The organism is Actinophytocola sp. (assembly GCF_009379765.1).
Taxonomy (GTDB): Bacteria; Actinomycetota; Actinomycetes; order Mycobacteriales; family Pseudonocardiaceae; genus Actinophytocola.
Genome location: NZ_WHTD01000067.1, coordinates 1 through 40,730, shown reverse-complemented (window position 1 = coordinate 40,730; position 40,730 = coordinate 1). Strand labels below are relative to the sequence as shown.

At 70.1% G+C, this 40,730-nt stretch carries 36 protein-coding genes; 12 read left to right on the top strand and 24 right to left on the bottom strand.

From position 1 onward, the window contains the following. The 7 genes from GEV28_RS21015 to dnaA form a co-directional block, all read right to left on the bottom strand. A partial coding sequence (locus GEV28_RS21015; RefSeq protein ID WP_291413808.1) for a DNA gyrase subunit A occupies positions 1-746 on the bottom strand: 746 nt, incomplete at its 3' end. Positions 747-783: 37 nt separating this feature from the next. Then, complete coding sequence (gene gyrB / locus GEV28_RS21010; RefSeq protein ID WP_291413807.1) at positions 784-2,754, bottom strand: DNA topoisomerase (ATP-hydrolyzing) subunit B; 1,971 nt, start codon at positions 2,752-2,754, stop codon at positions 784-786. Positions 2,755-2,995: 241 nt separating this feature from the next. After that, a complete protein-coding gene (locus GEV28_RS21005; RefSeq protein WP_367115147.1) occupies positions 2,996-3,400 on the bottom strand; it encodes a DciA family protein in 405 nt (134 codons plus the stop codon). A gap of 292 nt (positions 3,401-3,692) precedes the next feature. Beyond that, positions 3,693-4,856 (bottom strand): DNA replication/repair protein RecF, encoded by a 1,164-nt coding sequence (gene recF, locus GEV28_RS21000; protein WP_291413806.1) that lies wholly within the window; start codon positions 4,854-4,856, stop codon positions 3,693-3,695. A gap of 1 nt (position 4,857) precedes the next feature. Beyond that, entirely contained in the window at positions 4,858-5,784 is a 927-nt protein-coding gene (gene gnd / locus GEV28_RS20995) for a phosphogluconate dehydrogenase (NAD(+)-dependent, decarboxylating) (protein WP_291413805.1), read from the bottom strand. Between the two features lie 13 nt (positions 5,785-5,797). Continuing rightward, entirely contained in the window at positions 5,798-6,931 is a 1,134-nt protein-coding gene (gene dnaN / locus GEV28_RS20990) for a DNA polymerase III subunit beta (protein ID WP_291413804.1), read from the bottom strand. Between the two features lie 514 nt (positions 6,932-7,445). Then, positions 7,446-9,008, bottom strand: coding sequence for a chromosomal replication initiator protein DnaA (gene dnaA, locus GEV28_RS20985; protein WP_291413803.1), 1,563 nt, complete (start codon positions 9,006-9,008; stop codon positions 7,446-7,448). Between the two features lie 501 nt (positions 9,009-9,509). Here dnaA and rpmH point away from each other — a divergent pair. The 8 genes from rpmH to GEV28_RS20945 all read left to right on the top strand — a co-directional run bounded on the left by rpmH (position 9,510) and on the right by GEV28_RS20945 (position 15,191). After that, the gene (gene rpmH, locus GEV28_RS20980; RefSeq protein WP_291413802.1) at positions 9,510-9,647 is read left to right on the top strand and encodes a 50S ribosomal protein L34; all 138 of its coding nucleotides are present in this window, start codon (positions 9,510-9,512) and stop codon (positions 9,645-9,647) included. Between the two features lie 4 nt (positions 9,648-9,651). Then, positions 9,652-10,038 (top strand): ribonuclease P protein component, encoded by a 387-nt coding sequence (rnpA, locus tag GEV28_RS20975; RefSeq protein WP_291413801.1) that lies wholly within the window; start codon positions 9,652-9,654, stop codon positions 10,036-10,038. A gap of 125 nt (positions 10,039-10,163) precedes the next feature. Continuing rightward, entirely contained in the window at positions 10,164-10,466 is a 303-nt protein-coding gene (gene yidD, locus GEV28_RS20970) for a membrane protein insertion efficiency factor YidD (protein WP_367115146.1), read from the top strand. Between the two features lie 4 nt (positions 10,467-10,470). After that, positions 10,471-11,652, top strand: a complete 1,182-nt coding sequence (gene yidC / locus GEV28_RS20965; RefSeq protein ID WP_291413800.1) for a membrane protein insertase YidC — start codon at positions 10,471-10,473, stop codon at positions 11,650-11,652. A gap of 32 nt (positions 11,653-11,684) precedes the next feature. Beyond that, positions 11,685-12,335 carry a R3H domain-containing nucleic acid-binding protein gene (locus tag GEV28_RS20960; protein WP_291413799.1) on the top strand — a complete coding sequence of 217 codons (651 nt, stop codon included), beginning with the start codon at positions 11,685-11,687 and terminating at the stop codon, positions 12,333-12,335. A 116-nt stretch (positions 12,336-12,451) separates the two neighbouring features. Beyond that, on the top strand, positions 12,452-13,099 hold the full coding sequence (gene rsmG / locus GEV28_RS20955; protein ID WP_291413813.1) for a 16S rRNA (guanine(527)-N(7))-methyltransferase RsmG: 648 nt from the start codon (positions 12,452-12,454) through the stop codon (positions 13,097-13,099). Between the two features lie 210 nt (positions 13,100-13,309). Continuing rightward, the gene (locus GEV28_RS20950) at positions 13,310-14,209 is read left to right on the top strand and encodes an AAA family ATPase (protein WP_291413812.1); all 900 of its coding nucleotides are present in this window, start codon (positions 13,310-13,312) and stop codon (positions 14,207-14,209) included. A 10-nt stretch (positions 14,210-14,219) separates the two neighbouring features. Beyond that, positions 14,220-15,191, top strand: coding sequence for a ParB/RepB/Spo0J family partition protein (locus tag GEV28_RS20945; RefSeq protein WP_291413798.1), 972 nt, complete (start codon positions 14,220-14,222; stop codon positions 15,189-15,191). Between the two features lie 54 nt (positions 15,192-15,245). Here the strand turns inward: GEV28_RS20945 and GEV28_RS20940 are convergent, their stop codons facing one another. Both GEV28_RS20940 and GEV28_RS20935 read right to left on the bottom strand, forming a co-directional pair. Next, the gene (locus GEV28_RS20940; RefSeq protein WP_291413797.1) at positions 15,246-16,208 is read right to left on the bottom strand and encodes a D-alanine--D-alanine ligase; all 963 of its coding nucleotides are present in this window, start codon (positions 16,206-16,208) and stop codon (positions 15,246-15,248) included. Positions 16,209-16,294: 86 nt separating this feature from the next. Further along, complete coding sequence (locus tag GEV28_RS20935; RefSeq protein ID WP_291413796.1) at positions 16,295-17,614, bottom strand: PLP-dependent aminotransferase family protein; 1,320 nt, start codon at positions 17,612-17,614, stop codon at positions 16,295-16,297. Positions 17,615-17,808: 194 nt separating this feature from the next. On the opposite strand from GEV28_RS20935, the gene GEV28_RS20930 reads away from it, so the two are divergent. Next, the gene (locus tag GEV28_RS20930; protein ID WP_291413795.1) at positions 17,809-18,438 is read left to right on the top strand and encodes a GNAT family N-acetyltransferase; all 630 of its coding nucleotides are present in this window, start codon (positions 17,809-17,811) and stop codon (positions 18,436-18,438) included. A 67-nt stretch (positions 18,439-18,505) separates the two neighbouring features. On the opposite strand, the gene GEV28_RS20925 is transcribed toward GEV28_RS20930, so the two are convergent. From GEV28_RS20925 to GEV28_RS20885, 9 genes are all read right to left on the bottom strand, one after another. Next, complete coding sequence (locus tag GEV28_RS20925) at positions 18,506-19,654, bottom strand: N-acetylmuramoyl-L-alanine amidase (RefSeq protein ID WP_291413794.1); 1,149 nt, start codon at positions 19,652-19,654, stop codon at positions 18,506-18,508. 218 nt (positions 19,655-19,872) lie between these two features. Continuing rightward, the gene (gene trxA / locus GEV28_RS20920) at positions 19,873-20,202 is read right to left on the bottom strand and encodes a thioredoxin (protein WP_291413793.1); all 330 of its coding nucleotides are present in this window, start codon (positions 20,200-20,202) and stop codon (positions 19,873-19,875) included. A 25-nt stretch (positions 20,203-20,227) separates the two neighbouring features. After that, complete coding sequence (gene trxB, locus GEV28_RS20915) at positions 20,228-21,232, bottom strand: thioredoxin-disulfide reductase (protein WP_291413792.1); 1,005 nt, start codon at positions 21,230-21,232, stop codon at positions 20,228-20,230. Positions 21,233-21,379: 147 nt separating this feature from the next. Beyond that, positions 21,380-22,189 (bottom strand): hypothetical protein, encoded by an 810-nt coding sequence (locus tag GEV28_RS20910; RefSeq protein ID WP_291413791.1) that lies wholly within the window; start codon positions 22,187-22,189, stop codon positions 21,380-21,382. Then, positions 22,186-22,812: an RNA polymerase sigma factor SigM gene (gene sigM, locus GEV28_RS20905; protein ID WP_291413790.1), complete on the bottom strand. Its 627-nt coding sequence runs from the start codon at positions 22,810-22,812 to the stop codon at positions 22,186-22,188. Before sigM ends, GEV28_RS20910 begins: the two co-directional genes overlap by 4 nt. Before the next feature lie 76 nt (positions 22,813-22,888). Next, the gene (locus tag GEV28_RS20900; RefSeq protein WP_367115145.1) at positions 22,889-24,442 is read right to left on the bottom strand and encodes a protein kinase family protein; all 1,554 of its coding nucleotides are present in this window, start codon (positions 24,440-24,442) and stop codon (positions 22,889-22,891) included. 119 nt (positions 24,443-24,561) lie between these two features. After that, positions 24,562-26,187, bottom strand: a complete 1,626-nt coding sequence (murJ, locus tag GEV28_RS20895) for a murein biosynthesis integral membrane protein MurJ (protein WP_291413789.1) — start codon at positions 26,185-26,187, stop codon at positions 24,562-24,564. Between the two features lie 22 nt (positions 26,188-26,209). Further along, on the bottom strand, positions 26,210-28,384 hold the full coding sequence (locus tag GEV28_RS20890; protein ID WP_291413788.1) for a DUF6049 family protein: 2,175 nt from the start codon (positions 28,382-28,384) through the stop codon (positions 26,210-26,212). Between the two features lie 6 nt (positions 28,385-28,390). Continuing rightward, positions 28,391-28,975, bottom strand: coding sequence for an NUDIX hydrolase (locus GEV28_RS20885; RefSeq protein ID WP_291413787.1), 585 nt, complete (start codon positions 28,973-28,975; stop codon positions 28,391-28,393). A 107-nt stretch (positions 28,976-29,082) separates the two neighbouring features. Between GEV28_RS20885 and GEV28_RS20880 the strand changes: the two genes are divergently transcribed. Continuing rightward, positions 29,083-30,552: a CCA tRNA nucleotidyltransferase gene (locus GEV28_RS20880; protein WP_367115144.1), complete on the top strand. Its 1,470-nt coding sequence runs from the start codon at positions 29,083-29,085 to the stop codon at positions 30,550-30,552. Here the strand turns inward: GEV28_RS20880 and GEV28_RS20875 are convergent. Beyond that, positions 30,509-31,789 carry an MFS transporter gene (locus tag GEV28_RS20875; protein ID WP_291413809.1) on the bottom strand — a complete coding sequence of 427 codons (1,281 nt, stop codon included), beginning with the start codon at positions 31,787-31,789 and terminating at the stop codon, positions 30,509-30,511. The genes GEV28_RS20880 and GEV28_RS20875 overlap by 44 nt on opposite strands. Before the next feature lie 327 nt (positions 31,790-32,116). On the opposite strand from GEV28_RS20875, the gene GEV28_RS20870 reads away from it, so the two are divergent. After that, positions 32,117-32,704 carry a YqgE/AlgH family protein gene (locus GEV28_RS20870; RefSeq protein ID WP_291413786.1) on the top strand — a complete coding sequence of 196 codons (588 nt, stop codon included), beginning with the start codon at positions 32,117-32,119 and terminating at the stop codon, positions 32,702-32,704. Here the strand turns inward: GEV28_RS20870 and GEV28_RS20865 are convergent. Continuing rightward, complete coding sequence (locus GEV28_RS20865; protein ID WP_291413785.1) at positions 32,666-33,094, bottom strand: SdpI family protein; 429 nt, start codon at positions 33,092-33,094, stop codon at positions 32,666-32,668. The genes GEV28_RS20870 and GEV28_RS20865 overlap by 39 nt on opposite strands. 399 nt (positions 33,095-33,493) lie before the next feature. Here GEV28_RS20865 and leuS point away from each other — a divergent pair, with 399 nt between their 5' ends. Continuing rightward, positions 33,494-36,376 (top strand): leucine--tRNA ligase, encoded by a 2,883-nt coding sequence (leuS, locus tag GEV28_RS20860; protein WP_291413784.1) that lies wholly within the window; start codon positions 33,494-33,496, stop codon positions 36,374-36,376. A gap of 464 nt (positions 36,377-36,840) precedes the next feature. Here the strand turns inward: leuS and GEV28_RS20855 are convergent, their stop codons facing one another. The 4 genes from GEV28_RS20855 to serS form a co-directional block, all read right to left on the bottom strand. Then, positions 36,841-38,028, bottom strand: a complete 1,188-nt coding sequence (locus GEV28_RS20855) for a glycine C-acetyltransferase (RefSeq protein ID WP_291413783.1) — start codon at positions 38,026-38,028, stop codon at positions 36,841-36,843. Next, positions 38,028-39,071: an L-threonine 3-dehydrogenase gene (gene tdh / locus GEV28_RS20850; RefSeq protein ID WP_291413782.1), complete on the bottom strand. Its 1,044-nt coding sequence runs from the start codon at positions 39,069-39,071 to the stop codon at positions 38,028-38,030. Before tdh ends, GEV28_RS20855 begins: the two co-directional genes overlap by 1 nt. 25 nt (positions 39,072-39,096) lie before the next feature. After that, positions 39,097-39,720 (bottom strand): DUF1707 domain-containing protein, encoded by a 624-nt coding sequence (locus GEV28_RS20845; RefSeq protein ID WP_291413781.1) that lies wholly within the window; start codon positions 39,718-39,720, stop codon positions 39,097-39,099. Between the two features lie 29 nt (positions 39,721-39,749). Further along, positions 39,750-40,730 (bottom strand): serine--tRNA ligase (serS, locus tag GEV28_RS20840; protein WP_291413780.1); only part of this gene is annotated, 981 nt, incomplete at its 5' end.

Genomic DNA, 40,730 nt, shown 5'->3' with positions numbered 1-40,730 from the left:
CGGATCGAGCCGCGGCCGGTGCGGTAGGCGTCCTCGATGCCCTGGGTGCCGAGAATCTGGCCGTGCGTCGGGAAGTCCGGGCCCTTGATCCGCATCATCATCGCGGCGAGCGTCTCGTCGTCGGACGCGTCCCAGTTCTCCGGCGCCCAGATGACGCCGGCGGCGACCTCGCGCAGGTTGTGCGGCGGGATGTTGGTGGCCATGCCGACGGCGATGCCGCCGCTGCCGTTGACCAGCAGGTTCGGGATGCGCGACGGCAGGACGTCGGGCTCCTGGGTCTTGCCGTCGTAGTTGTCCGAGAAGTCGACGGTCTCCTCGTTGATGTCCTGCAGCATCGCCATGGCGAGCGGCGTCATGCGCGCCTCGGTGTACCGCATCGCGGCCTGCGGGTCGTTGCCCGGCGAGCCGAAGTTGCCCTGGCCGTCGATGAGCGGGTACCGCAGCGACCACGGCTGGGCGAGGCGGACGAGCGCGTCGTAGATCGCCGAGTCGCCGTGCGGGTGGTAGTTGCCCATGACGTCGCCGACGATGCGTGAGCACTTGACGTGGCTGCGCTCGGGGCGCAGGCCGGTGTCGTACATCGAGTAGAGCACGCGTCGGTGTACCGGCTTGAGGCCGTCCCGAACGTCCGGCAGCGCGCGGCTGACGATGACGCTCATCGCGTAGTCGATGTAGGAGCGCTGCATCTCCTGCTGGATGTCGATCGGTTCGACCCGGTCGCCCTCCGGAGGCAAGGTTTCGGTCACGAACTCTGGTTCCTTTTCCTTCGACCCGTTCCTCGAATCACACGTCGAGGAATCGGACGTCCTTGGCGTTGCGGGTGATGAACGAGCGCCGGGCCTCGACGTCCTCGCCCATCAGCACACTGAACAGCTCGTCGGCGGTGGCGGCGTCGTCCAGGGTCACCTGGAGCAGCAGCCGGTGCGCCGGGTCCATCGTGGTCTCCCACAGCTCGTCGGCGTTCATCTCACCGAGACCCTTGTACCGCTGGATGCCGTCGTCGCGGTTGATCTTCTTGCCCGCTTCGAGCCCCGCCGCCATCAAGCCGTCGCGCTCGCGGTCGGAGTAGGCGAACTCCGGTTCGGTGCGCTGCCACTTGATCTTGTACAGCGGCGGCTGCGCGAGGTACACGTGCCCGGCCTCGACGAGTGGGCGCATGAAGCGGAACAGCAGCGTGAGCAACAAGGTCCGGATGTGCTGGCCGTCCACGTCGGCGTCGGCCATCAGCACGATCTTGTGGTACCGCAGCTTCGAGAGGTCGAAGTCCTCCTGGATGCCCGTGCCCAGCGCGGTGATCAGGCTCTGCACCTCGGTGTTCTTGAGCACCCGGTCGATGCGCGCCTTCTCCACGTTGATGATCTTGCCGCGGATCGGGAGGATGGCCTGGAACATCGACTCCCGGCCCTCCTTGGCCGAGCCGCCCGCGGAGTCGCCCTCGACGATGTAGAGCTCGCACTCCTCAGGGTTGGTCGACCGGCAGTCCTTGAGCTTGCCGGGCAACCCGCCGATGTCGAGCGCCCCCTTGCGGCGCACGAGCTCCTTGGCCTTGCGGGCGGCCATGCGCGCCTGGGCGGAGGAGACCGACTTCGTGACGATCGTGCGCGCGTCGGAAGGGTTGCGCTCGAACCAGTCGGCCAGCCACTCGTTGCACGTGGTCTGCACGAAGGTCTTCGCCTCGGTGTTGCCGAGCTTCTGCTTGGTCTGGCCCTCGAACTGGGGCTCCGCCAGCTTGATCGAGATGATGGCCGCGAGGCCCTCGCGCACGTCGTCGCCGGTGAGGTTGGTGTCCTTCTCCTTCAGCAGCTTCTTCTCCCGCGCGTACACGTTGACCACTCGGGTCAGCGCGGCGCGGAAGCCCTCCTCGTGGGTGCCGCCCTCGGCGGTGTTGATCGTGTTGGCGAAGGTGTAGACCGACTCGCTGTAGCCGGTGTTCCACTGCATCGCGACCTCGACCTCGAGCCCGTCACCCTTGGCCTCGAAGGAGATCACGTTGTTGTGGATCGCCTCGCGCGTGTGGTTGATGTGCGTGACGAAGTCCTCGAGCCCACCCGGGTAGTGGTAGGTGCGCTCCTTGACCCGGGCCGTCTTGCCCTCGGCGTCGGCCGCCGTGTCCTCGTCGGACACCCGCTCGTCGCGGAGCACGATGGTGAGGCCCTTGTTGAGGAACGCCATCTCCTGCAGCCGGCGGGCGACGGTCTCGGCGTTGTAGGTGGTGGTCTCGAAGATGCCACAGTCCGCCCAGAACGTGACCGAGGTGCCGGTGCGGTCGGTGTCGCCGACCTCGATCAGCTCACCCGGCTCGGACCGCTCGTAGTGCTGGGTCCACTCCCGGCCGTTGCGGTACACCTCCACGTCCAGTCCGGTCGACAGCGCGTTGACGACGGAGACGCCGACGCCGTGCAGACCGCCGGACACCGCGTAGGACTCGCTGTCGAACTTGCCACCCGCGTGCAGCTGGGTGAGCACGATCTCCAGGGTCGGTTTCTTGTGCACCGGATGCAGCTCCACCGGGATGCCCCGGCCGTCGTCGACCACCCGGACGCCGCCGTCGGCGAGGAGGGTGACCTCGACCCGCGTCGCGTAGCCGGCCATCGACTCGTCGACCGCGTTGTCCACGACCTCCCAGATGAGGTGGTGCAGACCGCGCTCACCGGTGGAGCCGATGTACATGCCGGGCCGCTTGCGGACGGCCTCGAGCCCTTCAAGGACCGTGATGGAGGCCGCGTTGTATTCATGATTGTTGGTGGCTGCCACGGGCGTGGTGTCTCCTCGTCAGGACGGTGCGTTGGTCGGGCGTGCTGGCCGGTTCCTGCCGGTTCGCGACCGGGGCGTCTCGACTATCCCGACTCGCTACATCAATTGTACTGGTGCGGTCGTGCAGAAGCGGGTCAAGGACACCCCTAGCTCCGTCACAGACGCGCTGGCGGAATGAGGCACGTGGCTGGACGCCTGAGGGTAGTCTCCGGAGCGGATCTGACAGCTTCCGGCCGCCGGTTCACCCGTAGGTGTCCCGGGGCCCCCGTCCGCGCACGTGCCGATACCCATAACGCCAGCTCGGCGTGGACGGACCGTGCACCTTCAGCCGCTTGACCACGCCGTTGCCCACCCCGGCGGCGATCTTGGCGAGCAGTTGGCGTTGGAGGAGCCGCAGCTGGGTGGCCCACGCGGTCGACTCCGCCTGGATGGTCAGCTCGCCGTCACACAGGGACACCGGCTGCGCGTGCTCGGCCACGTCCTCCCCGACGATCGCGCCCCACCGGCCGAACAGCTGGCCGGTCGTGAGCTGGCCGTTCCATCCACGGTCGGCGGCGATCCGGGCGGCGAGCCGGCCGAGGGGCTGTGGATCGCGGGCGTCCGGCCCGGCGCCCGACCAGCGCCGCCTGCGCCGTGACCCGGCCACAAAACCACGCTTGACCTGCTTGTTCTTTTTCGTATCCGGCCCACCGGACACCTCCCTGGCGGCACGCAGCGCCGCCCGGGCCAGATCCGATCCACGTAGCTGTGGATAGTCACCCTCTGTGGTGGAACTTGCGGCGTGATCATCATCAACACCCTTTTGGGTGTTCAGGGCGGCTGGATCCGCCTGGCCACGGGGGTTCGACGGGCGCAAAGTGACAGCGTTATCCACACTATCCACAGGTTTGTCCCCAGATGTGTGACGTTTCACATCACTGTTGGTGACTTGTTGGTGATCATCGGGCGACCGGTCCGGCACGCGCCACCTCCCCGTTGGACACAACGTAACGAGACCCGTCGAGCTCGTCCGGGACATCCTCCTCCACCGCGGCGGTAACCAGGACTTGTTCGGCGTTCACCGCCACCTCGGCGAGTCGCTGCCGCCGGTGCCGGTCGAGCTCGGCGAACACGTCGTCGAGCACGAGCACCGGCTCGGTGCCGTCGGCACGGAGCAGCTCGTAGGAGGCGAGTCGCAGGGCGAGCGCGAACGACCACGACTCGCCGTGGCTCGCGTACCCCTTCGCCGCGACGTCGGCCAGGGTCAGCTCGAGCTCGTCGCGGTGCGGGCCGACCAGGCTCACCCCCCGGTCGAGCTCGGCGTCGCGGGCGGCGACCATCGCGGCGAGGAGCGCGTCGGTCAACACCTCCATATCCGCGCGCGTGCCGGGCGTGCCGTACCCCGCCGGGAACGACTCGGCGATGCCGGACCGGTACCTGATCCACGCCGGCCGCGACTCCGGCGCGACCCCGGCGTAGGCGGCGGTGACGTGGTCGGCCATGTCGGCGACCAGGTCCAGCCGGCCGGCGAGGAGCTCCGCGCCGTGCCGGGCGAGGTGCCCGTCCCACACGTCGAGCGTCGCGATGTCACCCTTCGAGCCGGCGCGCCGCGCGTGGCCCGACGACTTGAGCAACGCGTTGCGCTGGCGCAGGACCCGCTCGTAGTCCGCGCGCACCCCCGCGTACCGGGGCGCGCGCAGTACCAGCAGGTCGTCCAGGAAGCGGCGCCGCTCGCTCGGGTCGCCCCGCACCAAGGCGAGGTCCTCCGGCGCGAACAACACGGTGCGCAGGATCCCCAGCACGTCGCGGGTCTTCTGCATCGGCGCGCGGTTCACCCTCGCCCGGTTCGCCTTTCCCGCGGTGATCTCCAGCTCGATCGTCAGCTCACGACCTTCGTTGACCACCGCGGTGCGCACGATCGCGCGCGAGCATCCGTGCCGGATCAGCGGAAGATCCACCGCGACCCGGTGCGAGCCGAGTGTCGCCGAGTAGCCGATCGCCTCGATCAGGTTGGTCTTGCCCTGACCGTTCTGTCCAATGAGGACATTCGCACCGGGTGCCAGCTCCAGGTCCGCGTGCTCCCAGGACCTGAAGTCGCTGACCTGCAAGTGCCGGACGTACACGTCAACCTTGGGTGGAGCCCGCGCCCGACGTCGGCCCGGCCTGGTGCACCGCATGCCCGCCGAACTGGTTGCGTAGCGACGCGACCGCACGCATCGCCGGTGAGTCCTCCTGCCGGGAGCGGAACCTCGAGAACAACGCGGCCGAGATCACCGGCGCCGGCACCGCGAGGTTGATCGCCTCCTCGACGGTCCACCGGCCCTCGCCGGAGTCCTCGACGTAGCCACGCAGGTCGTCGAGCTCGGGGTCGGAGTCGAGCGCGCGGACCAGCAGGTCGAGCAGCCACGAGCGGACGACCGTGCCCCGCTGCCACGCCTTGATCACCGAGGGCACGTCCTCGATGACCTTCGCCGCCTCGAGCAGCTCGAAGCCCTCCGCGTAGGCCTGCATCAGCCCGTACTCGATGCCGTTGTGGATCATCTTCGCGTAGTGCCCGGCACCGGCCGGGCCGGCGTGCGCGAAACCCTCCTCGCGCGGGCCGTCCGGACGCAGCGCGTCGAAGACCGGCATCGCCCGCTCGACGTTCTCGGCCGAGCCGCCGACCATCAGCGCGTAGCCGTTCTCCTTGCCCCACACGCCACCGGACACCCCGCAGTCGAGGTAGCCGATCCCCTTGCCGGCCAGCAGCTCGGAGTTGATCTGGTCGTCGGTGAACCGCGAGTTGCCGCCGTCGATCACGAGGTCGCCCTCGGCCAACAGGTCGGCGAGCTCGGCGATGGTCTGCCGGGTCGGGCCGCCCGAGGGGACCATGACCCAGACGGTCCGCGGCACCTCGAGCTTGGCGACCATGTCGGCGAGCGACGTCGAGTCGGTGACGTCCGGGTTGCGGTCGTAGCCCACGACGTCGTGGCCGGCCGCGCGCACCCGGTCGCGCATGTTGAAGCCCATCTTGCCGAGACCGACGAGACCGAGCTGGACCTTGCTAGGCACTGACGTCCTCCGATCAGCCGGGCAGCCGCACCGGCATCAACAGGTGCAGGTATCCCGGCACCACGTTGCCATCCTCGCCGACGGGCTTGATCAGCGCCGGACGGCTCGGGGTCGTGAACGACAGCTCGGCCCGGTCGGCGTGCAGCGCACCGAGACCCTCCTGCAGGAACGCCGGGTTGAACGCGATCGTGACGGGGTTGCCGGTGTACTCGACCGCGAGCTCCTCCTCGGCGCTGCCCTCGTCGTCGCCACCGGCGGACAGGCGCAGCCCCGACTCGCCGAACTCCAGCCGCACCTGGGTGCCGCGCTCGGCGACGAGCGACACGCGCTTGATCGCCTCGACGAGCGGGGGCACGTCGATGATCGCGGTCGCGGTCTGCTCGGACGGGAGCAGCTGGCGGTAGCGGGGGAACTCCGTGTCGAGCAGCCGGCTGGTGGTGCGCCGGCCCGAGCCGGACAGACCGATGAGCCCCTCGCCGGCCGCGAGTGCGATCTCGACCTTGGTGCCCGAGGTGCCGAGTGCCTTGGCCGCGTCGGCCAGCGTGCGTGCGGGGACGAGCACGGCGATCTCGCCCGAGCGGGCGAGGCTCTCGTCCGGCGTCCAGGTGAACTCGCGCATCGCGAGGCGGAACCGGTCGGTGGCGACCAGGGTGAGCTTCTCGCCGTCGATCTCGACCCGCACGCCGGTGAGCATCGGCAGCGTGTCGTCCTTCCCGGCGGCGACCGCGACCTGGCTCACCGCGAGGCCGAACACCTCGCCGGCGAGCTCACCCGCGTGCGGCGGCATCGCCGGCAGCTGGGGGTAGTCCTCGACCGGCATCGTCGGAAGGCTGAACTTCGCGTTCCCGCAGGCGATCGACACGCGTGCGCCGTCGACCATGATCTCGACCGGTTGCGCCGGCAGGGATCGCGTGATGTCAGCGAGTAGCCGACCGGACACGAGTGTGCGCCCGCCGTCCGCGACGGTGGCCGCGACGCCGACCGTGGCCGAGACCTCGTAGTCGAACCCGGAGATCGTCAGCGCGTCGGAGCTGCCGGTGTCCAACAGGATTCCGCCGAGTACCGGCACCGGTGGGCGGGACGGCAGGCTGCGCGCGACCCAGGCGACGGCGTCGGCGAGACCGTCGCGCTCGACGCGGATCTTCATGACTGTCCTTTCCAGACACGAGAAGGTGCCGCGGGCACGCGGGCACCAACCCGAGAAAGCTCACGACGTAGACCGCAACCGTACGGCTTCCCGACCGGGGGCGGTACTCGGGGCTCGATGCTCTCGGCGCGCTCTTCGGTGCTGTGCGGTCGGTTCGTCGCTCGCTGACTCGCGACCCCTGTCTTGTACTTGTTGATGAACTGAAGAGAGAAGAACAGTCGTAGTAGTAGGTCCTGTGGATTGTGTGGACAGCTCTCGTACCCGCACGTCGGTGGGCGCGTCCGGCTGTTGATGGACAGGGTGCCCAACCGGTGGACAGCTCGACGCGTCGGTGGATGGTTCGGTCGGGCACCAGAGTTGTCCACACATCGACCCCAGTTGCCCACAGCACGCTCCCCAGACTTGGGCCCGTCTGTACCCAGGTCGTGCACAGGGTCGGGGACGCTCATGAATCCCCTTTCCGGGTGATGCAAGGGGTTGTGTGAGAACCGTGTCCACACAAGGAAGTTCGGCGTCAGCCGCGGGCGCGTTGCTTGATCCGCGAGGTGAGTTCCTGCACCTGGTCGTAGATCCGGCGCCGTTCCGCCATCTCCTTGCGGATCTTCTTCTCCGCGTGCATGACCGTGGTGTGGTCGCGGCCGCCGAACGTCTGCCCGATCTTGGGCAGCGACAGGTCGGTCAGCTCGCGGCACAGGTACATCGAGATCTGCCGTGCCTGCGCGAGCGCCTTCGTTTTCCCTGGGCCACAAAGATCATCGAGCGACACGCTGAAGAACTCCGCGGTCACGGCCATGATCGTGGCGGCGCTGATCTCCGGCACCTGCGAGTCAGGGATCAAGTCCCGCAAGACGATCTCGGCGAGGCCCACGTCAACCGGTTGCTGGTTAAGGGAAGCGAACGCGGTGACCCGGATGAGCGCGCCCTCGAGCTCACGGATGTTGTGCTCGATGCGGGCGGCGATGAACTCCAGCACCTCGGCCGGCGCGGCCAGCCGGTCCTGTGCGGCCTTCTTGCGGAGGATGGCGATCCGGGTCTCGAGCTCGGGCGGCTGGATGTCGGTGATGAGGCCCCACTCGAACCGCGTGCGCAGCCGGTCCTCCAGGGTCTCCAGCCGCTTCGGCGGCCGGTCGGAGCTGACCACGATCTGCTTGTTGGCGTTGTGGAGCGTGTTGAAAGTGTGGAAGAACTCCTCCTGGGTTCCTTCCTTGCCCTCCAAGAACTGGATGTCGTCCACCAACAGGATGTCGATGTCGCGGTACCGCCGCTGGAACGCGACCTTGCGGTCGTCGCGCAGCGAGTTGATGAAGTCGTTGGTGAACTCCTCGGTCGACACGTACCGCACGCGCATGCCCGGGAAGAGCCGTTGCGCGTAGTGGCCGACCGCGTGCAGCAGGTGTGTCTTGCCGAGCCCGGACTCACCCCAGATGAACAACGGGTTGTACGCGCGGGCCGGTGCCTCGGCGACGGCGACCGCGGCCGCGTGCGCGAAACGGTTGGAAGCGCCGATGACGAACGTATCGAACGTGTACTTCTCGTTCAGTCGTGTCTTGGAGGTCTGCGGCTGCGCCGGAGCGGTGAACGGCTGACCGCTCGACGGCGGTTGGCTCCCGGTGAACGTCGGCCAGATCTCGTGGACGGTGGCGAGCGCCTCGCTCTCCTCGTCCACCTCTTCTCCGTCACCGTCCGCGTCGGTCTCATTGGCCGGTGGCAGGATCGCGGTGCGCGACGACAGGTCGTCGACCCGTGTGTCCCCATTGGACGGCGCAGCGGGCGTGCCGGGCGCCGCTGCCGGTATGGGTGGTGCGACCGACGGGGTCGTCGAATCCACCTTCACCGCAAGGGAGATCGCGCGGCCGAGTCGCCGGGAGAGCGCGTCGGTGATCGGCTCGCGGAGAGCTCGCTCGATCGCGTCCTTGGCAAAGTCACTCGGTGCGGCCAGGAGCGCGGTGCCGTCGAGCAACCCGATCGGTCGGGTCACTCGCATCCATGCGCGTTGTTGAGGAGAAAGAGTGCCGGCGGACAGCTCCCGCACGACCTGTTCCCACACCACACCCAGGTTCATTTGCTGCTCGGACACCTACGAGCTCCCCTCCCCTCGTTGGCCATGCGTCATGCCCAACCCTCCGACCACCCCGAACCAGCCCACCTCGGCGGTGAGCCCGGTCGCGACCCGATATGCGGGCTGCATCCACAGGGTTGTCCACAACTGTGCACGAAGCTACGGCGGACCGCAGCGGAACCTGCCAGTGGTCCGACATATCTTCTTGGCGCAGCAGGGCTCCCACTCCCATCTGGCCAACCAAGAGTCCGCACGCTAACAAGCGTCGGGCCATGCCACAAGATGTGTCCGGGGGCAAGCATCTGACCGTGCGCGGCGTGTCGCCGAGCGGTGCGCGCCGGTCGACAAAAGAGACCCGGATTGAACCGCCTGATCGGGGGTGCGTAGTCTCATAAGGTCTCCCCGAGGTGTGGGTGAGTTCTGTGCGCCGTCCGTCGGTATGTCCGGGCGTTGGGGCCGGGACGCCGATCCGACGGCGGAGACGCGAGAACTTGGCGAGCCAGTACCGGGAGATCCACCGTGAGCAAGCGTACTTTCCAGCCGAACAACCGCCGCCGGTCGCGGACCCACGGGTTCCGGCTGCGCATGCGCACCCGTGCCGGCCGGGCCATCCTCGCGGCTCGTCGTGGCAAGGGTCGCAAGCGCCTGTCCGCCTGACTGCGTGCTCCCCGCGTCCGCTCGACTGACCGGTGGCGACGATTTTCGGCTGGTGACCAGGAAGGGTCGGCGAGTTGGCCGACCCCGGCTCGTCGTGCATGCGATCACGGCCGAGGAGGTCGCTCGGCTCGGTGTGGCCTCTTCCGGCCGGACCCGTGTCGGTTTCGTCGTCAGCAAGGCCGTGGGGAACTCGGTCGTACGCCACCGCGTCGCGCGACGGCTGCGCCATCTGTTACGGGATCGGCTGGGAACCGTCCAGCCGGGTTGCTCGTTGGTCGTCCGAGCGTTGCCGCAGGCTGCCCAGGCGGCGAGTGCGGAGCTCGGCAATGACATCGACTCCGCCTTGCGGCGGTTGCGACTCGCGGTCGGCGATAACGGTGGTGCGCAGTGAGTGTCACGCATGACACGGAGCCGGACACCTCTGTCGTGGACGCTCCGGCAAGCGACGCCGCTACGGACACCCCTATAGACACTGTCACCGACGCCTCTCGGCGACGCCCCGGTCCGGTGGCCCGCGTGCTGCTGGTGCCGATCAACTTCTACCGGCGATGGATCTCGCCGGCGCTTCCCCCGACTTGCCGGTTCGAGCCGAGCTGCAGCGCGTACGCCGTCGAGGCGTTGACGACCCACGGCGCGCTGCGCGGCACCTGGCTCACCGTGTACAGGCTCGCCCGCTGTGCCCCTTGGGGCCGTGCCGGCTACGACCCGGTGCCGCCGCGCCGCGAGAAGCCGCGCCACTCAGACATGCGCCACCAAGACGCTGACACCGACGGGTCGGGGACGCCGAACCAGGCTCGCCACCCCCTCGCCAAGGAGTAGCTCCGTGCTCGACTTCATCTACTACCCCGTGTCCTTCATTCTGTGGTGCTGGCACTGGGTGTTCGGGCATGTGTTCGGTGACAGCAGCGGCATCTCCTGGGTGCTGGGCATCATGTTCCTGGTCTTCACCCTGCGCGCGATCATGTTCAAGCCGTTCGTGAAGCAGGTCCGCTCGATGCGCGCGATGCAGGAGTTCGCGCCCGAGATGAAGAAGCTCCAGAAGAAGTACGCCAACGACCGGCAGCGCCAGGCGCAGGAGATGCAGAAGCTCCAGCGCGAGCACGGGTTCAGCCCGCTCGGCGGCTGCCTGCCGATGCTGCTGCAGATCCCGGTCTTCATCGGCCTGTTCCATGTGCTGCGGTCGTTCCAGCCGGGCCACACCGAGAACTACTTCTTCGACGCCGCGGGCGTGCAGTCCTACATCGACGCCAACCTGTTCGGTGCGCGGCTCTCGAACTTCATCACCCAGCCGCAGCAGGCGCTCGAGGCGCTGGGCGCCAACCGCACGTCGGTCATCATCGTGTCGATCCCGCTGATGATCCTCGCGAGTGTGCTGACCCACCTGACCGCGCGGCACTCGGTGGCGCGGCAGAACCCGGACTCGGCCACCTCGCAAACCGCGATCATGAACAAGCTCACCCTCTACATCTTCCCGCTGGGGGTGCTGATCTTCGGTCTGTTCTTCCCCATCGGTCTGCTGCTCTACTGGCTCGCCAACAACACGTGGACGATGATGCAGCAGCGGCTCGTGTACCGGAAGATCGACGCCGAGGAAGAGACGAAGAAGGCCGCCGCCATCGAGAAGCGGAGCAACCTCGCGCCGAAGCCCGGCCAGCGGCCGGCCCAGGTGAAGAAGCGTCCGGCCACCACCGACGGCACGAGTGGCACCCCGGGTACCAAGCCGGCCACCGGCGGCACCGCGAAGCCGGGCACCGCGAAGCCGGGCACCGCGAAGCCGACCGGCACCACCAAGGCCACCGGCACCACCAAGGCCACGGGCACCCGGTCGACGGGCGCCACGAAGTCCACCGGTACGACCAAGTCGACCGGCACCGCCAAGTCCACGAGCGGCGCCGCCAAGGCGACCGGCAACGGCGCCGCGGACAAGCCGGAGGACGGCGACACAGTTTCCGGTCTGAGCGCAGACCGTTCCCGTAAGAAGAACACAGGTCGGAAGAATCGCTGACGCGGCGGATCCGGACCTGGAGAGGAGAAGCCGTGCCGGAAACGGTGCAGGAGTCGGGGGCAGAGCAGGACTCCATCGAGGAGACTGCCGAGCAGACCGCGGACCAACCGGCCGTGGCCGATGGTGAGGTGATCGTCGAGTCGGACGCTGTCGCGGACGGCGCTGAGGACGATGCCGATGACAACGAGGACGGTGACGACCGCGCCGCTGGCTCGAACGAGGATCTACTCGTCAAGGAGGGCGACATCGCGGGCGACTATCTCGAGCGGTTGCTCGACCTAGTCGACTACGACGGTGACATCGACCTCGACGTCGAAGCCGGCCGCGCGATCGTGAGCATCGATGGTGGCGACGATCTGGAGAAGCTCGTCGGGCCGCGGGGCAACGTGCTCGAGGCACTCCAGGAGCTCACCCGACTCGCCGTGCAGCAGGAGACGGGAGCCCGTAGCCGGCTGATGCTCGACGTCGCGGGCTGGCGAGCGGACCGCCGGCAGGAGCTGCGGGATCTGGGTCGGGCCACCGCGGAGCGGGTGCTCGGCGGTGACGAGCGAGTTCGGCTTCAGCCGATGACGCCGTTCGAGCGCAAGGTCGTCCACGACGCTGTGGCGTCGTTCGACGGCGTGCACAGTGAGAGTGAGGGCGAGGACCCCCGGCGTCGCGTCGTGGTGTTCCGCCAGTCCTGACACTCGCGTTCTGTTTCACGTGAAACAACGGGACTAGCGAGGAAGGGTGCAAGGTGGCCGAGACGCCATCAGCACCCGCTCCCCCGGAGTCCGCTTCGACCATCTTCGGCGACGCCATGCCGGCGGCGGTGCAGTTCGTTGAACTGCTCGCCGCCGTCGGCATAGAGCGAGGCTTGATCGGACCCCGTGAGGTCGATCGGCTGTGGGATCGCCATCTTCTGAACTCGGCCGTGGTCGGCGAGCGGATCCCGAGCGGCGTGCGGGTCATAGACATAGGTTCCGGTGCCGGGCTCCCCGGCATTCCTCTCTGCTTGGCAAGACCCGATCTGGACGTCACATTGTTGGAGCCGATGGCTCGCCGGGTGGCGTGGCTGGAGGAGATCGTCGACGCGCTGTCGCTGTCGGCGATCGTGGTTCGTGGTCGCGCCGAAGAGCCGGCTATCAAGCAACAGCTCTCGGGTGCCGATGTTGTCATCGCGCGTGCGGTGGCTCCACTCGATCGACTCTGGGGCTGGAGCGCCCCTCTGCTACGGCAGGGCGGCCGGCTCGTCGCACTCAAGGGAGAGAGCGCGGAGGCCGAGATCGCACGCGATGGCGGCGCGGTCAAGCGTGCGGGTGGGTCGCTGCCGACCGTCGAACGGTGTGGCGTCGGGGTCCTGGAGACGCCGGCAACCATCATTGAGATCGAGCGGGTCGGCGCGCGGGGGCGCGAGGGGGTCCATGGTCGTCCTCCGCGACGCACCAGGAAGGATCAGACGCAGTGACCGCGGAGATGCTCCCGGGTCCTGCAGACCAACGATCGGAGCGATCGATGTTTCACGTGAAACAGCACGAGTCCGGGCAGGCGAGGTGGATCGAACAGTGAGCGAGCGTGCGAGCGAACCATGGGCACAGGGCGACCGCGAGCGGCGGCACCGAGCCTGCGAGGGGCTGTCGTGAGCGGACGACACGGGCAGCCGCAGAGCGAGCAGACCATGCACGAGACGGTCGAGGCCGCGCAGGCGGTATCCGGCTGGACGCCGATCGCCGAAGAGGCGGCACGCGCCACTCGGATGTTGCACCCCAAGGACATACTTCCCCGACCCGCGCGCCGCCGCGTCATGACCGTTGCGAACCAGAAGGGCGGCGTCGGCAAGACGACCAGTGCGGTCAACCTCGCGGCGGCGCTCGCCATGCACGGGCTCAAGGTGCTGGTGATCGACCTCGACCCGCAGGGCAACGCCAGCACCGCTCTCGGCGTCGATCACCGGTCCGGCGTGCCGTCCATCTACGAGGTGCTGATCGGCGAGGTGTCCCTCGCGGACGCCGCCGCCGTGAGCGACCAGTCGGACAACCTCTACTGCGTGCCCGCCACGATCGACCTGGCCGGCGCGGAGATCGAGCTCGTCTCGATGGAGGGTCGCGAGGCCCGACTCAAGGAGGCGCTGCCCACGGGCGCGCTGGACCAGCTGAACCCGGACTACGTGTTCATCGACTGCCCGCCGTCACTCGGCCTGCTGACCGTCAACGCGATGGTGGCGGCCGAAGAGGTGCTCATCCCGATCCAGTGCGAGTACTACGCGCTGGAGGGCCTCTCCCAGCTGCTGCGCAACATCGAGCTGGTGCAGAACCACCTCAACCCGAACCTGCAGGTGTCGACCATCCTGCTCACCATGTACGACGGGCGCACGAAGCTCGCCGATCAGGTGACCGCGGAGGTTCGGAAGCACTTCGGGGACACGGTCTTGCGTACTGTGATCCCCAGGAGCGTGAAGGTGTCCGAGGCACCCGGTTTCGGACAGACCGTGCTCGCGTACGACCCGGGTTCCCGGGGTGCGATGAGCTACCTCGACGCGGCCAGGGAGATGGCCGAACGCGGGTTCGGCGGGGAGTAGAGAGCAGCACATGACCGAACGCAAGGGCGGACTGGGCCGAGGCCTCGCCGCACTGATTCCGCAGGGCCCGGCCGGGTCAACCGACGGCGCGGTGAAGCTGCCGAGGCCAGCGCTCCGGCCGGGCGGCGGCGCTCCTCCTGCGCCGAGCGGTTCGGTGGCCGGAGCCGTGTATCGGGAGATCCCGACCGGCTCGATCCAGGCCAACCCCAAGCAGCCTCGTCAGGTCTTCGACGAGGAGTCGCTGAGCGAGCTCGAGCACTCGATCCGCGAGTTCGGTCTCATGCAGCCCATCGTCGTGCGCGAGCTCGGCAGTGACTCCTACGAGCTCGTCATGGGCGAGCGCCGCCTCCGGGCGGCCCAGCGTGCGGAGATGGCCAAGATCCCGGCCATCGTCCGGCAGACCGCCGACGACGCGATGCTCCGCGATGCCCTCCTGGAGAACATCCACCGCGTCCAGCTGAACCCGCTCGAAGAGGCGGCGGCCTACCAGCAGCTGCTCGACGAGTTCGAGGTGACCCACGACGAGCTGGCCTCCCGTATCGGGCGCAGCCGGCCGGTCATCACCAACACGATCCGACTGTTGAAGCTCCCCCTGCCGGTGCAGCGCCGGGTCGCCGCCGGCGTGCTCTCCTCCGGGCACGCCCGCGCGCTGCTCGGCCTCGACGACGCCGGCATGCAGGAGGAGTTGGCCGCCCGGATCGTCGCCGAGGGGCTGTCCGTCCGCGCCACCGAGGAAGCGGTCACGCTGCTGAAGAACGCGGCGCCGCCCAAGCCCAAGCAGGCGCCCCGCAAGCCGATGCAGGCGCCGGGTCTGCAGGATGTGGCCGAGCGCCTCTCCAACACGTTCGACACGCGGGTGAAGGTCGAGCTCGGCAAGCGCAAGGGCAAGATCGTGGTCGAGTTCGGCTCAGTTGACGATCTTGAGCGAATCGTTGACCTGATGTCGAAAAATGGGGCAAATCGGACGCTGGGATCCGATTAGGGATCACCCCGGTCGCTTACGTCACGGTGACGAAGGCGGACAGTGCCTGATCGATCACCCAGCGTGGACCTGGGTGCGGTCGACAGCTCGCTCGATGAGGCCGGCATAAATGTCGCCGAGCGAGCGTCCGGCGACCTCGATCGCCATCGGCAGGAGCGAGGTCTCGGTCAGCCCCGGCGAGGAGTTGGCCTCCAGGAAGAAGACGGTCCCGTCGCCGGCGACGATCGCGTCGGTGCGGGACACGTCGCGGAGCCCGAGCAGCCGGTGCGCCGCCACGGCGAGTCCGGCCACCACGGCCGCGGCCCGGTCGTCGAGCCGAGCCGGGGTGTGGAAGTTGGTCAGACCGGCGGTGTAGCGAGCGGTGTAGTCGTAGATCCCGGTCTCCGGATCGATCTCCACCGCGGGCAGCGCCTCCGGCCCGTCCGGCCCGTCGATCACGGTGACCGCGACCTCCACGCCCTCGATGAACCGCTCGGCGAGCACGGTCTCCGAGTACGCCAGGCAACCGACCATCGCGGCCGGCAGGTCCGCCGCGTCGCGCACCACCTGCGCGCCCAGCGCCGAGCCACCCTGCTCCGGCTTGAGCATCATCGGCAGGCCCAGCCGGTCGACCATCGCGTCCAGCACCGGCTTCGCCCCGAGCTCGCGGAACGTGCTGTGCGGCAGGACCACCCACTCCGGCGTCGCGAGCCCGGCCCGGGCCAGCTCGGTCTTGGCGGTCGGCTTGTCCCAGGCCCGCCGGCACGCGTGCGAGTCGGCACCCACGTACGGGACGTCCAGCATCTCCAGCATCGTCTGGATCGAGCCGCCCTCGCCCTCGCCCCCGTGCAGCGCTATCACCACGGCGTCCGGCCGGTGCTCCCGCAACCGGGCCAGCAGTGACGAGTCGGCGTCCCACTCCTCGACCGTCACGCCGGCGGTCCGCAGCGCGGACGACAGCCGGCGTCCGGAACGCAGCGAGACCTCCCGCTCGTGGGAGAGTCCGCCGGACAGCACCGCGACACAACGATCGGACACGAGACGCTCCTCCGTGCTCCACAACGGACTGTCCATTGTGACCGTACCTAGTTCCCGCCGACCGCGGATTACTTGCCGGGCAAGGGTTATGCGGTGTCCGGCGCGGGCACCTGGGGGCCGGATCCGGCTCGCTGGTTGATCGGGCCGAACGTCCGGGCGAGCTCCAGCTCGTCGGACAGCACCGCGGCGAGCCGGCGCACCCCCTCGGTGATGCGTTCCGGGGTCGGGTAGCAGAAGGACAACCGCATCTGGCGGCTGCCCAGGCCGTCAGCGTAGAACCCGGTGCCGGACACATAGGCGACGCGTGCGGTGACCGCACGGGGCAGCATCGCCTTGGTGTCCACCCCCGCCGGCACGGTCAGCCAGACGAAGAACCCACCGGCCGGCACGGTCCACGTGCAGCCGGCCGGCAGGTACTGCTCCAGCGCGGAGATCATCGCGTCCCGCCGCTCCCGGTAGGCCTGCTGGAACGACTTGATCTGGCCGCGCCAGTCGTGGGTGGCGAGGTAGCGGGAGACGATCATCTGGTTCAACGTGGGTGGGCACAGCGTGGCGGACTCGGCGGCCAGCATGAGCTTCTCCCGCACCGCGTGCGGCGCGAGCGCCCACCCGACCCGCAGGCCCGCGGCGAACGTCTTGGAGAACGAGCCGAGGTAGACCACGTTGTCCGGGTCCATCGAGCGCAGCGCCGGGTAGGTCTGCCCGTCGAAGCCGAGCAGACCGTACGGGTTGTCCTCGACCACCAGCACCCGGTGCCGGGCACAGATCTCGAGGATCTCGGTCCGCCGGGCCACGCTCAGCGTCACGCCGGCCGGGTTGTGGAAGTTGGGGATCGTGTACAGGAACTTGACCCGCTTGCCCGCCCGCTCGCACGCGGCCAGCGCCTCGCGCAGCGCCTCGGGCACCAGCCCGTCCTCGTCCATCGCCACGTGGACCACGCCGGCCTGGTAGGCGCCGAACGTGCCCAGCGCGCCCACGTACGACGGCCCCTCAGCGAGCACGACATCGCCGGGATCACAGAAGATCCTCGTCACCATGTCGAGCGCCATCTGGGAGCCAACGGTCACCACGACGTCGTCGGGATGGCCGCGGACCTCCTCGAGCGCCATCACGTCGCAGATCTGGTCCCGCAGCTCAGGGAGCCCGTGCGCGGACCCGTACTGCAGTGCGACCAGGCCGTCTGTGCTGATCAGGCCCGCGATCTCGGTGGAGAGCGAGTCGAGCGGCAGCGCCGTGATGTTGGGCATCCCACCGGCCAGCGAGACGACCTCGGGCCGGCTCGCCACCGCGAAGAGCGCGCGTACCTCGGAGGCCGTCATACCGGCCGCTCGAGCGGCGTACCTGCGCAGATGCGGGTCGAGGCTGCGGCTGCCCGATCTGTCGGGCGGTGGTCCCACCGAGGTCATGCGGGCTCCATCCCGGTTGGTGCGGTCGGATGGTGCTGGTAGATCAATCGAGTGTAACCGGGGCTGATATCCGGCCCGCGTTGTTTCTCCGCACGCCGCACTGGGCTTATCCTGGCGTGCGGTACGCGTAACACGGTCCGCGTGAAACGCGTGGTTCGACTCCGCGAGGCATGCACACCGTGTGGGAGGTCAGGGTGTCGCGACGCGTCATCGGCGTCACGCTGGACAACCTGGAAGATCTGCCCAAACACAGCAGAGCGTGTGTGTTCTGGGAGCTGGCGCCGCACCTGCGGGAGCAGGCCGAGGAGTTCGGCACGGCGGAGCTTGAGAAGGAGGCCTGGGTCTCCAGCGTCCTGCTGGAGTGGGGCTCCTGCGGCCGGATCGTGTACAGCGACAAGCTCCCGGTGGGGTTCGTCCTCTACGCCCCGCCCACGGCCGTGCCCCGTGCGTCGGCCTTCCCCACCTCGCCGCCCAGCCCGGACGCCGTGCTGCTCACGGGCTTCCACGTGCTGCCGGAGTTCCGCGGCGGCGGGTTGGGCCGGATGCTCGTCCAGGCGGTGGCCAAGGACCTCACCCGCCGCGGCGTGAAGGCCATCGAGGCGTTCGGCGATGCCAAGCCCGACGACGACGAGCCCTGCTGCGTCGTCCCCGCCGACTTCCTCCTGCGCGTCGGCTTCAAGACGGTCCGGCAGCACCCTCGCTGGCCCCGTCTGCGCCTGGAGCTGCGCAGCGCCATCTCGTGGAAGGAAGACGTCGAAGCAGCCCTGGAGAAGCTCCTGGGCACCGTTACGGTGACCACGGCGAGCCCGGTGCTGCAGCGCTGACCCGCGCGAAGGAGTTGTCCACAGACACCGTGTGGACAACTCCCGATGTTGTGGATAACCCTGTGGGCTACTCGGCCTTGGCGAGCTCGTGCCGCAGCACGTCGGCGAAGGTGAACGTGCCTGTGGGCTGGTCGTTCTCGCCGAGCAGGTAGAGCCGCTTGACGGCCACCAGGATGCCCTCGGCGACCACGTCCCGGAAGGCGGGGTCGGCCAGCCTGCGGCGGTCGTCCTGGTTGGTGAGGTAGCCGATCTCGATACGGACCGCGGGGCAGCGGGTGAGCCGCAGCGTGTCCCAGGTCTTGCGGTGCGCGTGGCAGTCGAGAAGGCCCGTGCGCACGGCCAGCTCGCGCTGGACGAAGCCGGCGAGCGTCTCGCCGATGGTGGAGGTGCTGCCGCTCGCGGTGCCGAAGTGGAAGCTGGCCACCCCCTGGGCCAGTGGCGAGGAGTTGGCGTCCGAGTGCAGCGACAGGAACAGGTCGCCGCCCACCTCGTTGGCGAAGCCGGCCCGGTCGGCCTCGGTGGGGCACTGGTCGCGCCCGCGGGACAGGAGCGCCTGCATGCCCGTGGCGACCATGCGGCCCTCCAGGCGTCTGGCCAGGTCCCACACCAGGTCGGCCTCGCGAACGCCGCCGACGGTGACGCCCGAGTCCGGGCCACCGTGGCCCGGGTCGATGACGATCCGCTTGCCGCGCAGGCGCGGGCCGGCCTTGCGGACCCGCTCCTGCTCGCGCAGCAGCACCGGCGAGCCGCCCCGGGCCCTCGGGGACAGCTGGCGCAGCCCGCGCAGCGTCTCGGGCCCGCAGATGCCGTCGACCTTGAGGCCGTAGTCGCCCTGGAACGTGCGCAGCGCGTGCTCGGTCTGCGCACCGAACACGCCGTTGGGGCGGCCGGCGTCGAAGCCCAGCTCGAGCAGCCGCTCCTGCAGCGTGAGCACGTCGTCGCCGGAGACCGGGGCGGACACCAGGTAGGCCAGCGGGCGCGCGCCCAGCTGGTAGGTGGCGTCCCGCAGCGCCCGGTAGGTGGCCGGGCCGACCACGCCATCGGTGATCAGGCCCCGTTGTTGCTGGAAACTACGCACCGCGTGCTCGACGGTCTCGTCGAACGACGACGCGCTCCGGTCCCCCGAACCATTGGACGGCAGCAGACCAAGCGCTGCGAGTGTGGACCGGACCTCGGCTACGGCCGGCCCACCATCACCGCGGCGGAGTACCCGCATGCACCCCTCGCTCGGGTCGGGCACCGACATCGAGTCGGCGCGAGATGACGTCTACGGCAGCAAGACGACTGCGAAACTATTGTGCCTTGCCGGTGTCCGTCCGGCGCGGAGGGTCACGTGGTGCGTCTGCGCGGTGACCCTCGACACCCGGTCCACGTCGCTTGGACGTCGTGAACGGTGTCGGGGTTTGCGCGTCGGCCCAGGTAGATGCGGTTTTTTCAGCCCAGGTAGTCGGACAGATCGGCCAGCAGCGCCGCCTTCGGCTTGGCGCCCACGATCTGCTTCACCGCCTCGCCGCCCTTGAACACGATCAGCGTCGGGATCGACAGCACCTGGTAGTCACGCGCCACGGTCGGGTTCTCGTCGACGTCGAGCTTGGCGACGGTGATCTTGTCGGCGTGCTCGCCGGCGATCTCCTCGAGCACAGGGGCGACCATCCGGCACGGGCCGCACCAGGTCGCCCAGAAGTCCACCAGCACGGGCTTGTCACTGCCGAGGACGTCGGTGGCGAACGAGCTGTCGGTCACTTTGACGGTGTTGCCGGCCATGTTCTCTCCTTGTGGGTGTGATCAGTCAGTTCTGCGTGGGGGCGTAGCCGCCGCCGACGAGCTCGGGGGCCACGTGCGCCTCGGCCGACTCGTCGTGCTCGGCGAGCCAGCGCTCGGCGTCGATGGCCGCGGAACAGCCGGACCCGGCCGCCGTGATGGCCTGCCGGTACGTGCGGTCCACCAGGTCACCGGAGGCGAACACGCCGTCGATGTCGGTGTAGGTGGTGTGCGGCGTGGTCCGGACGTAGCCGTCCTCGTCCAGCTCCAGCTGGTCGGCGACCAGGGCGCTGCGCGGGTCGTGGCCGATCGCCATGAACACGCCGGTGACGTCCAGCACGGACTCCTCGCCGGTGACCGTGCTCCGCAGCCGCACACCCTTGACCGAGCCCTCGCCCAGCACCTCGGTGACCGCGGAGTCCAGCTGCCAGCGGATCTTCTCGTTGGCCCGCGCGCGCTCCAGCATGATCTTCGACGCCCGGAACTCCTGGCGCCGGTGGACGATCGTGACCGAGCGGGCGAACTTGGTGAGGAACAGGGCCTCCTCCATCGCGGAGTCGCCACCGCCGACCACGGCGATGTCCTGGTCGCGGAAGAAGAACCCGTCGCAGGTGGCACAGGCCGACACGCCGTGCCCGAGGAGCTTCTGCTCACCCGGCACGTTCAGGTACCGCGCCGCGGCGCCCATCGCGAGGACGATCGCCTTGGCGCCGTAGCGGACGCCGTTGGCGGTGACGTACTTGACCGGCCCCTCGAGCTGGATCTCCTCGACGTCCTCGGCTCGCAGCTCGGCGCCGAACCGCTCGGCCTGCGCGCGCATCTGCTCCATGAGGTCGGGGCCCATGATGCCGTCGCGGAAGCCCGGGTAGTTCTCGACGTCGGTCGTGGTCATGAGGGCACCGCCGAACTGCGTGCCCTCGAACACCAGCGGCGCGAGCTGTGCCCGCGCGGCATAGACCGCGGCGGTGTAGCCGGCCGGGCCGGAGCCGACGACGATCACGTCGCGGAGCGGTTGGGTGTTGTCGGTGGGCATCTGACCTCCGGGGACGGGTCGCGATGGCTTGCATGGACTTCAACACGATCGTATGTGCCCGTTGTTCCGCCCCGCTCGGGTGACGGCCGGCACGCACACACGAAGAAGGCCGCGGGCGTAACCCGCGGCCGTCTGGTTCGCTTGTCGTCAGGGAACGACCTCGTTGGCGAGCGCCTCGCCGGGGTCGTCCGTGGTACAGGTGGGCTCGACGACGACGAGCCGGAACTTGCCCGGCTCTGTGCCCGCGCCCAGCAGCGCCGCGATGCCGTCCGCCCTGTCGAAGGTGACCGGGTGGACGCCGACCGTGTCGCCGGCGGTGATGTCGAGCGCATCGAGGCAGTCCCGCAGGCCCTGCTCGTCCTCGAGCCGGCCGTAGTCCTTCTCATCGGTGAGCATGCCGATCGCCGACGCGAGGTTGTCGCTGGACAGCGCCATCGGCGGCTGGGCGTTGCCGCCCGGTGCCTCGGTGTTCGTCGGAGTGTTGGCGCCGTCGCCGGCCTGCGGTGAGCCACCGGTCTCGTTGCCCGGCAGGGCCACGATCGCGATCGCCGCCGCGGCGGCCGCCGCGGTGAGGACGCCGGCACCCCACGTGGCCATCCGGTTGCGGCGTTTGCGGGCAGCGGCGAGGTCGACGACCGGAGCGACCGGCGGCGGTGGAACCGGTGTGGGCGCCGTGGCGACCCGACCGCGGGCCTCAGCCTGCAACGCGGTGTCGAGCCGGGCGGCGAACTGCGCGGGCATCGGCTCGACCTGGGCGTTGCCCAGCCGGCCGAGGTCGATCTTGACCGAGTCGAGGGCCATGAGGACGGCGTGAGCCTCCGGATCGGCGTTGACCAGCGGCCACAGGCGTGCGGACTCCGCCGGGTCGAGGACACCGGCGTGCAGATCGGCGAGCACGTCGACCGACCACGGAGGCCCGTGTTGCGAGCCACCCGACCCTTTCACGCTGTCGGTCATCGTCCCTCCCAGTTGCGCCGTACCGGCACACCTCGCCCTTCAACAGCGCCATCTGGGACGTTCGCATCTGCATCCGGGTTCCGGAGATGACCGAGAACTTTGGCCAGTTTGGCGCGACCTCGGGCACACCGGCTCTTCACCGTGCCCTCGGCGATGCCCAGTATCTTGGCGGTCTCGGCGACCGAGTAGCCCTCCACGTCCACCAGCACGATCGGCACCCGTTGGTCCTCCGAGAGCTGGCGCAACGCGTTCTGCACGACGAGCCGGGTCTCCCGCTCCGACATCGAGTCTCGCGGGGCGGCCGGCTCACCCGGCCCGGTTTCCGGCAGCGGCACGGTGGGGCGGGACTGGCGGCGGCGCACCCGGTCCAGGCAGGCGTTCACCACGATCCGGTGCAACCAGGTGGTGACCTGCGACTCCGCCCGGAACGAGGCGGCCGCGCGGAACGCGGAGATGAACGCCTCCTGCAGCGCGTCGGAGGCCTCCTCGGGGTCACGCAACGTGCGCAGGGCGACGGCCCACATGCGATCCCGGTGGCGGCGGACCAACTCAGCGAAGGCCCGCGGGTCACCGGCGGCGTGCGCCGCGATGAGGTCGGCGTCCGAGCTGGCGGCGGTGGTCACCCGATGAGGATATCGGTCCGCTTGTTACCCACCAGAGGTGTGGCCCTGGACACCCGGTGACGGGCGACCGGGCAGGTCACTTGGCGCGGATGAACTGAACCTCGGCGAGCTCGGACTTGTTGCCCTCACCCAGCTTGGTGATCCAGACGATCACGTACTGGGACGGCTCGGCGTTGGGCAGCTGGATCTCCGTGCGACCGCCCTGCAGCTCACCCTTGGAGATGACCTTGGTGTCGGCGAGCTCGGGGTCGGCCGATGGCGCGGTGCGGATCTCCACGAACGTGCCGGCGCTCGGCGACTCGATGACGACCGAGGCGAAGCGGGCCGAGTCGGCGAACGAGGCCATGATCCCCACCCCGGGCTTGAGCGCCGGGAACTGCTGCTTGTAGGTGTCGGTCTCCCAGCGCGTGCCCGGGTCGCCGTCGGTCACGTTGCTCGCGTTCTTCTCGTCGTCCTCGGTGCCCTCGGGGTTGTACTCGGACACCTCGGCCGGCTGGAGCGGCCCCGCCGGCTCCGGCTTCGGCGGCGCGGTCTGCCCCTGCTCCGGCGGCGGCGCGCTGATCACCACCGTGTTGCCGGTGCCGCCGGAGTCGTCGCCGAAGAAGTCGATGAGCAGCATGCCCACCCAGGCCAGCACGCCGACGGTGGCCACGGCGAGCGCGGTGACGCCGACCGCGAGCTTGCGCCGGCGGGCCTTGTCCCGGATCGGCGGGCGGGTGGTCCACACCGGGCCGCCCTCGTCCTCGCCGGTGCCGGGCAGGACCGGCCGCAGGAACTCGGTCTGCTCGACCGACTCCGCCGCCTGGCCGAGCACCGTCAGCAGCGTGGCGCTGGTGCGGATGCCGCCGATGGAGGTGTCCTCGAGGCTGCGCAGCGCGACCGCGGACAGCTCGTGCGGCACCGGGTTGAGCGATTCGGGGGCGACGATGGCGCCGTCCGGCGTGATCGGCGCGGACGGGATGGCCATCGGGCCGCCCGGCAGCGGCCAACGACCGGTGAGCAGCAGGTACAGGATCGCGCCGAGGCCCTTGACGTCGTCGCGCGGCACGGCCTCGGGCAGCGGGCCGGGGAACGCGAGGCGCAGCGCTCCCTCGGGGGTGACCCGGATCCGCTGCGGGTGGTCGACGCCGAGGACCAGCCCGGCGATGTGCGCGCGCTCGACGGCCGAGGCGAGCGGTTCGAGGAGGCGGGCGGCGTTGGCTGCGGGCAGCGGGTGCTCGGCGATGAGGTCCACCAGGTCGGTGCCGGCCGACCAGTCGGCGACGACGATGCCGAGCAGGCCCTCGCCCGCGGTGACGCCGTTGCCGAGGCTCAGCACGTCGAGCACCCGGGCCATGCCGGGATGGGCGAACCGGGCGGCGTGCGCGGCCCGCTCGAGCGTGCGGCGGGCATCCTGCGCGCGCCGGGCGTCACCCGGCTCGCCGACCAGGACGGTGAGCGCGACGTCGCGGCGCAGCTGCCCGTCGCGGGCCCGCCACAGGTGGGCGTTCGCCCGCTGGTCGACGCCGAACTGGGCGAGCAGGCGGTAGCGACCGTCGCCGATGACGGCGCCGGGCAGCAGGAAGTCGTCCCCGGCGCCGCCGCCGGGGCTCAGCTCACCCGTGAGGGAGTCGGTTCGCCTCGTGGTCACTGCACTCTCCCCGCCCAGCGCCCCAGCCGACAAGGCAAGATCGCGCGACGGACACCGATGTGTTCTGCCGATCAGAACGAGCCTACGTGAGTCGGGGACGTTCTTCCTGCTGTTCGTCCCTACCCTCGACGCACCAGTCGGGTGATTCGTTGCGTCGCCGGGGCGACCTCGGGCACCTTGAACACGGCGAGGAGCCCGAAGGCCACCACGGTCGTGACCAGGCCCTGGATGATCAGCTTCACCCAGGCGGTGGGGGTATCCCCGAAGCTGTCCGGCAAAACCAGGTCGACGAGCAGGGTGAGGCCGAACGCGACGAGCACGCCCGCGCCACCGGCGACCACGCTCTGCACGATCACCCGGACGACCCGCATGCTCTGCAGCCGGCCCAGCCGAACCCAGAGCCACATCTGGCCGAGCACCGCGCCGACGACGAAGGTCAGCGCGTTGACCAGCATCACGCCGATCACCACGTCGTCGGGGCGCAGCTGGTCACGGCACATGAACAGCAGCGGGATCTTCACGACGGTCATCACGATCATGATCAGCGTGGGCGTCCGCGCGTCCTTCATCGCGTAGAACACCCGCAGCTGCAGCATGACCAGCGCGAACGGCAGGATGCCGAACGCCGAGAAGGCCAGCGCGTCACCGAGCCGCTTGGCGTCGGCCACGTCGGTGTTGCCGTAGTTGAACAGGGCGACGCCGATGGCCGAGCCGGCGATCGTGAGCACCGCGCTGATCGGTACGAGCATCACCGTGGACAACCGGCTGGCCAGCGACAGGTCACCGATGAGCTTGCGGGTGTCGCCGTCCGCGGCGGACCGCGACAGCCGGGGCATGATCGCGGTCAGCAGGGACACCCCGATGACGCCGTAGGGCAGCTGGAACAGCAGCCAGGCGTTCGCGTAGATCGCCGCGCCGCCTGCCGCGGTCTCGGTCAGCACCCGGGTCGTGAAGACCATCCCGATCTGGCTGATCCCCGCGTAGCCGACGATCCACAGCGCGAGCCCGCCGAACTCCTTGAGCCGCGCGTCCAGCCCCCAGTTCCAGCGGAACCGGAAGCCGATCCGGCGCAGCGCCGGCAGCAGCACGAGCGCCTGGACCGCGATGCCGAGCGTCACGCCGATGCCGAGCACCAGGAGCTTCGCGTCGCCCATCCGAACCGGGTTCATCGAGATCTCGCCGGGCACGATCGCGTAGACCCCGATGGTCGCCATGATGATCAGGTTGTTGACCACCGGCGCCCACGCGGTCGGCCCGAACACGTGCTTGGCCTGCAGGATCGCCGACAGCAGCGCGAAGAGCCCGTAGAACACGATCTCCGGCAGCAGCAGGTAGGCGAACGCGGTGGCGAGCTCGGCGTTGGCGTTGCCGGTCGAGTCGTCCATGTACAGCCGGGTGAACAGCGGGGCCAGCGCGACCGCGATCACCGTGCCGATCGCGAGCATGGTCATCCCGACCGTGAGCAGCCGCTGGGTGTAGGCCTGGCCGCCGTCCGGGTCGTCCTGCGCCCGGACCAGCAGCGGCACGACGACGCTCGCGAGCACGCCGCCGAGCAGCAGCTCGTAGATGATGTTGGGCAGCGTGTTGGCCACGGTGAACGAGTCGTTGACGACCAGCAGGCCCGCCACCCAGGCCAGCTGCACCTTCCAGGCGAACCCGGTGATGCGGCTGACCAGTGTGGCGATCGCCATCGAGCCGCTGGCACGGGCCAGCGAGGGCTGGGCGTCACCGGTTCGTCGACTCACGGTCAATGATTCTCTACCGCCGCTAGGGCTCAACGGGAGCCTGGCTGTTCCCGGCCCTGCCGGCGCGCGCGGTACGCACCCGGCGGAAGATCCGGAAGGTCGTCAGCAGCACGAGCACGCCGCCCGCCACGCCGGTGAGCGCGACCGTGACGATCCCGTAGGACGTGGAGGTGAGCTCCATCCGCGCGGTGCTGCCGAGCTTGGTGCCGCCCGGTGTGGTCAGCTGCGCGTCGACGGTGAACCGGCCGGCCCTGATCACCTCGGCCGGGATGTACCGGCTGATGCCGCTCGCGGCCGGGATCCGGATGTCCTGGTACTGCTCGGGCCGCAGGCCGGGCGACGCGGTGAGGTGGATGCGCACCACGATCGCCACGGGCAGCCCGTTGCTGATGCCGATCGGGATGGGGCTGTCGCCGGAGGCGAGCGTGAGCGGGCGGTCATGGTTGTTCACGACGACCTTGCCGCGGAGCGCGTCGAGCTCCTCGTCGACGCGGTCGACGGTCAGCGCGGCCTGCGGCGCGCGGCCGCGCCAGGCCGTGGACATGCCGCGCAGCAGGCCGTACTGCATCGGCGAGAGCAGGTCGTTCGGGTCGACGTTCGTGGTGTTGTCCTCGTCCATCGCGTCGAGCAGGTCGCGCTTGACCGTGTTGATCCGCACCACGTCGGCGCTCACCGAGGGCGGGATCTCCTGGGCGCTGTCCTGCGGGGTGTAGGCGAGGCCCGTGGCGGTGCCCTGGTCCGCGCCGGACAGCTGCTGCTCCAGGAGCTGCGGGTTGGCGAAGCGACCGTCGAAGAGCTGCTGGGCCAGGTCGAGATAGCCGCCGAGCTCGGTCTCCGACGCGGTCCACCGGCGTGGCGGCGCCACCACGACGTGGTCGCTCGCCGCCTGGTCGAACACCGTCCGGAAGGTCAGCGCGGCGAGCCCGTCCTGAAGTGACCCTCCCTTGCCGCCCGGCCCCGAAAGCGTCTGGGACAGCAACGGGTCGATCGGCAGCGCACGCACCGGGTGGTTGGTATGGATGCCGTTCAGCATGTACGGCGCCTGCCCCTTGACGTTCTGCAGGCGGGCCGGGTCGGCGAGCACGGTGGTCGGCCCGATGGAGGCCAGGTCGACGAGCGTGCGCTGGTCGAAGGTGCCGCCGGCCGGCCAGAACAGCTCCTTGGCGGGCTGCACCGGGCCGAGCAGGTCGGCGACGATCGAGGAGCTGGCGATCGAGAGCTGGGCGAGGTCGACCGCGCCGGACCGGGACAGCGCGACCAGGTCGGCGTCGGCGTAGGGCACCGAGATCACGCAGCGGCCGTGGGTGAGCTCGGCGAGCCGGGCCAGCCAGTTGGTGGCCACCACCGCGCCCTTGCCGTTGACCGTGCGGCCGTCGTCGGTGCGCACCTTGTAGCCGGCGCTCATCGCGGAGACGGTCTGCAACAGGTCCGGGTCGACCGCGAAGCACAGCGACCGGGGCAGCGTGCCGCTCGTGGCCGCCGCCTGGTCCACGGCGTCGACCAGGCCGTAGAGGCGGCCGCCCACCGAGAGCGAGTCGGCGAGGTCGTCGTCGGTGAGCACGGTCTGCCCGTTGCTGGTGGGCAGCCTGCGCGGCTGGGTGTCGAGGATCGGCCAGAGGATTGTCACGCTGGGCGGGTTCTGGTCGGGCGCGGTCGAGGGGCCGCTGGGCACGGAGAGCACCGGCAGCGGCAGCGACACCTCGGCGAGGCGGGCCTGGCCGCCGTAGTCCGGCCGGCCGTTCACGTTCACGAGCACCGGGTAGACGCCCGGCTGGGTGAGCGCGAGTGACTGCTCGACGCCGCGGACCGGGACGGTCACCGACACCGGAGCCGTGTCACCCGGGGCGAGCGATCTCGCGACGTCCGCGAACGGGGAGCTGGCCGAGTCGGTGGCGAGGCCCGGCAGGTCACGCAGGTCGCGGTCGCTCTCCACCGGCTCGCCGCGCTGCACCTTGACCCGGATGTCGTCCACCCGCCGGTCGCCGGTGTTGGTGACCCGGCCGGTGACCGTGAGCTGCGGAGTCCCCGCGGTGACGATCCGCGGGGTCATCGTGTCGACCTCGAGCCGCAGCAGTGTCGGTGCGCCCTGCGCGGGTGGCACCGGGACGCCGATGGGGTCCGCGCCGGCGGGAACGACCGGACCGAGTGCCAGGAACGCCGTCGCGAGGAGCCCTGCGCCCGCCTTCCACCTCGTCATGCCGGCTCAGCCCCCGTCCGCCTTGGCCGGCTCCTCGGCGGGAGCGGTGTCGGAAACGGCATCACCGGCGTTCTCGGCGGACGCGCCGTCGCCGGCCGTGCCGACCTCCAGCAGTTCGAGCGCGCGCAGCACCAGCCGGCGCTCGTCGGCGTAGGCAAGCCGCTCCTCCAGCTCGTCGAGGGGGACCCAGGCCACCTCGGTCACCTCGACGTCGTCGTCGGACAGCTCGCCGCCGCGCTCCGCCATCAGGAAATGGTGGACGGTCTTGTGGATCCGGCGGCGGTCGGCGACGAACCAGTAGTCGATGGTGCCCAGTGGTCGAATTATCTCGCCCAGGATGCCGGTCTCCTCCGAGACCTCTCGCACCGCGGTCCGCTCGGGCGTCTCGCCCTCCTCGATATGTCCCTTCGGCAGTGACCAGAGCAGCCGGCCGCGCCGGTCCAGGCGACCGATGAGCGCGACCTTCGTCCGGTCCGTACTGATCACCACTCCACCTGCCGACGTCTCGTCGACCGCGGCCATCCGGCGCCCGCGGCGTCGACCGCGGCGCCCCGACCGGGCGCCCCGGGGCCTGCCGGACGACGAGGGCATGAACTAGATCGTAGTGTGGCGCCGCCCGCCGGGTCGGTGGTTCGCGGCGTGGTCCGGCCCAGTGGTGGGACCGGCCGCCGGCCGCACGCCAGATACGCTCGTCCATCGTGTCAAACCTGACCCAACCCGACGCCGTACCCGATGCGGTGGTCGAGCGCCTGCGCTTCCCGGTCGCGGACGAGCTCGCGGAGCGGTTCGCCTCGGCTGGGCATCGCCTGTACCTCGTCGGCGGGAGCGTCCGGGACGCGGTACTCGGCCGGCTGGGCAACGACCTGGACTTCGCCACCGACGCCCGCCCGGAACAGGTGCAGCGGCTCGTGGCGGGGTGGGCGGAGGCGGTCTGGGACACCGGGATAGCGTTCGGGACGGTCGGCGCGCGCCGGCACGGGACAGCTTGCGAGATCACCACGTTCCGGTCGGACACCTACGACCGGATGAGCCGCAACCCCGAGGTCCGTTTCGGCAACTCGATCGAAGAAGACCTGGTCAGGCGCGACTTCACGGTCAACGCGATGGCAGTCGACTTGTCTACAAAGACATTCGTCGACCCGCATGACGGGCTGTCCGCGCTGGCCGAGCGGCGCCTCGACACCCCCGCGACCCCGCAGGAGTCCTTCGCCGACGACCCGCTGCGGATGATGCGCGCGGCCCGGTTCGCCAGCCAGCTCGGCTTCACCGTGGAGCCCCGGGTGCTGACCGCGATCGGCGAGATGCGCGACGAGCTCGGCAGGATCACGGCCGAGCGGATCCAGGTGGAGCTGTCGAAGCTGCTGTGCGGGCGCCACCCGCGGCGCGGCGTGGAGCTGATGGTCGACACCGGCCTCGCCGAGCACGTGCTGCCCGAGGTCCCGGCGATGCGGCTGGAGATCGACGAGCACCACCAGCACAAGGACGTCTACCAGCACTCGCTCGTCGTGCTCGACCAGGCGATCGACCTCGAGGAGCCGGACACCGAGCCCGACCTCGTGCTGCGGCTCGCGGCGCTGCTGCACGACATCGGCAAGCCTGCGACCCGGCGGCACATCGAGGGCGGCGGGGTGAGCTTCCACCACCACGAGGTGGTCGGCGCGAAGATGGTTCGCAAGCGCTTGCGGGCCTTGCGGTACTCGAAGGACGTCACCGAGGACGTCGCCCAGCTGGTGTTCCTGCACCTGCGTTTCCACGGCTACGGCCGCGGCGAGTGGACCGACTCGGCCGTGCGCCGCTACGTCACCGACGCGGGCCCGCTGCTGTCCCGGCTGCACAAGCTGGTGCGGGCGGACTGCACCACCCGCAACCGACGCAAGGCCGCGGCGCTGCGGCGCACCTACGACGGCCTCGAGGAGCGGATCGCCCGGATCGCCGCCGAGGAGGACCTGGCGCGGGTGCGCCCGGACCTGGACGGCAACGAGATCATGCGGCTGCTGGGCCTGCCGCCGGGGCCACTGGTCGGCCAGGCGTGGCGGTTCCTCAAGGACCTGCGCCTGGACCGCGGTCCGCTCGAGCACGACGAGGCGGTCGCTGAGCTGCGCCGGTGGGCCGCCGAGCAGGGCATCACGCCGTCGGCCGAGGCTCCGCCGCCGCCCCCCGGCGAGTGACGAGCTCGAAGCCCACCATGCCGACCAGGTAGAGCACGGTCGCGGCGACGATCAGCGTCGGCGACTCGCCGTTGGCGGGGATCACCGCGGCCGCGATCCCGACGGCCACTACCTGGGTGATGTTGAACAGCATGTCGTAGAGCGCGAACACCCGGCCGCGGGTCTCGTCGCCGATGTCGCGCTGCACCGCGGCGTCCACGCACAGCTTGACCACCTGGCCTGCGCAGGCGATGAGGAACGCGGCGACCAGCGCGGTCGGCATGATCATCGGCAGGCCGAGCCCGAGCTGGGCGACCGCCGCGATGGCGAGCGCGCCGATGACGGTCCGCTTGCGGCCGAGGCCGGTAACCAGCCGGGCGGTGGTCATCCCCGCGACGAAGATGCCGATCGCGCCGCAGCCGAGTATCACGCCGAGCCCGGGCAGGCCCGCCTCGATCGGCCCGAAGTCCTCGAAGCTGAAGCGCATCAGCAGCACGGTGAGCAGCAGCGAGATGCCGAAGGAGGCCCGGTGCGCGAGCAGCGCGCAGAACCCGGCCGCCACGCTCGGCGTGCGGGCCGCGACCCGCGCGCCGTCGAACAGCCCGTTGGCGACCGCGGCCAGCGCGGTGGCCGGCTCGTCGACCTCGTCCGGACCGAGCGCGCCTCTGGCGAACCGCGCCGCGAGCCCCGCGGCCAGCACCGACCCGACCACGGCGATCGCGGTGGTGAGCCCGGAGCCCGCGTCGCCCTCGCCGAACAGCGCCCGCAGGCCGACCGCGCACCCGGCCCCGATGACCGACACGACCGCGCCGAGAGTGACCGACAACGCGTTCGCCTCGACGAGGTTGGGCACCGGCACGACGTGCGGGAGCGAGGCGGAGAGCCCGGCGCCGACGAACCGGCTGATCCCGATCACCACCAGCGCGAGCATCGCCAGCGGCACCCCGGCGACCCCGGTGGCCACGCAGAGGGCGGACACGAGGATGAGCACGCCGCGCAGCAGGTTGGCCGCGACCAGCACCCGGCGGCGGTCCCAGCGGTCGAGCAACGCCCCGGCGAACGGCCCGATGATCGAGTACGGGAGGAGGAGCACCACGAACCCGACGGCGATCTCCTGCGGCGAGACGGCCCGCTCGGGGTTGAACACGACGGCGCCGGCGAGCCCGGTCTGGAACAGGCCGTCGCCCCATTGCGAGGCGAACCGGGACAGGAGCAGGCGGCGGAACCCGTCGAACGCCAGCAGCCGGCGCGGGCCGATCCGGAGGTGGTGGGCGGATTCGGAGTCACCCGTGTGGGTGATCTCGTCCCGCGCCGATGTGCTCACGATCTCTCAGCCTACGGCGCGCCCCGGAAAGCCCGAAGGGCGTGCGCCCTGCGGACGCACGCCCTTCGTCGGCTGAAGCACCCGGTCGCCTCACGGCGTGTTGCGCGTCGTGGCTCCAGCCGGACGGTGTTCCACGACGGCGGTTCTGGTTGGGCCCGGGGGACTCAATGGCGCTCCACACCTGCTCGAACGAGCCGGCACAGCCCATTGTTCCCCGACAGCCATACGGCCGCTGGATTCCCGCTCGACGGGTGGGAACATGTGCCTGTGCGATCCGACGCCCCCGATGCAGCCGTGGAGCCGGGGACGCTGCTCGTGGCGGCGCCCAGCCTGACGGACTCCAACTTCCGCCGCACCGTGGTGTTCGTGATCGACCACCGTGGTGAGGGCACACTCGGCGTGGTCCTGAACCGGCCGAGCGAAGTTCCCGTCGACGATGTCCTGCCCAACTGGGGTCCACACGTGACGAACCCCGGCTCGGTGTTCGTGGGCGGCCCGGTGGAGCAGAAGACGGCGTTGTGCCTGGCGGCGCTGCGCACCGGCGAGGAACCGAACGGGGTCAAGGGGCTCATCGGCGTCCGCGGCCCGGTGGCCTTGGTCGACCTCGACGCGGACCCCGACGTGCTGGTGCCCAAGTTCAAGGGCCTGCGGGTGTTCGCCGGCTATGCGGGCTGGGACGTCGGCCAGGTCGCGGGCGAGATCGAGCGCGGCGACTGGATCGTGGTGCCGGCCCTGCCGAACGACGTGCTGGCCCCGGCCGACCAGGACCTCTGGGGTCGGGTGCTGCGCCGCCAGGGGATGCCGCTGGCGCTACTCGCCACCCACCCCGGCGACGTTCGCACCAACTGACCCCTTGACCGCCGCGGCGATGTCACACCCGCCGCACGTGCAGCCCTTGCACCCCGCCGGCAGCGCCGGCGCCGGCACGGCCTCGGCGACCCGGTGCCCGAGCACCCCGCCCGCGGCCGCGATGCCGAACATCCCGACGAACCCGACGATCGTGACGACCGGCCCGGCGCTCAGCCCCACCGCGCCGCTGACGACCCCGACCAGCCCGGCCACGGAGATCGGCGGTCCGGCGACCTTGTTGGCCACCCGGAAGGTCTCGTCGTCGCGCAGCGTGGCAGGGGTACGGACGCCCCCGAAGCGGTTCCGCGGCAGCCGCTCCCGCCACCCGAGAACCCCGACGAAGCCGACCACGAGACCGACAACCAGCGGAACGAGCCCGAGAAGATGCACGACCCGATGGTAAGCACCCGCGGGTGCGACACCACCCGCCGCCCAGGTTGTCCACAACCCGACGAGCTGTCCACAACCAAGATCGACAACCCCACCCCCGTCACCCCCCACCGATAGACTGACGCTGAGGGGTGCCCCCGGAGAGGGTGGGGGCGTTGCGTTTCTTGAGTTGCGCACGCGCGCGAGTACGCCGGGTTTCGCTTGGTCGCAAGAGCCGTGGGCGGTCCGCGACCGGCGGCCGGAATCGGGGTTGGCGTGCGCGGTATCCTGGTGCTATGAGCACCGGACGCCTGCTCCTTAGCCGGCCGCGCTGACCGACGGTTGGCGCGGCGAACCCCTCATGCCTGATGGCAGAGGGGTTTTGTTGTGTTCGGAGCAAGCACCAGGGAAGGACCCACGATGAGCGACGCCGCCGAGGCGAGCACCGGCCCTGAGTCCGTGCCGGCCCACCGCTACACGGCCGCGCTGGCCAACTCCATCGAGACGCGGTGGCAGCATTACTGGGAGGAGCGCGGCACGTTCCACGCGCCCAACCCGGTCGGTCCGCTGGCCGGCGACGTGCCCGGTGATCTGCCTACTGACAAGCTGTTCGTGCAGGACATGTTCCCCTACCCGTCCGGTGCGGGGCTGCACGTCGGCCACCCGCTGGGGTTCATCGGCACCGACGTTTTCGCCCGCTACCACCGGATGACCGGGCGCAACGTGCTGCACACCATGGGCTTCGACGCGTTCGGGCTGCCGGCCGAGCAGTACGCGGCGCAGACCGGCCAGCACCCGCGCAAGACCACCGAGGACAACATCCAGCGCTACCTGAGCCAGATCCGCCGGCTGGGCCTGGGCCACGACGAGCGGCGCCGCATCGCCACCACCGACCTGACCTACTACCGCTGGACACAGTGGATCTTCCTGCGGATCTACAACTCCTGGTTCGACGAGAAGCAGAACAAGGCCCGGCCGATCGTCGAGCTGGAGGCGGAGTTCGCGCAGGACAAGCGGTCCACTCCGGACGGTCGGGGCTGGTGCGAGCTGACCCGCGTCGAGCAGCGGCAGATCATCGACTCGTACCGGCTGGTGTACCAGTCCGAGGCGCCGGTCAACTGGTGCCCGGGTCTGGGCACGGTGGTGGCCAACGAGGAGGTCACCGCGGACGGTCGCAGCGACCGCGGCAACTTCCCGGTGTTCCGCAAGAACCTGCGCCAGTGGATGATGCGGATCACCGCGTACGCCGACCGCCTGATCGACGACCTGGACCGGCTGGACTGGCCGGAGAAGGTCAAGACGATGCAGCGCAACTGGATCGGCCGCTCGTCGGGCGCGCACGTCCGGTTCGCCGTCGGTGACAAGGACGCCGACCCGGCGATCGAGGTGTTCACCACTCGCCCGGACACCCTGTTCGGCAACGTCGGCCTGGCGCTGGCGCCGGAACACCCGCTGGTGGACCTGATCACACCGGCGGAGTGGCCCGACGGCGTCGACGAGCGGTGGACCGGCGGCGCGGCCACGCCCGCCGAGGCGGTCGCCGCCTACCGCCGTGCCACGTCGCGGAAGTCGGAGCTGGACCGCCAGGAGAACAAGGACAAGACCGGTGTGTTCGTCGGCGCGTTCGCCACGAACCCGGTCAACGGCGCGCAGGTCCCGGTGTTCGCCGCGGACTACGTGCTGATGGGCTACGGCACCGGCGCGATCGGCATCTCGCCCGGCGAGGACCAGCGCGACTGGGACTTCGCGACCGAGATCGGGCTGCCGATCATTCGCACCGTGCACCCCGGCGACGGCTTCGACGGGCAGGCCTACGCCGGTGACGGGCCGTCGGTCAACTCGCGCCAAGAAGATGGAATCAGCCTGGACGGGATGTACATCGACGAGGCCAAGAAGACGATCACCGAGTGGCTGGCCGAGCACGGCCACGGCGAGGGCAGGCTGCAGTACAAGCTGCGCGACTGGCTGTTCGCGCGGCAGCGGTACTGGGGCGAGCCGTTCCCCGTCGTCTACGACGAGGACGGCCTGCCGGTCCCGCTGCCCGACAGCATGCTGCCGGTGGAGCTGCCCGAGGTCGACGACTACTCCCCCCGCACGTTCGACCCGAACGACCCCGACACCGAGCCGTCGCCGCCGCTGTCGCGCGCCACGGAGTGGATCGAGGTCGAGCTGGACCTGGGTGAGGGCAAGAAGCGCTACCGCCGCGACGCCAACGTCATGCCGCAGTGGGCGGGTTCGTGCTGGTACCAGCTGCGCTACGTGGATCCCACCGACGACGAGCGGTTCTGCGAGCCGGCGAACGAGGCGTACTGGCTGGGTCCGCAACCCGCGGTGCACGGTCCGGCCGACCCGGGCGGTGTCGACCTGTACGTCGGCGGCATCGAGCACGCGGTGCTGCACCTGCTGTACTCGCGGTTCTGGCAGAAGGTGCTGTTCGACCTGGGTCACGTGTCCGCGTCGGAGCCCTACCGGCGCCTGTTCAACCAGGGCTACATCCAGGCCTACGCCTACACCGACGCCCGTGGCGTCCACGTGCCGGCCGAGGAAGTGTCCGAAGTGGACGGGAAGTTCCGCTGGCAGGGCCAGGAGGTCCGCCAGGAGTACGGCAAGATGGGCAAGAGCTTGAAGAACGTCGTCACCCCGGACGAGATGTGCGAGCGCTACGGCGCCGACACGTTCCGGTTCTACGAGATGGCGATGGGTCCGATGGACGTGTCCCGGCCGTGGGCCACGAAGGATGTCGTCGGCGCCCAGCGGTTCCTGCAGCGCATGTGGCGCAACGTGGTCGACGAGACCACCGGCGAGGTCCGGGTCAGCGACGAGGCACCGGACGAGGCGACGCTGCGCGCGCTGCACAAGGCCATCGCCGGCGTGCACGCGGACTACGCGAACATGCGCTTCAACACGGCGGGCGCGAAGCTGATCGAGCTGAACAACCACGTGACGAAGGTGTACGGGTCCCGGCCGTGCCCGCGCGCGGTGGTGGAGCCGATGGTGCTGATGCTGGCCCCCCTGTGCCCGCACGTCGCCGAGGAGCTGTGGTCCGCCCTGGGCCACGACACCTCGCTGGCCCACGGCCCGTTCCCGCGGGCGGACGAGCGCTACCTGGTCGAGGAGACAGTCGAGTACCCGATCCAGGTCAACGGCAAGGTCCGCTCCCGGGTCACCGTCCCCGCGTCGGCCGACCAGGCCGAGGTACGCGCCGCCGCCCTGGCCGAGGACCGCATCGCCGCCCTGGTCGACGGCGGCGAGCCCCGCAAGGTGATCGTGGTCCCGGGCCGCCTGGTGAACGTGGTCCTGTAGGCGCCGAGGGCGAAGGAACGCGCCGCCGGTCCCGGTCGCGGAGGGGGAGGTACGCGACCGGTCCCGGCGGCGCGAAGACGCACCGGCGTGGGTGCGGACCAGCAGGGGTGGGACCGCGCCGCCGGCACCAATCGCTCGGGGGGCTACGCGACCGGTACCGGCGGCGCGAAGCCCGGCCATTGCCTGCTGGGCCGGCCGGGCCCCGACGCTGGCATGCTCCGCCGGCGTGGGGGCTCTGATGTTGTGACGCTTCCGGTCGCCCTTCGACGTCACGTGTCAGAGTTGTCGAACATTGTGGCATCAAGGTCCGCGCGTGCTAACTAATCGTTAGCACTTGCGCACGAATCCGCAGTTGCCGTGTCCGAGTGACTGCTCAGCGTGCTCATCTCGGAGCCAAAATGCGAGCCGTGGGGCGGCCGATCGGACTCAGGAAGTCTCGTTCCATCGGAAGGGTGAAACATCCGTCACTTGACGGATATCTGTTGCCTCGCCGTTATGAACGCGTCGACCGCGCGGTTGACGTCCTCAGTGGTGTGGGCGGCCGACATCTGGGTCCGGATCCGGGCCTTGCCGTGCGGCACGACGGGGTAGGAGAACCCGACCACGTACACGCCCTGGGCCAGGAGCAGGTCCGCCATCCGGCCGGCCAGCGCCGCGTCGCCGATCATCACCGGGATGATCGGGTGCTCACCCGGCAGCAGGTCGAACCCGGCGTCGGTCATCCGGGACCGGAACAGCGCGGTGTTCGCCCGCAGCCGCTCCAGCAGCTCACCCGAGGACGCCAGCAGGTCCAGCGTGGCGAGTGCGGTGGCGGTGATCGACGGCGCGAGCGAGTTCGAGAACAGGTACGGCCGGGACCGCTGCCGCAGCATCTCGACGATCTCCGCCCGCCCGGTGGTGTAGCCGCCGCTGGCCCCGCCGAGCGCCTTGCCCAGCGTGCCGGTGACCACGTCCACCCGGTCCGCCACGCCGAACAGCTCGGGGGTGCCCCGGCCGGTCGGCCCGACGAACCCGACCGCGTGCGAGTCGTCGACCATCACCAGCGCGTCGTGCGCCTCGGCGAGCGCGCAGATCTCGTCGAGCGGCGCGAGGTACCCGTCCATCGAGAACACGCCGTCGGTGGCGACCAGCCGGTACCGGGCGTCCGCCGCCTCCTTCAGCTGCCGCTCGAGGTCGGCCATGTCGCGGTTCTTGTACCGCAGCCTGCGGGCCTTGCAGAGCCGGATGCCGTCGATGACCGACGCGTGGTTGAGCTCGTCGGAGATCACCGCGTCCTCGTCGCCGAGCAGCGTCTCGAACAGGCCGGCGTTCGCGTCGAAGCACGAGCTGTAGAGGATCGTGTCCTCGGTCGACAGGAAGCCGGACAACGCGCGCTCGAGCTGCTTGTGCGGCTCCTGTGTCCCGCAGATGAACCGCACCGACGCCATCCCGAAACCCCAGCGGTCCAACGCCTCCTTGGCCGCCGCGACGAGCGCCGGATGGTCGGCGAGACCCAGGTAGTTGTTGGCGCAGAAGTTCAGCACCGCCGCCGAGTCGCCGACCCGTACGGCCGCGTTCTGCGGGGTGCTGATCACCCGTTCCGCCTTGTACAGCCCGGCCGCGCGGATCTCGTCGAGCTCCGCCCGCAGCCCCTGCCGCATCGCGCCGTACATCAGGCCGCCTTTCCGTCCGAGGTCCAGTCGAGGATCACCTTGCCGCACCGGCCTTCGCGCGCGGTGGCGAACGCCTCGGCGTGGTCGGTGTGGGCGAAGCGGTGGGTGATCACCGGTGAGATGTCCAGCCCCGCCTGGAGCAGGACGGACATGGCGTACCAGGTCTCGAACATCTCCCGGCCGTAGATGCCCTTGATGGTCAGCATCTTGAGCACGACCCGGCTCCAGTCGACCGCGATCTCCGTCGCCGGCAGGCCGAGCATCGCGATCCGCCCGCCGTGGGTCATGTTCGCGATCATCTCGCGGAGCGCGGCCGGCTGACCGGACATCTCCATGCCGACATCGAAGCCCTCGGACATGTCGAGCTCCGGGTAGATCTCGCCGATCGCGTGCCGGCTGGCGTCCAGCGCCAGGTCCACGCCGATCTTGCGGGCCAGCTCCAGCCGCGGCTCGCTCACGTCGGTGATCACCACGTGCCGGGCGCCCGCGTGCTTGGCGACCGCGGCGGCCATCAGCCCGATCGGGCCGGCGCCGGTGATCAGCACGTCCTCACCGAGCACCGGGAACGACAGCGCGGTGTGCACGGCGTTGCCGAACGGGTCGAAGATCGCGGCCACGTCCAGGTCGACGTGGTGGGTGTGCACCCAGGCGTTCTGCTCGGGCAGCACCGTGTACTCGGCGAACGCGCCGGCCGTCTGCACGCCGAGGCCGACCGTGTTCGCACAGAGGTGCCGCCGGCCGGCCTTGCAGTTGCGGCATGTTCCGCAGATCAGATGGCCCTCACCGCTGACCAGATCGCCCACCGTCACCTTGGTGACCGCGGCGCCGACGGCGACGACCTCGCCGACGAACTCGTGCCCCAACACCAGCGGCGGCTCGATCGTGGCCGCGGCCCACTCGTCCCACGACTCGATGTGCAGGTCCGTCCCGCAGATGCCGGTGCGCAGCACGCGCAGCTTGACGTCGTTGGGTCCTGGCTCGGGCTCCTGGACCTCGGTGAGCTCCAGACCAGGACCCCGGGCGGCCTTGACCAGAGCCTTCACGCATTCCTCCGAAATAGAGTCGTCCTCAGTCCGCGGCGCGGCTGATCTTCCACGGCGACCGGAACAACAGGCTCCCGATCCGCACGTAGCTGGCCCGGCGCAGGTGCAGCGAGCCCATGGTGACGGTGCCGGCGAGCACGAACCGCGGCCGTCCGCCGCCGCTGCCGACCTTGTCCTTGACGGCGCCGGCGTTCACGGTGACCTCGTCCGTCACGGCGGACGCGCGCTCGGGCAGCAGCAGCTTCACCGAGCCACCGCTGACGTCCAGGACGATCCGCACCTCGGCGTGCTCGATCTCGGCCTCGCTGAAGTCCAGCTCGGTCGAGCCCAGCCTGTTGCGGACGATCAGCTCGCGCGGCACCGTCCACCGCCCGACCCGCTTGAGGGTCGACATGTTGGCCCGCAGCTCCACCGGCTTCTCGCGCACCGGCGCGTTCGGGTCCTGGTGGGTGACTCCCGGCAGGTCGACGAGCACGGCGTTCAGCTCGCCGCGGGTCTTGGCCGCGAGCGCGATGTCGGTGCGCGCGGTGAACTCGTCGAGCGACAGCATCCCGTGGCCGATCGCCTTCTGCAGCACGCTGACCACGTGCGACCGCTCCGCGTCGGACACCCGCAGCTCCCGCGGGTCGATGGGCTCGTTCTCGGTCACGACACCACGGTATGCCATCCCGGTGACGCTCAGTCGGTGGAGCCGTCCGCGTTGATCCGCTCGAACCGCACGTACGGCACCAGCGCCGCCGGCATCCGGATCGAGCCGTCCGCCCGCTGGTTCTGCTCGAGGACGGCGACCAGGGTGCGACCGATCGGGAGACCGGAGCCGTTGAGCGTGTTGGCGAACGCGCGGGTGCCGTCCTTGGCCTTGGTGCGGATGCCGGCCCGGCGGGCCTGGAACGTGCCGAAGTCCGACACGCTCGAGACCTCCCGGTAGCGCTGCTGGCCGGGCAGCCACACCTCGATGTCGTAGGTGAACCGGGCGGAGAACCCGACGTCGCCCGCGGCGAGCTTCACCACCCGGTAGGCCAGGTCCAGCTCCCGCAGCGCGGTCTCCGCGTGCTCCCGCAACAGCTCCAGCTCGGCCGCGGCCCGCTCCTCGGTGCAGAACCGGACCAGCTCGACCTTCGAGAACTGGTGGAGCCGGATCAGCCCGCGGGTGTCCTTGCCGTACGAGCCGGCCTCCGAGCGGAAGCAGGGCGTGTGTGCGGTGTAGGCGAGCGGCAGGTCCTCCGCGGTGAGCGTCTCGCTCGCGTGCAGGTTCGTGAGCGGCACCTCGGCGGTGGGGATGAGGAACAGCTCCCGGTCCGCGACGCCGGTGCGGAAGAGGTCCGCCTCGAACTTGGGCAGCTGGCCCGTCCCGGTCATCGTCGGCCGGTTGACGATGACCGGGACCGAGAACTCGGTGTAGCCGTGCCGCTCGGTGTGCAGCTCCAGCAGGAACTCGGCGATACCGCGCTCCAGCCGGGCACCGGCGCCGCGCAGCACCGAGAACCGCGGGCCCGAGAGCTTGGTGGCGCGGGTGAGGTCCAGGATGCCCAGCCGCTCACCGAGATCGACATGGTCGGCCGGCTCGAAGTCGAACGCCGGCACTTCGCCCCAGCGGCCGACCTCCTCGGCGTCGTCCTCGGTGTTGCCGTCGGGCAGCTCGTCGGCGGGCAGGTTCGG

Excerpts from the sequence above, each read along its gene's own strand:
- GEV28_RS20885 (WP_291413787.1), bottom strand. The coding sequence starts at position 28,975 with ATGCCCTCGTCGTCCGGCAGGCCCCGGGGCGCCCGGTCGGGGCGCCGC.
- trxB (WP_291413792.1), bottom strand. The coding sequence starts at position 21,232 with ATGCCCACCGACAACACCCAACCGCTCCGCGACGTGATCGTCGTCGGC.
- GEV28_RS20855 (WP_291413783.1), bottom strand. The coding sequence starts at position 38,028 with ATGTACGGCGCGATGCGGCAGGGGCTGCGGGCGGAGCTCGACGAGATC.
- GEV28_RS20925 (WP_291413794.1), bottom strand. The coding sequence starts at position 19,654 with ATGCGGGTACTCCGCCGCGGTGATGGTGGGCCGGCCGTAGCCGAGGTC.
- GEV28_RS20910 (WP_291413791.1), bottom strand. The coding sequence starts at position 22,189 with ATGACCGACAGCGTGAAAGGGTCGGGTGGCTCGCAACACGGGCCTCCG.
- leuS (WP_291413784.1), top strand. The coding sequence starts at position 33,494 with ATGAGCGACGCCGCCGAGGCGAGCACCGGCCCTGAGTCCGTGCCGGCC.
- dnaN (WP_291413804.1), bottom strand. The coding sequence starts at position 6,931 with ATGAAGATCCGCGTCGAGCGCGACGGTCTCGCCGACGCCGTCGCCTGG.
- GEV28_RS20890 (WP_291413788.1), bottom strand. The coding sequence starts at position 28,384 with ATGACGAGGTGGAAGGCGGGCGCAGGGCTCCTCGCGACGGCGTTCCTG.
- GEV28_RS20945 (WP_291413798.1), top strand. The coding sequence starts at position 14,220 with ATGACCGAACGCAAGGGCGGACTGGGCCGAGGCCTCGCCGCACTGATT.
- GEV28_RS20935 (WP_291413796.1), bottom strand. The coding sequence starts at position 17,614 with ATGACCTCGGTGGGACCACCGCCCGACAGATCGGGCAGCCGCAGCCTC.
- trxA (WP_291413793.1), bottom strand. The coding sequence starts at position 20,202 with ATGGCCGGCAACACCGTCAAAGTGACCGACAGCTCGTTCGCCACCGAC.
- GEV28_RS20950 (WP_291413812.1), top strand. The coding sequence starts at position 13,310 with ATGCACGAGACGGTCGAGGCCGCGCAGGCGGTATCCGGCTGGACGCCG.
- rsmG (WP_291413813.1), top strand. The coding sequence starts at position 12,452 with ATGCCGGCGGCGGTGCAGTTCGTTGAACTGCTCGCCGCCGTCGGCATA.